The sequence below is a fragment of the Sphingomonas sp. genome, from assembly GCF_013812825.1.
Classification (GTDB): domain Bacteria; phylum Pseudomonadota; class Alphaproteobacteria; order Sphingomonadales; family Sphingomonadaceae; genus Sphingomicrobium.
Genome location: NZ_JACCSU010000013.1, coordinates 1 through 48,537, shown reverse-complemented (window position 1 = coordinate 48,537; position 48,537 = coordinate 1). Strand labels below are relative to the sequence as shown.

General features: G+C 67.3%; 44 protein-coding genes and 1 tRNA gene. 29 read left to right on the top strand and 16 right to left on the bottom strand.

Annotated features, from left to right (window positions below; genetic code table 11):
* From H0T81_RS01590 to metC, 4 genes are all read left to right on the top strand, one after another.
* On the top strand, positions 1-264 hold a 264-nt coding region (locus H0T81_RS01590), incomplete at its 5' end, for a hypothetical protein (protein WP_294009092.1).
* 161 nt (positions 265-425) lie between these two features.
* Positions 426-905 carry a 50S ribosomal protein L13 gene (gene rplM / locus H0T81_RS01585; protein ID WP_294009091.1) on the top strand — a complete coding sequence of 160 codons (480 nt, stop codon included), beginning with the start codon at positions 426-428 and terminating at the stop codon, positions 903-905.
* A gap of 1 nt (position 906) precedes the next feature.
* Positions 907-1,500, top strand: a complete 594-nt coding sequence (gene rpsI / locus H0T81_RS01580) for a 30S ribosomal protein S9 (RefSeq protein WP_294009090.1) — start codon at positions 907-909, stop codon at positions 1,498-1,500.
* 175 nt (positions 1,501-1,675) lie between these two features.
* Positions 1,676-2,845, top strand: a complete 1,170-nt coding sequence (metC, locus tag H0T81_RS01575) for a cystathionine beta-lyase (protein ID WP_294009089.1) — start codon at positions 1,676-1,678, stop codon at positions 2,843-2,845.
* A gap of 49 nt (positions 2,846-2,894) precedes the next feature.
* On the opposite strand, the gene H0T81_RS01570 is transcribed toward metC, so the two are convergent.
* Together H0T81_RS01570 and H0T81_RS01565 are read right to left on the bottom strand one after the other, a co-directional pair.
* Positions 2,895-5,576, bottom strand: a complete 2,682-nt coding sequence (locus H0T81_RS01570; protein ID WP_294009087.1) for a TonB-dependent receptor — start codon at positions 5,574-5,576, stop codon at positions 2,895-2,897.
* A gap of 197 nt (positions 5,577-5,773) precedes the next feature.
* Complete coding sequence (locus H0T81_RS01565) at positions 5,774-6,469, bottom strand: queuosine precursor transporter (protein ID WP_294009085.1); 696 nt, start codon at positions 6,467-6,469, stop codon at positions 5,774-5,776.
* A gap of 85 nt (positions 6,470-6,554) precedes the next feature.
* Here H0T81_RS01565 and H0T81_RS01560 point away from each other — a divergent pair, with 85 nt between their 5' ends.
* The 5 genes from H0T81_RS01560 to H0T81_RS01540 all read left to right on the top strand — a co-directional run bounded on the left by H0T81_RS01560 (position 6,555) and on the right by H0T81_RS01540 (position 13,202).
* The gene (locus tag H0T81_RS01560; RefSeq protein WP_294009083.1) at positions 6,555-7,553 is read left to right on the top strand and encodes an adenosine kinase; all 999 of its coding nucleotides are present in this window, start codon (positions 6,555-6,557) and stop codon (positions 7,551-7,553) included.
* Positions 7,554-7,563: 10 nt separating this feature from the next.
* Positions 7,564-8,154, top strand: a complete 591-nt coding sequence (locus tag H0T81_RS01555) for a TIGR00730 family Rossman fold protein (protein ID WP_294009081.1) — start codon at positions 7,564-7,566, stop codon at positions 8,152-8,154.
* 18 nt (positions 8,155-8,172) lie between these two features.
* Complete coding sequence (locus H0T81_RS01550; RefSeq protein ID WP_294009079.1) at positions 8,173-9,450, top strand: nucleoside transporter C-terminal domain-containing protein; 1,278 nt, start codon at positions 8,173-8,175, stop codon at positions 9,448-9,450.
* 142 nt (positions 9,451-9,592) lie between these two features.
* On the top strand, positions 9,593-10,558 hold the full coding sequence (locus H0T81_RS01545) for a 2-oxoglutarate and iron-dependent oxygenase domain-containing protein (RefSeq protein WP_294009077.1): 966 nt from the start codon (positions 9,593-9,595) through the stop codon (positions 10,556-10,558).
* A 115-nt stretch (positions 10,559-10,673) separates the two neighbouring features.
* Entirely contained in the window at positions 10,674-13,202 is a 2,529-nt protein-coding gene (locus H0T81_RS01540) for an EAL domain-containing protein (protein ID WP_294009075.1), read from the top strand.
* On the opposite strand, the gene H0T81_RS01535 is transcribed toward H0T81_RS01540, so the two are convergent.
* On the bottom strand, positions 13,191-13,640 hold the full coding sequence (locus H0T81_RS01535; RefSeq protein ID WP_294009073.1) for a cytidine deaminase: 450 nt from the start codon (positions 13,638-13,640) through the stop codon (positions 13,191-13,193). The genes H0T81_RS01540 and H0T81_RS01535 overlap by 12 nt on opposite strands.
* A gap of 59 nt (positions 13,641-13,699) precedes the next feature.
* Here H0T81_RS01535 and H0T81_RS01530 point away from each other — a divergent pair, with 59 nt between their 5' ends.
* Both H0T81_RS01530 and H0T81_RS01525 read left to right on the top strand, forming a co-directional pair.
* The gene (locus H0T81_RS01530) at positions 13,700-14,512 is read left to right on the top strand and encodes a S1/P1 nuclease (RefSeq protein WP_294009072.1); all 813 of its coding nucleotides are present in this window, start codon (positions 13,700-13,702) and stop codon (positions 14,510-14,512) included.
* A complete protein-coding gene (locus H0T81_RS01525; RefSeq protein WP_294009070.1) occupies positions 14,509-16,203 on the top strand; it encodes a bifunctional metallophosphatase/5'-nucleotidase in 1,695 nt (564 codons plus the stop codon). The genes H0T81_RS01530 and H0T81_RS01525 overlap by 4 nt, the downstream gene beginning before the upstream one ends.
* Here the strand turns inward: H0T81_RS01525 and H0T81_RS01520 are convergent.
* Positions 16,200-17,651 carry an AMP nucleosidase gene (locus H0T81_RS01520; RefSeq protein WP_294009069.1) on the bottom strand — a complete coding sequence of 484 codons (1,452 nt, stop codon included), beginning with the start codon at positions 17,649-17,651 and terminating at the stop codon, positions 16,200-16,202. The genes H0T81_RS01525 and H0T81_RS01520 overlap by 4 nt on opposite strands.
* A 115-nt stretch (positions 17,652-17,766) precedes the next feature.
* Entirely contained in the window at positions 17,767-20,232 is a 2,466-nt protein-coding gene (locus tag H0T81_RS01515; RefSeq protein WP_294009068.1) for a TonB-dependent receptor, read from the bottom strand.
* 121 nt (positions 20,233-20,353) lie between these two features.
* Here H0T81_RS01515 and H0T81_RS01510 point away from each other — a divergent pair, with 121 nt between their 5' ends.
* From H0T81_RS01510 to H0T81_RS01500, 3 genes are all read left to right on the top strand, one after another.
* Positions 20,354-21,031 (top strand): TetR/AcrR family transcriptional regulator, encoded by a 678-nt coding sequence (locus H0T81_RS01510; protein WP_294009067.1) that lies wholly within the window; start codon positions 20,354-20,356, stop codon positions 21,029-21,031.
* On the top strand, positions 21,031-21,927 hold the full coding sequence (locus H0T81_RS01505) for an alpha/beta hydrolase (RefSeq protein ID WP_294009066.1): 897 nt from the start codon (positions 21,031-21,033) through the stop codon (positions 21,925-21,927). Before H0T81_RS01510 ends, H0T81_RS01505 begins: the two co-directional genes overlap by 1 nt.
* Before the next feature lie 70 nt (positions 21,928-21,997).
* Positions 21,998-22,071 (top strand) — tRNA-Gly (locus H0T81_RS01500).
* 64 nt (positions 22,072-22,135) lie between these two features.
* On the opposite strand, the gene H0T81_RS01495 is transcribed toward H0T81_RS01500, so the two are convergent.
* On the bottom strand, positions 22,136-22,897 hold the full coding sequence (locus H0T81_RS01495; protein WP_294009065.1) for a molybdopterin-binding protein: 762 nt from the start codon (positions 22,895-22,897) through the stop codon (positions 22,136-22,138).
* A 47-nt stretch (positions 22,898-22,944) separates the two neighbouring features.
* On the opposite strand from H0T81_RS01495, the gene map reads away from it, so the two are divergent.
* The gene (gene map / locus H0T81_RS01490) at positions 22,945-23,775 is read left to right on the top strand and encodes a type I methionyl aminopeptidase (protein ID WP_294009064.1); all 831 of its coding nucleotides are present in this window, start codon (positions 22,945-22,947) and stop codon (positions 23,773-23,775) included.
* On the opposite strand, the gene H0T81_RS01485 is transcribed toward map, so the two are convergent.
* Positions 23,772-24,524 (bottom strand): phosphocholine cytidylyltransferase family protein, encoded by a 753-nt coding sequence (locus H0T81_RS01485; protein WP_294009063.1) that lies wholly within the window; start codon positions 24,522-24,524, stop codon positions 23,772-23,774. The genes map and H0T81_RS01485 overlap by 4 nt on opposite strands.
* A gap of 82 nt (positions 24,525-24,606) precedes the next feature.
* On the opposite strand from H0T81_RS01485, the gene H0T81_RS01480 reads away from it, so the two are divergent.
* From H0T81_RS01480 to H0T81_RS01470, 3 genes are all read left to right on the top strand, one after another.
* Positions 24,607-24,945: a P-II family nitrogen regulator gene (locus H0T81_RS01480; protein ID WP_294009062.1), complete on the top strand. Its 339-nt coding sequence runs from the start codon at positions 24,607-24,609 to the stop codon at positions 24,943-24,945.
* A 63-nt stretch (positions 24,946-25,008) separates the two neighbouring features.
* Positions 25,009-25,353, top strand: coding sequence for a helix-turn-helix transcriptional regulator (locus tag H0T81_RS01475; RefSeq protein WP_294009061.1), 345 nt, complete (start codon positions 25,009-25,011; stop codon positions 25,351-25,353).
* Positions 25,354-25,411: 58 nt separating this feature from the next.
* A complete protein-coding gene (locus tag H0T81_RS01470) occupies positions 25,412-25,675 on the top strand; it encodes a DksA/TraR family C4-type zinc finger protein (protein ID WP_294009060.1) in 264 nt (87 codons plus the stop codon).
* Between the two features lie 88 nt (positions 25,676-25,763).
* Here the strand turns inward: H0T81_RS01470 and H0T81_RS01465 are convergent, their stop codons facing one another.
* A complete protein-coding gene (locus H0T81_RS01465) occupies positions 25,764-26,897 on the bottom strand; it encodes a kelch repeat-containing protein (RefSeq protein ID WP_294009059.1) in 1,134 nt (377 codons plus the stop codon).
* Positions 26,898-27,213: 316 nt separating this feature from the next.
* Here H0T81_RS01465 and glnA point away from each other — a divergent pair, with 316 nt between their 5' ends.
* Both glnA and H0T81_RS01455 read left to right on the top strand, forming a co-directional pair.
* Positions 27,214-28,626 (top strand): type I glutamate--ammonia ligase, encoded by a 1,413-nt coding sequence (glnA, locus tag H0T81_RS01460; RefSeq protein ID WP_294009058.1) that lies wholly within the window; start codon positions 27,214-27,216, stop codon positions 28,624-28,626.
* 46 nt (positions 28,627-28,672) lie between these two features.
* A complete protein-coding gene (locus H0T81_RS01455) occupies positions 28,673-29,572 on the top strand; it encodes a PilZ domain-containing protein (RefSeq protein ID WP_294009057.1) in 900 nt (299 codons plus the stop codon).
* Here H0T81_RS01455 and putP read toward each other — a convergent pair whose 3' ends face one another.
* From putP to H0T81_RS01435, 4 genes are all read right to left on the bottom strand, one after another.
* A complete protein-coding gene (gene putP / locus H0T81_RS01450; protein ID WP_294009056.1) occupies positions 29,573-31,078 on the bottom strand; it encodes a sodium/proline symporter PutP in 1,506 nt (501 codons plus the stop codon). It lies immediately after the preceding gene.
* Between the two features lie 141 nt (positions 31,079-31,219).
* Positions 31,220-35,392, bottom strand: a complete 4,173-nt coding sequence (locus tag H0T81_RS01445; RefSeq protein WP_294009055.1) for a translocation/assembly module TamB domain-containing protein — start codon at positions 35,390-35,392, stop codon at positions 31,220-31,222.
* Between the two features lies 1 nt (position 35,393).
* Positions 35,394-37,397 carry a BamA/TamA family outer membrane protein gene (locus H0T81_RS01440; RefSeq protein ID WP_294009054.1) on the bottom strand — a complete coding sequence of 668 codons (2,004 nt, stop codon included), beginning with the start codon at positions 37,395-37,397 and terminating at the stop codon, positions 35,394-35,396.
* A gap of 73 nt (positions 37,398-37,470) precedes the next feature.
* The gene (locus H0T81_RS01435) at positions 37,471-37,680 is read right to left on the bottom strand and encodes a hypothetical protein (protein WP_294009053.1); all 210 of its coding nucleotides are present in this window, start codon (positions 37,678-37,680) and stop codon (positions 37,471-37,473) included.
* A gap of 118 nt (positions 37,681-37,798) precedes the next feature.
* Here H0T81_RS01435 and H0T81_RS01430 point away from each other — a divergent pair, with 118 nt between their 5' ends.
* A complete protein-coding gene (locus tag H0T81_RS01430; protein ID WP_294009052.1) occupies positions 37,799-37,966 on the top strand; it encodes a hypothetical protein in 168 nt (55 codons plus the stop codon).
* Between the two features lie 4 nt (positions 37,967-37,970).
* Here H0T81_RS01430 and H0T81_RS01425 read toward each other — a convergent pair whose 3' ends face one another.
* Positions 37,971-38,615, bottom strand: coding sequence for a S24 family peptidase (locus H0T81_RS01425; protein WP_294009051.1), 645 nt, complete (start codon positions 38,613-38,615; stop codon positions 37,971-37,973).
* A gap of 281 nt (positions 38,616-38,896) precedes the next feature.
* On the opposite strand from H0T81_RS01425, the gene H0T81_RS01420 reads away from it, so the two are divergent.
* Complete coding sequence (locus tag H0T81_RS01420; protein ID WP_294009050.1) at positions 38,897-39,229, top strand: hypothetical protein; 333 nt, start codon at positions 38,897-38,899, stop codon at positions 39,227-39,229.
* 3 nt (positions 39,230-39,232) lie between these two features.
* Here the strand turns inward: H0T81_RS01420 and H0T81_RS01415 are convergent, their stop codons facing one another.
* Complete coding sequence (locus H0T81_RS01415) at positions 39,233-39,652, bottom strand: hypothetical protein (RefSeq protein ID WP_294009049.1); 420 nt, start codon at positions 39,650-39,652, stop codon at positions 39,233-39,235.
* A 36-nt stretch (positions 39,653-39,688) separates the two neighbouring features.
* The gene (locus tag H0T81_RS01410) at positions 39,689-40,225 is read right to left on the bottom strand and encodes a type 1 glutamine amidotransferase domain-containing protein (protein ID WP_294009093.1); all 537 of its coding nucleotides are present in this window, start codon (positions 40,223-40,225) and stop codon (positions 39,689-39,691) included.
* An 82-nt stretch (positions 40,226-40,307) separates the two neighbouring features.
* Here H0T81_RS01410 and H0T81_RS01405 point away from each other — a divergent pair, with 82 nt between their 5' ends.
* Genes H0T81_RS01405 through H0T81_RS01380 form a run of 6 tightly spaced genes read left to right on the top strand, consistent with a single transcriptional unit; the run spans position 40,308 to position 45,014 of the window.
* Entirely contained in the window at positions 40,308-41,315 is a 1,008-nt protein-coding gene (locus tag H0T81_RS01405; protein WP_294009048.1) for a DNA topoisomerase IB, read from the top strand.
* Between the two features lie 31 nt (positions 41,316-41,346).
* Positions 41,347-42,480, top strand: a complete 1,134-nt coding sequence (locus H0T81_RS01400; RefSeq protein WP_294009047.1) for a mechanosensitive ion channel domain-containing protein — start codon at positions 41,347-41,349, stop codon at positions 42,478-42,480.
* Positions 42,480-42,944, top strand: coding sequence for a MaoC family dehydratase (locus tag H0T81_RS01395; RefSeq protein ID WP_294009046.1), 465 nt, complete (start codon positions 42,480-42,482; stop codon positions 42,942-42,944). Before H0T81_RS01400 ends, H0T81_RS01395 begins: the two co-directional genes overlap by 1 nt.
* Position 42,945: 1 nt before the next feature.
* Positions 42,946-44,127, top strand: a complete 1,182-nt coding sequence (locus tag H0T81_RS01390) for an acetyl-CoA C-acyltransferase (protein WP_294009045.1) — start codon at positions 42,946-42,948, stop codon at positions 44,125-44,127.
* Between the two features lie 5 nt (positions 44,128-44,132).
* A complete protein-coding gene (locus tag H0T81_RS01385; RefSeq protein ID WP_294009044.1) occupies positions 44,133-44,732 on the top strand; it encodes a DUF4126 domain-containing protein in 600 nt (199 codons plus the stop codon).
* 24 nt (positions 44,733-44,756) lie between these two features.
* The gene (locus H0T81_RS01380) at positions 44,757-45,014 is read left to right on the top strand and encodes a hypothetical protein (RefSeq protein WP_294009043.1); all 258 of its coding nucleotides are present in this window, start codon (positions 44,757-44,759) and stop codon (positions 45,012-45,014) included.
* A gap of 216 nt (positions 45,015-45,230) precedes the next feature.
* Here the strand turns inward: H0T81_RS01380 and phaZ are convergent, their stop codons facing one another.
* Positions 45,231-46,463 (bottom strand): polyhydroxyalkanoate depolymerase, encoded by a 1,233-nt coding sequence (gene phaZ / locus H0T81_RS01375; RefSeq protein WP_294009042.1) that lies wholly within the window; start codon positions 46,461-46,463, stop codon positions 45,231-45,233.
* 147 nt (positions 46,464-46,610) lie between these two features.
* On the opposite strand from phaZ, the gene H0T81_RS01370 reads away from it, so the two are divergent.
* Positions 46,611-48,398: an ABC transporter transmembrane domain-containing protein gene (locus H0T81_RS01370; RefSeq protein WP_294009041.1), complete on the top strand. Its 1,788-nt coding sequence runs from the start codon at positions 46,611-46,613 to the stop codon at positions 48,396-48,398.
* The last annotated feature ends 139 nt before the right edge of the window (positions 48,399-48,537 follow it).

Sequence of the window (48,537 nt, the reverse complement as noted above, 5' to 3'; positions counted from 1 at the left end):
GCGGCGGCCGGAGCCGGCGTGCTGGCCGGCGGCGCCACCGCGGCGAGCAGCGCCGGCATGTTCGCCGGAGCGGCGATCGCCAGCGCGACGGTCATCGCCATCCCGTTCGTCGCCCTGGGGAGCGCCTGGGGGATGTCCAAGATCAAGCGCAGCAAGAAGGAAAAGGCGATCCAGATGGCGATGGCCGGCTGCCTCGATCAGCGCGGGCACAAGATCGTCGGCTGGACCCGGGCGCCGAAGAAAGCCGCCGCCGGCAAGGAATAGAACGGTCGCATTTGGCTGTGGCCAAAGCGTAGGGTAACATGATACCCGCCAACAAAGCCCCCCGGTTTCGCTTGACTTTCTGCCCTTCCGCCGCGATTAGCCTCTCCACGGCGGCGCTCTGATGCGCCGCCTTTGCTGTTCCAACGAGAGGCACAACCGCCATGAAGGCGCTGATGAAGACCACCAAGTCGGTCAAGGCCGCCGAGGTGACCAAGAAATGGCATCTGATCGATGCCGACGGGCTGGTGGTCGGCCGACTGGCGACAATCATCGCCAACATCCTGCGCGGCAAGCACAAGGCCAACTACACGCCGCACATCGACTGCGGCGACCATGTCGTCGTGATCAACGCCGGCAAGGTCAGGTTCACCGGCCGAAAGCTCGAGCAGAAGACCTATTACAAGCACACCGGCTATCCCGGCGGGATCAAGGAAGTGACCGCCGGCAAGGTGCTCGAAGGCCGCTTTCCCGAGCGGGTGCTGGAAAAGGCCGTCGAGCGGATGATCCCGCGCGGGCCGCTCGGCCGCCAGCAGATGCGATCCTTGCACCTCTACACCGGGACCGAGCATCCGCACGGCGGCCAGAACCCCGAAACCCTCGACGTTGCCGGCATGAGCCGCAAGAACAAGGTGAGCGCCTAACATGGCCAAAAAGAAGACCCTGTCCGACCTCGGCGCTCTGACCAGCCCCGAGCCCGAGGCTCCCGAAGTCCCCGAGACCGCCGACTCATCGGCCGAAGGCGCCGCGGGCTCCGAGGCCGCTTCTCCGGCCGGATCGGGCGAAGACTCCGCTCCGCCGCCCGCGCCGCCGCAGGAGGAGGCCCCGCTTCGCGAGCAGCAGCTCGACAAGTTCGGCCGCGCCTATGCGACCGGCCGCCGCAAGGACGCCGTTGCCCGCGTTTGGCTGAAGCCGGGCTCCGGCCGGATCGTCATCAACGAGCGCGAGCAGGAGCTCTATTTCGCCCGGCCGACGCTGCGCCTGGTGATCAACCAGCCGTTCGATGTCGCCGATCGCCGCGGCGCCTACGACGTCGTCGCGACGGTCAAGGGCGGCGGCCTGTCGGGCCAGGCCGGCGCGGTCAAGCACGGCATCGCCCAGGCTTTGACCCGGTTCGAGCCCGCGCTTCGCACAGCCGTCAAGCGCGCCGGATTCCTGACCCGCGACCCGCGCGTCGTCGAGCGCAAGAAGTACGGCCGGGCCAAGGCCCGCCGAAGCTTCCAGTTCAGCAAGCGGTAAAGCGGACGCGGCCGACCGCAGCGAGGCCGACGCCAAGCGTCGCCCGAGCAGCGGCCGGACTCGCGGCACGCCGGACGGCCTGCGGTCAAGCGGCATCGGCCGCGTCGACCGACAGGACCGACGTCACGCGATTCACTCGCGTGACGGCCCCAGCTCCAGCCGGTACAACCGCCGCATGAGCAGCAAGGACAAGCGCCCCGATACCAAGCTCGTCCACGGCGGCCGCCGGGGCGAGTGGCTCGGCGGAATGGTCAACGTGCCGGTCGCGCGCACCTCGACGGTGCTGTTCGAGGACGTCGCGTCGATGCAGGCCGCCTACCCGCCGCGCGACGGGACCCTGAGCTACGGCCGCAACGGCACTCCGACCTTGTGGTCGCTGGCCGAGGCGCTGACCGAGCTCGAGCCCGGCGCGGCCGGGACCCGGCTGTACCCGTCGGGCGCCGCGGCGGTGTCGTTCGCCCTCGCCAGCGTGGTCAAGCCCGGCGACCAGCTGCTGATGGTCGACAGCGTTTACCAGCCGACCCGGACCTTCTGCGACCTCGGCCTCAAGCGCTACGGGATCGCAACCCGCTACTACGACCCGCGAGCGACCGCGGCGGAGGTCGAGGCGCTGCTGTCCAGGACCACCAAGGCGATCTTCATGGAGAGCCCCGGCTCGCTGACCTTCGAGGTCCAGGACGTGCCCGGCATCTGCGCGGTCGCCAGGAAACACGGAGTCACGACCCTGCTCGACAACACCTGGGCGACGCCGCTGTTCTTCCAGGCGCTGCCCCGCGGCATCGACCTGTCGATCCTCGCCTGCACCAAATATGTCGCCGGCCACGCCGACGTGATGCTCGGCTCGGTCACCGCGACGGAGGCCTATTGGCAGGAGCTCAACCGGACCGCCCGGCTGTACGGCCAGTCGGTCGGTCCCGACGACGCCTACCTCGCCGCCCGTGGCCTTCGGACGATGGGCGTCCGGCTTCGCCGCCACGAGGACAGCGCGATCAAGATCGCGCGTTGGCTGCAGGATCAGGCGCCGGTCGCGCAAGTACTCCATCCGGCCCTCGAAAGCTGTCCCGGCCACGAATATTGGAAGCGCGATTTCACCGGCTCGTCGGGACTGTTCGCAATCGTCCTCAACGACGTCGATGAGGCCGCCGCGGCGCGGTTCGTCGAAAACCTCGACCTGTTCGGGATCGGTTACAGCTGGGGCGGCTTCGAGAGCCTCGCCCTCCCCGTCCAGCCGAAACGCACCGCATCCACCAGCCCGCCCGGGCCGATCGTTCGGCTCCACATCGGCCTCGAGGACCCCGACGACCTGATGGCGGACCTCGACCGCGGCTTGAGGGCGATCGCCTGAAAAGACACGGGCGGCGCCCGAAGACGCCGCCCGTTCGATGCCGACCCGTCTACAGCCCGAGATTGAGCGAGACGGAAATGGTCCGCGGAGCGCCGATCTGGACGAACGGCGGCCTCGCGAAGAAGCCGCCGCTGTTGACGCCCTGGTTCAGCCCACCGCCGAAGCCGCCGACGTAAAGCTTGTCGAACAGATTGTAGACGTTCAGCTGAAGATAAGTCCGGGGGAGCCCCAGGCTCCTCAGATTGTAACGCGCGTCGAGGTGGACCAGCCAGTAAGCGGGCGCCTTGGCTCCGAACACCTGAGCGACCGGAGCGCTCGCCGTACATCCACGCGCGGGTATTCCATTCAGGCAGTCCACGTCGCCAGTGAACACCGGCTCGTTGCTGTCGTACACGAAACGCGGGCCGGTCCGCTTGGCCGTGACCCCGAGATCGATGGGTCCCCACTGACCCAATACCGAACCGCCGAACGTGTATTTGGGAGTACCAGCCTCTCGGTTGCCCCTGGTGAAAGCACAGTTTCTGATGCCGGTAATGGTGTTGGGTTCCGCATTATCGCAATCGATCCCGGCGCCACCAGCGTCGTCGACCTGCAAATGCTCCTTGATCTTCGAGCGGTTCCACGAGCCGAACCCGTACAGGGTCAGTTCGCGGATCGGGGACCATGCCGCCGAGCCATCGAATCCCCATTTGTCGACGCGGCCAAGGTTGCGGAACACCGTCTGGTCGAGCTCGGGATCATAGGCCGAGGCGAGACGGTTGGTGAACTTGGTGAACCACACCCCCGCTTGCGCCTGGACCTTCGCGCTGCGGTAGCGCAGCCCGGAGTCATAGGTGTCGGTCGTTTCCGGGTCCGGCTTGGCTTGCTCGAAATCTTCGGGGAAGAAGAACGCGTCGTACAGGCTGTCCGTGCCCGGGACCGACAGGCCTTTGGCAAAACTGACAAAGCCACTCAGCTGATCGGTGAAGTCGTAGACCGCCCCGACGTTCGGGAGCAGCTTGTCGTATTTCAGAACCCGGCGCTGTGGCGGCGACCATCCGGTGATCCTGCCGGTGACCGGGTTGACGCCATGGGGATTGAGCGCCGCCATTTGGGCGTCGATCGCCTCGTTCCGGCCGCTGCATTCGACGAACCCCGAAGCCGACGAGGTGAAGCAATAGTTCTCGAGGTCGCGTTTGAAGAACGGGGCGCGGACGCCGGCGTTGACCGTCAATGCCCCGAACTCGCCGCGCCATTCTCCGGCGGCCTGGTTGAGGATCGCGTAAGACTGGCGGTCGCGCTTCTGGACCGTGCTCCCGCTGGCCGCGACGACTGGGTCGTTGATCGGAAAGACGTCTTCCGGCTCGCCACTGGGTTTCAGGAATCCGACCTGGCCGGTCTGGCGATGGTTGGCGTTGTCGTGGGTGTAGCTGAACCGGAAACTGTGGCTGGGGTTCAAGTCCCACCGCAGGCCCGCAATCACGCCGTAGCGGCGGGTCCGGGTTTGGCTCGGATTGAGGATCGTGACCGTATCAAGCAGGTCGCCGTCACCGTTGAGATCGATGCCGATGTAGGGGTCGCCTGCGAACACGCCAGTGAGGCAATTGACGGTCGCGCTGTTCGCCGCCGTCCGGCAGTTCGCTCGGCCACCGGCCGGGTTGACGTCGAAGCCGTACTCCCGGGCGGTGTCGGTGCCGCCGCCGTTGGCTTTCACGTACTGGAAGCTGGGGTCGACGGTCAGCGTGATGCTGTCGGTGATCGAGAACCGCGACGCGCCGCGGATGTTGCCGGTGTTGGACGGATTGTAGCGACGGTTGAACTCGGTGCCGCAGCTGGAACCTCCCGGCGGAGCGGGAGCCGGCGAGTCCACCGCTCCCGCCTTGGGCGTGTCGAGGCGGCACGGATAGTTGATGTCATGGAAGCGGTCGTCACGGCTCTGCGGGAATCCGTTTGGAACGTCGACATCGTTGCGCAGCGAGACCGACCCGAAGAAGTTGTTTCGGTTCTGGTTGTAGTGACCGGACAGGGCCACGAAGTCACCGGTCGAACCTAGCGGCTGCCAGATCCGCGCGTTGTACTGCTGCTTGTCGATCTTGCCATAATTGCTGAACGGTTGCTCATTGTCGGCTTTGGACGCTGAAACATAGGCGCGGGTGCCCCACGGTCCAAGACCACCTAGGTTCCAGACTCCGAAGAATCGGCGGAAGTCATATTCGCCGAGCGAGATCAGGCCCCGGAAGTTCATGTCGGTGGTCGGAACCATCGTCCGGTAATTGACGGTTCCGCCGACGGCCGAGGCGGTCGGCGAGTCGACGTCGGTCGTGCCGAGGTTGACGTTGACCTGGTCGATCAGTTCCGGGTCGAGCTGCTGGTTCGAATAGATCGCGTAATTGCCGCTGTCGTTGAGCGGGATGCCGTCGAAGGTCAGGCTGATCCGGGTCGAATCGAAACCGCGGATGGTCAGCGTTCCGCCGGACGAGCCGTAGGCGTCATTGTTCTGGAAGCTTACTCCGGGGACGAGGTTGACGGTGTCGAGGATCGTCTGTCCCGGGTTCTGGCGGGCGATGATCTCCTGAGTCAGGACCGCCTTGGGCTTCGTCGTATCGGGGACCTGGATGCCGCCGACTTCGCGGACTCGGGTGCCGGTGACGATGATGGCGTCCTTCTCGAAGTCAACGGAACCCGTCGACTGGGCAAGAGCGACTTCCGGCAGCAGGAATGCCGTCGAGCAAAGCAGAGCGAATTTTTTCACGGAAATTATCCCCCGAACGAGCGACTCACTGAACGACTCGCAAGGGCAGCTATAGCCGGTTCAAGACTCTGCGATGACAAGGAATTCGGCCGCTGCCGGATTCCTGTCCGCCGTTGCAGATTGGACACGGAAAATCGAAGCCGCCACCCCCGCGACTCGGCCATCAGATCAGCACCTCCGCTTCGGCTTTTCAAGCGCTAAGCGACGGTGCCCGCTCTTTCGTCGAGCCTTCGGCCGATGGCGACGAAGAGATAGATGAGCGGCGGCACCATCACGGCCGACAGCACCACCTTGGCGAGCATCTGGCCGAGCATCAGGCCCAAGATCGGGAACACGCCGTAAAAGGCGATGCCGATGAACAAGAAGGTGTCGACGATCTGCGACAGCATCCCGGCGACCCCGGCGCGCAGCCACAGGAAACGCCCCGACTCGCGCTTCAACCGGGTGAAGATCGTGACGTTGAGGAATTGCGACACTCCGTAGGCGATGATCCCGGCGATCCAGATGCGCGGCGTCGCGCCCATCACCATCTCGAAGGCGGCAAGGCGCGCCGGGTCCATCTCGTCCGCCGCCGGAAGCGCCAGCACCAGGGTCGCCAGCAGCATCGAGGCGATCAGCGGGACGAAGCCGATCAGCACCAGCCGGTTGGCCGTCGGCCGGCCGAACAGCTCCGCGATGGTGCTCGATGTGACGACGAGCATCAGAAAGGCGAGGATGCCGGCCTCGACGGCCAGCGGCCCGAGCTCGATCTGCTTGTTGGCGAGCACTCCGGCGATCACCACCATGCCGCCGTAGAAGATTCCAAAGGCGAACAGCGACGGGCTGGTGATCGCGGGCTGCTGTGGTTCGATCGCGTCGGGTGAGCGGGCGGCCGCCTGGACTTCGCTGGTCATGGCGGAGTCGCGTAACGCCTCGCCGGGCTCCCCGCAATGACGGCGAGTTGACCGCCCGCCGGGGCCGACGCTAGGCCCGGCAACCGTGACTTCCCCAAAGCTCGACATTGTCGCCATCGGCGATGCGATCGTCGATGTGATCGCCACTTGCGACGACGAATTCATCGCCGGGCGCGGGCTTCAGAAGGGTTCGATGCGCCTGCTCGATCCGGACGAGGCCGAGGAGCTCTACGAGGCGATGGGGCCGGCCCGCGAGATCGGCGGCGGCTCGGCGGCCAACAGCATGGCCGGGGTTGCCGCGCTGGGCTTGGGCGCGGGCTTCATCGGCCAGGTCGCCGACGACCAGTTGGGAGCGATCTTCGCTCACGACATGCGCTCGCTGGGAGTGCGGTTCGACACCCCGCCGCTGCCGAGGGGCGACGGCTCCGGCCCGCCGACCGGCCGCTGCCTGATCCTCGTCACCCCGGACGCCCAGCGAACGATGAACACCTGTCCGGGCGCCAGCCACGAGCTCAGTCCGCAGGCGATCGACGAAGAGCTGGTGCGCTCGGCCGCGGTGACTTTCCTCGAAGGCTATCTGTGGGGCCCCGAACGGCCGCGCTCGGCGATGCTTCGGGCCGCCGAGATCGCCCATCAGGCGGGCCGGACGGTCGCCTTCACCTTGTCCGAGAGCCTGTGCATCCCCGGCCGGCGCGAAGGAGTCCAGGCGATCATCGACGCCGGCGCGATCGACCTCTTGTTCGCCAATGAGGAGGAGGTCCGGCATCTGACCGGCAGCGGCGACCTCGAGCGCGCGATTGGCGAGCTGTCGGCAAAGGTCACGACCCTGGTCGTCACCCGCGGAGCGGCGGGGTCAATGGCGCTGGAGGACGGCCAGCGGGCCGAAATCCCCGCGGCGCCGGTCGACCAGGTGGTCGACACGACCGGCGCCGGCGACCTGTTCGCCGCCGGCTTTCTCGCCGCCCGCTGCCGAGGCCACGCGCTGCAGCGCTGCCTGGAGTCGGGCGCGCTCGCCGCCGCCGAGGTCATCTCGCATTTCGGCGCCCGGCCCGAAGCCGACCTCAAGACCCTGGTGCGGCTGTGAAGGCGCGCCTGTGAAGTCGGCCCTGAAGTCGGTCCGTCGGCTGGCGGTCTATTGCGGGTCGTCGATCGGCTCCGACCCGGTGTTCGCCGACTCGGCGGTCGAGCTCGCCGGGGTGATGGCGGAGCGCGGCGTCGACCTCGTCTATGGCGGCGGTCGGCTGGGGCTGATGGGGCTGATGGCCGACAGCGTGCTCGCCGCCGGTGGCCGCGCCTACGGGGTCATCCCCAACGCGCTGGTCGATCTGGAGGTCGCCCACACCGGCCTTACCGAGCTTCACCGGGTCGACACGCTGCACGAGCGCAAGGCCAAGATGACCGACCTCGCCGACGCGTTCCTCGCTCTTCCCGGCGGCATCGGCACGCTCGATGAACTGTTCGAGGCCTGGTCGTGGAACGCGCTCGGCTATCACGCCAAGCCGCTCGCACTGCTCAACGTCGCCGGCTTCTGGGACGGGCTCGACTCGTTTCTCGACCACGCCGCCGCCTGCGGCTTTCTGTCGCCCGCGAGGCGCGAGCAGCTGCTGGTCGCCGGCACTGCGGACGAAGCGCTCAAACTGCTGGACGAAGCCGCCGCGACCGCTGCAAAAGGCATGGTCTGGTAAGTCGCCCGGGGGAACTCAATGAATCAGATCCTGCTCGGCCTCGCCGGCATCCTCGTCATCCTCGCGCTGGCGGTCGCCTTGTCGACCAACCGCAGGGCGATCCGCCTGCGGGTCGTTGCCGCCGCGTTCGCGCTGCAGGCGGGGATCGCGGTTCTGGTGCTCTACACGCCGTGGGGAATCGCGGCGATCAAGGGCATGTCCAACGGCGTCGCCAATATGCTCGGCTATGCCAACGAAGGGACCGAATTCCTCTTCGGGCCGGCCGAGAACAACCCGCTGGCGCTGACCTTCGCGCTCGCCGCCTTGCCGGTGATCATCTTCTTCGCCTCGATCGTCGCCATCCTCTATTATCTGGGAATCATGCAGCGGATTGTCCGCTGGGTCGGCGGTGCGATCGGCTGGATCACCGGCGTCAGCCGGGTCGAGGCGCTGGGCGCCGCCGCCAACATCTTCGTCGGCCAGTCCGAATCGCCCCTCGTCGTCCGCCCCTATCTCGCCGCTCTTGCGCCCTCGCGCCTGTTCACCTTGATGGCGGTCGGAATGGCGGGCGTCGCCGGAACCATCCTCGCCGCCTATGCCAGCCTGCTCGGCGAGCGATATCTGCCCTATCTGCTCGCCGCCGCCTTCATGTCGGCGCCGGGCGGGATCCTGATGGCCAAGATCATCGTGCCGGACGATCCGCCCGGTTCCGACGAGCTTCCACTGGAAGGCGGCGTGGCTTCCACCAGCGGCACCGAGGACCAGGTCGACGTCGCCGAAACCTTCGAGGAAGGCGAGCGGCCGGCCAACATCATCATGGCCGCGGCGCAGGGCGCCCAGACCGGAGTCAAGCTCGCCGTCGCGGTCGGAGCGATGGTGCTCGCCTTCGTCGCTTTGGTCGCGCTCGCCAACGGCCTGCTGTCGGGTGTCGGCGGCTGGGTGGGGATCGAGGGCCTGACCTTCCAGCGGCTGGTCGGCTACGTCTTCGCTCCGATCATGTTCCTGATCGGCGTTCCGTGGAACGAGGCCGGGACCGCCGGCGGCCTGTTCGGCACCAAGCTGGTCCTGAATGAATTCGTCGCCTTCATCGACCTTGGGCAGATGAGCCCCGGGACCATGAGCGAACGCAGCCGCGCCATCGTCACCTTCGCGTTGTGCGGCTTCGCCAATTTCAGCTCGATCGCGATCCAGATGGCGGTGACCGGCGGCCTCGCCCCCAACCAGCGCCCGGTGATCGCCCGGCTCGGGATCCGAGCGCTGATCGCCGGCAGCCTCGCCAACCTGATGAGCGCGGCGCTGGCCGGGCTGTTGATCTAGTCTCCTCCCTGGGACGGGGAGGTGGCAGCCCGCAGGGCTGACGGAAGGGGTCCTTCACCGCGCACACCGCCCCCTCCACCATCGAATCTTCGGTTCGACGGTCCCCCTCCCCGTTCGGGGGAGGAGATGCTAATGGCGTCCCATGGCCACGATCACCGACGACACCGCCGACACCACCGACACCGTCGCGTCCGTCTCCTTGCAGGACGCCGACCGCGAGCCCGACGCCTTCGCTCAAAAGCTCGGCCGAAGCTTCGAGGAATATGGCTTCGCCATCATCGCCGGCCACGGCATCCCCGACGAGCTGATCGACGAGGCCGAGGAAAAGGCCAGAGCCTTTTTCGCGCTGCCCGAGGAGGTGAAGCGCAAATATCATGTGCCCGGCGGCGGCGGGGCTCGCGGCTACACGCCGTTCGGGATCGAGACGGCCAAGGGCGCGCAGGCCTTCGACCTCAAGGAATTCTGGCACGTCGGCCGCGAGTTTGCTCCGGGCCACCCGTTCCGGGGCCACATGGGCGACAACATCTGGCCCGAAGAGGTCGCGAGCTTCAAGGACACGTTCCTCAAGCTCTACGACACGTTCGACCGAACCGGCCTCAAGATCCTCCAGGCGATCGCTCGCTTCCTGAAAATCGACGAGGATTATTTCATCGACACCGTCCGCGACGGCAATTCGGTGCTTCGCCTGCTCCATTATCCGCCGATCGAGGGCGAGCCGGGAAGCAATGTCCGCGCCGGAGCGCACGAGGACATCAACACGATCACTCTGCTGCTCGGCGCCGAGGAGGCCGGCCTCGAGCTATTGACCCGCGACGGGCGCTGGATCCCGGTGTCACCCAGGCCCGGCGAGCTGGTGGTCAACATCGGCGACATGCTTCAGCGGCTGACCAACGGCCTGTTGCGCTCGACCACCCACCGAGTCGCCAACCCGCCGCCCGAGCGCCGCAACCGCTCGCGCTACTCGATGCCCTTCTTCCTGCACTTCCGCTCGGATTTCCTGGTCGAGGCGCTGCCCGCCACCGTGCCGGACGGCGAGCCGTCCAAGTGGCCGCCGATCACCGCCAACGACTACCTCCAGGAGCGCCTGCGCGAGATCAAGCTGACGTAGCATCCGCGGCGGGCAGTTTCGGCGGCTTTGCCGGGGTTAGGCCCGATTCGGATGTAGCAATGAAGATTCGTTTACTCACCTCAACTTAACCCCGGACTCCAAGTCCGGAGTCCCGATGAACGCGCAGACCGAAGCGCCCCGTCGCCGCTGGTGGCGTGAAAAAGCTTTGCCCCTGCGCCTTGGGCTGGAAACGCTCGTCACGTGCGCGGTGGTGTTGACGGCGTTCGCTTTGATCTTCCGCGACGACCTCACCGGCCGGCACTTGAGTTTCGGTCCGGACGGCAGCAGCGCCCCCTTCGTAAGCTATTGGTTCAGCGACTCGAGCGACGGCGGCCACTCCGTCGCCAGCGAGGACAAGGGACGCCCGCTCGCCTGGTCCTGCAGCCTGACGAACAAGTATCGGTACCGTTATTGCGGCTTCGGCCTGATGTTCGAGCCTGGTGACACAGGTCGCGGCCTCGACTTGAGAGACTTTGAACGGCTGAAGGTGAGGCTGACCTACCAGGGCCCGGGGCGGTCGCTGCGTGTCGTGCTGAAGAACAAGGATCAGCGCTATCTGGCGTTGGGCGCCCCGACGATAGAAAAGCGGAGCCAGGCATCCGTACCGATTTACTCCGGCGAACAGACGATCGACCTGGAACTGGCCGATCTGGCGGTCGCCGAGTGGTGGCGCGACAGTGCTGCGCGCCCGTCGATCGAGCTCGCGCGACCCGAGTTTCACAACGTGGTGGCGATGGAGTTGCTGACCGGCGTCGAATCCAAGCCGGGCCGCTATCGCCTGGTCGTCAGCGAGATCTCGTTGGAGGGAGAGGCAGTCGGCATCGAAGCGTGGTACGTCGGCATTGCGCTGGCCTGGGCATTGCTGATTGCCGGCGTCCTGCTTCAGCGCCGCAGGGAAGCGGCCAAGTGGAAGGAGCAACTCGCCACCAAGTGGCGCACGACCCTCGATACCATCCCGCACATGGTCTGGTCGCTCGACGAACAAGGGAAGTTCCACTTCAACCGGCGCTGGGAAGACTTCACGCAAACCATGTTCGGCAGCGACTTTTCGAACGAATGGTGGGAGGTGGTTCACCGCGACGAGATCGAGCTCGTCGTCGCCGAGTGGGGCAGCTGTGTTCAGTCCGGCCGCGATTTCGAAGTTCAGTGCCGGTTGAAGCATCACAGCGGCGAGTACCGCTGGGTGGTGGCGCGCGCGGTTGCCGCAAAGGATGCTTCAGGGACAATAACCGGCTGGTACGGCACCTGCACCGACGTGCACGACCGGGTGCTCGCGCAGCGCGCGCTTGTAGAGAGCGTCACCCGCGAGCGCAGGAAGGCTCAGCAGCTCAAGTGGGTGAGCGAACATGATGCCCTGACCGGTCTTTCCAACCGCCGCGCATTCCAGAAACGGTTGGATTCGGCGGTTCTGCATGCACACAAAACCAATGAGCAGATCGGCCTGATGCTGATCAATCTCGACCACTTCAAGCACATCAACGACGCTTTTGGCCACATCGCCGGGGACGAACTCCTCAAGGGCGTCAGCGAGCGGCTTCGCGCTGCGGTTCGCCACAACGAGATGGTCGCCCGGCTCGGCGGTGACGAATTCGCGATCATCCTGGAAAATGTCCGCTCGCGGGAGGACTTCAACCTTGTCGGCAACGCCGTGGCAGCCGCCATTCAGGCTCCGATGAAGTTGAGACGGCGCCTTGTAACTCCGGACGCCAGCATCGGCGGAGCCTTCTATCCGGTTGATGGCGGCAATGCGGAGGACATATTCAACGCCGCCGACGCGGCGCTTTATGCCCTCAAGCGCGCCGGCCGCGGTGGCTTCAGGATGTTTCGCTGTCATATGCTCGAAGACATCAAGACGGCCGCCCTGCAGCTCCGCAGGGCCCGCGAAGTCATCGCCGACAACACGATCGTCGCCCTTTATCAACCAAAGGTAAGAGTGCGCGGCACCTCGCTCACCGGGTTCGAGGCGCTGCTGCGCTACAGGAATTCGCTAGGGACGCTCGAATTGCCCGAAACCCTTGAGGAAGCATTCAAGGACTATGAGCTGGCGGCGAAGATCGGCGAGATGATGCATCGCCGGGTGGCACGCGACATTCGGTCGTGGCTCGATGATGGTCTCGAGTTCGGCCACGTATCGCTCAACGCCGCGCCGGCCGAGTTTCTGCGCGACGACTATGCCGAGCGCCTGCTCGAGGTGCTTCGTCAGGAGCGGGTCTCAGCCGAATACATCGAGGTCGAGGTCACCGAGCACGTCTTCCTTGATCGCGGGACGGAATATGTCGCCAGGGCGCTGACTGCGCTGAAGGAAGCGGGTGCCAAGCTTTCGCTGGACGATTTCGGCACCGGTCATTCGTCCTTGTCGCATCTGCGCGACTTCCCTGTCGACTTCGTGAAGATCGACCAGTCGTTCATTCGGCAGATGGTCGAAGACGAGGAGATCGCAGCACTCGTCGCGGGTGTGATCAATCTCGTGTGCAGCCTCGGGCTGGATGTCGTCGCGGAGGGAGTCGAGACCCCAAGGCAGCTACAGTTGCTGCGCTCGATGGGGTGTCAACTCGCGCAAGGCTATCTGTTCGGCATGCCGATGGAGGCCGCACGGATCCCGGCGTTCATATCCGGCGGGAAAAGAGTGGCGTCAGCCGCCTGAAGCGTCGGCGAGGTTGGCGGGGCCGAAGCCGTGCGGCATCAGCGTCGAGATCGAGTGACGCTCGACCCGGCTGCCCTCCCCGTTGGCGCAAATGATCTCGACGTCGCGGCCGGACAATTGCGCCGCTTCGAGGATCGCCTGGCGGCAACCGCCGCACGGCGTGCAGGCGCCCTCTCCCGCCAGCGACCCGCCCTCGATCCGTCCGCCCGCCACGGCGATGCGCGCGACATTCTCGAGCCCGAAGGCGGCCTGGGCGGCGGTCAGAGCGCTCTGCTCGGCGCAGATTCCGAGCCGGTAGCAGGCGTTCTCCATGTTGGCTCCGCTAACCACTTCGCCGTGTGTCGATTCGATCGCGCAGCCGACGTGGAAGTGCGAGTAAGGCGCATAGGCGCGGAGCGCCGCGGCCCGCGCGCGCTCGACAAGCTCTTGGTCTGTCATGCATTTGACCTTAGGCGGGTTCAGAAGCGCTCGACAACAGGTGTCGCAGGAGTGGAGTCATGAACTTGCAGCCGGCCAGGCTCATCCTCGTTGCAGCGGTGGTCGCGGCGAGCGCCAATCCAAGCCCGGCATTCGCCTGGGGCCGAACCGGGCACCGGGTGGTCGCCGCGGTCGCCGACCAGCACCTGAGCGGCCTGGCCCGTGCCCACGTCCGCGAAATCCTCGGCGTCGAAAGTCTCGACGAAGCCGCTTTCTGGCCGGACGAGATGAAATCCGACCCGAGCCCCTTCTGGCAGAAGACGGCCTCGCCGTGGCACTATGTGACGGTCGGCGGCTTCACCTACGACCAGCCGCCGCCCGAAGGCGACGCGCAATCGGCACTGCGCAAGTTCCGGGCGATGCTCGAGGACCCCACCACGTCGAAAGCCGACCGGCAGCTGGCTCTGCGCTTCATCGTCCACCTGGTCGGCGACCTGCATCAGCCGCTGCACGTGGGGCGCCCGGGCGACCGGGGCGGCAATGACGTGAAAGTCACCTGGTTCGGGCGCGACACCAACCTCCACGCGGTGTGGGACACGGCGCTGGTCGATGACGAACAGCTGTCCTTCACCGAATGGGCGGAGCGCCTCAACCGTCACACTCGAAGCCGCGACGTGATCGACTGGTGGGTGGTCAACCCGATCGTCTGGATCACCGAGAGCGCCCAGATCCGCGAGACCATCTATCCCCGGGACCCGGCGCTGTCGTGGGACTATGGATTTCGGCACAAGCCGGTCATCAAGCGCCGGCTCGCCCAGGGGGGCGTGAGGCTCGCGGCCTACCTCAACGACCTGTTCGACCCGCAGCGCGGGGCTCGGCCGGACGCCCCGTGAGGCTGTTTCCAGTCCCGCTCGCGCTCGGCCTCGCCGCGTGCGTGTCGACGCCCCCGCCGCCCGCCGCTCCAGCCGGACCGGTCGAGGTGCAGATCCTGGCCATCAACGATTTCCACGGCAATCTCGAGCCGCCGGCGTCACCGGTCGAGCGGGTCGAAGCGGATGGCACGAAGCGCAGGGAAGCGCTGGGCGGAGTCGCCTATGTCGCCTCGCTCCTGGCCGGATTGCGGTCGGGGCAGGCCAACAGCATGACCATTTCGGCGGGCGACCTCATTGGGGCGAGCCCGTTCGTCTCCGCCAATTTCCTCGACGAACCGACCGTTCTGGCGATGAACAGCATCGGCCTCGATTTCAACGCCGTCGGCAACCATGAGTTCGACAAGGGCACCGCCGAGCTGTTGCGAATGCAAAATGGCGGCTGCGGCAAATTCACCACTCGAGTACCGTGCCAGGTCGACCGCTCGTTCGGCGGAGCCCGCTTCGGTTTCCTTGCCGCCAATGTCCTGAGGCCCGATGGATCGACCCTGTTTCCCGCCACCGCGATCAAGGACTTCGGAGCGGTGCAGGTGGGAATCATCGGCATGACTCTCAAGGAGACGGCGACCCTGGTGACTCCGGCCGGAGTGGCCGGGCTGCGGTTTGCCGACGAAGCGGCGACGGCCAACGCGCTGGTGCCGCGGCTGCGGGCGGCGGGCGCCGACCTGATCGTGCTGGCGCTGCACCAGGGCGGCCGCTCGGACGGAGTGTTCAACGTCATCGGCTGCCCGGGGCTGAGGGGCGACATTCTGCCGATCCTCGACGCGCTCGATCCGGCTGTTTCGGTGGTCGTGTCCGGCCACACGCACGAGGCCTATGCGTGCGAGCGGCCGGCGCTCGACGGCAGCCGGCGATTGCTGACCAGCGCCGGTCGATACGGCTATTTCGTCACCGACATCCGCGTTCGAGTGGACCCGGCGCAGGGTCGCCCGACCCATTCCGCCGCCCGGAACATCCCGGTGACTCGCGACCGGCTTCCCGACCCGCAGGTCAAGGCGCTGGTCGAGCGCTACGCCGCCGCCGCCGCTCCGGCCGCGGCCCGAATCGTCGGCCGCCTGTCGGGTCCGGCGATGCATGGCCCGTTCGACGACGAGACCGCGGCCGCGAACCTGATCGCGGACGCGCAGCTGGCCGCAAGCCGCGAGCCGCGGGCGGCCGGTTCCCAGGTCGCGTTCATGAACAGCACCGGGGTTCGCACCGATCTCGTGCCGGACGCCCAGGGCAATGTTCGGTTCGGCCAGATTTTCGAAATGCAGCCGTTCGGCAACGGCCTGGTCGTGATGACCCTGACCGGAGAGCAGATCCGGCGAATGCTCGAGCAGCAGTTTGCGGCCGCGAGCTATCCGCCCGGCGCCCGTCCTGCGCTGATGGTGCCCTCGGAAGGCTTCCGGTTCGAGTACGACCTGTCGCGCCCGAGAGGTCAACGGATCACCTCGATGACGCTCGAGCGCCGACCTTTGGACGCGGGCAAGCGATACCGGGTCACCGTCAACAACTTCCTCGCCAGCGGCGGCGACGGCTTCACCGTCCTGACCGAAGGCACGGACCTGTTCGACGCCGGCCTCGACCTCGACGCTCTGGAGGCCTGGCTCGGCAAGGAAGCCAAGGTCCCGAAGCTCGGCCGTACCCGCAACGTCACCCCGCCCGCGCCCTAGCGCAGCGGCGGCTCGTCGAAGCTGCGCAATTTCCGGCTGTGCAGAGCGTCGCCCTCGCGCTTCAAGAGCAGCAGCGCCTCGATCCCGATCCGCAGGTGCTGGCTGATCGCCCGGTCGTAGAACGCATTGGCCTGGCCGGGCAGCTTCAGTTCGCCGTGCAGCGGCTTGTCGGACACGCACAGCAGGGTCCCATACGGCACCCGGAAGCGATAACCCTGGGCGGCGACGGTCGCCGATTCCATGTCGATCGCCACTGCCCGGCTCTGGTTGAAGCGCCGCGCCGACAGAGTGTAGCGAAGCTCCCAATTGCGGTCGTCGGTGGTGACCACGGTTCCCGTCCGCAGCCGCTTCTTCAGCGAATCCTCGTCCTCGCCGGTGACCGTCATCGCCGCCTCGAACAGCGCCTGCTGGACCTCGGCGATCGCCGGCAGCGGGATCTCCACCGGCAGCACGTCGTCGAGCAGATGGTCGTCGCGCAAATAGGCGTGGGCGAGCACATAGTCGCCGATCGCCTGGCTGGGCCTGAGGCCGCCACAATGGCCGATCATCAGCCACACTTCGGGCCGGAGCACCGCGATATGGTCGCAGATGGTCTTGGCATTGGCCGGCCCGACGCCGATGTTGACGAGGCTGATGCCGGTGCCGCCCTCGGCCATCAGATGGTAGGCCGGCATCTGGTGACGGCGCCAGTTGCCGGCGGCGATCTCGGCCTCCGCATCGGTCAGCTCACCGGGGCGGTAGAGCCCGCCGGGCACCGAAAATGAAGTAAAGGCGCTGTCCGCCCGCCGCAGCTCGCCGACCGCGAAGGCGACGAATTCGTCGACATAGCGCACATAGTTGGTGAACAGGACGAAGTGCTGGAAATGCTCGGGCGGAGTGCCGGTGTAATGCTTGAGCCGGGCGAGGCTGAAGTCGGTGCGCGGCCCGTCGAACAGCGCCAGCGGGCGCGCGCTGTGCCGCGACAAGTCCCAGGCGCCGTCGGCGATCTCGTCGCCAATGTGGACCAGCTCGCTCGACGGGAACCAGCGCGACAGCTCCGAGGCGCCGACCTCGCCGAGCTCGATCTCGGCTCCGTCGAGCACGTAGGGATAAGGGATTTCGCTGGCCGACCGGCCGGCCGAGATATCGACCGCATAATCGTGGACCAGATGCTCGAGCTGGACCCGCAGATATTCCCTCATCAGGGCCGGACGGGCGATGCTGGTCGCGTAGATGCCGGGCTGGTTCAGCCGGGCGAACGCCCGCGCCGGCGCCCGGGGCTCGGCGGCGGGCTCATAGTCGATGCGCAGCTCGGGATAGGCAAAGCGCCCGTCCGCGCGCTCGGCGGGATCGGGCTTGGCGCCGCTGCTCACATAGTCCGCAAGCGCCTGGCGCAAGTTTGCCGCGGAGACATCGTAGATCTCGCAAAGCTGGTCGAGGATCGCCGGAATGTCGTCGGAACGAGTCATTCGCCTCTCGCTAGGCGGCCTCGCCGGTGGTGGCAATGATCAGCTGGACGCCGACCGGGAAGCGGGAGCGCGCGCGTTCATCCCCGCGTGCTCCCGGATCGCCCCCCGCTCAAGCTCAGAAATTCACTCCCAGCGACAGGAACAGCTGCCTCGGATTGCCGTAATAAGCGGTCAGAACGCCCTCGGTTCCAAGCGTCGGGTCGAGCCCCGGCTGGCCATTGGGAACCCGCGCGCCGCGGCCGATATACTCGCCGGTGTACGGGTTCTGATTGAGGAAATTGTAGCCGGCCGTGATGTACTTCTTGTTGGTCAGATTCTTGCCGTGCAGGCCGACGGTGAAGCGGTCGGAACGCCAGACGAGGTTGGCGTCGAGCAACGCGAAGCCTTTCTGGTCGAGACCGGGGCTGGCGAGCTCGAACTGCTGGCTCTTGCTGCGATAGGAAAGAGTCGCGTTGGCGTTGAGGCGCCCGTCGCCGACCGGAGTGTCGTAATCGACGCTGCCGCTCATCGTCCACTTGGGCGTGTTCTGGACCTCGCGGAAGTCGGCCATGTCGACCTCGATGGGCGTAATGGACGCTCCGGCCGGGTTGCGGTTCACGACCGTGATGAACTCCCGATACTCGGCTTCGAGATAACCGAGCGTCCCGGCAAGGTTCAGCCGATCGCCGGCCGTCGCCAGGCTTTCCCCGACGCGCAGGTTGGATTCCAGCTCGACTCCGCGGAACCGGGCCTGGCCGGCATTGGTCGTCACTCCGACGAACGTCGGCACTCCGGTCAGCGTTGAGCCGCCCACCGATCCGGGGACCTGGACGTCCTTGTAATCGGCCTGGAAAACGGCCAGCGCGAAGTTGAGGCGCCGGTCGAACACCGAGCCCTTCCAGCCCAGCTCATAGCTGTCGACCGTTTCGGGATCGAACGCCATGAACTCGTAGATTTCTTCGGGGTCGCGGATTCGGTTGCCGTTCAGATCAGGCGCCGACGTCGTCAATCCGCGCGGGTCGAAGCCGCCGCCTTTGAAGCCGCGGGCATAGCTCGCATAGATATTGTGGTCGCGGTTGGGCTTGAAGGCGATCGACGCGCGCGGAGTGAAGGCGGTGTCGGTGCGCTTGCCTTCGAAGTCCGAGGTGACGCCGTTGGTGCTCGCCGGAAAGCCGACGCCGAAACCGAACGGTGGAGCGCCGCCAAAGGTCGGTGAACCGCCTCGAATGAGGGTCTGGCGAAACACCTTCGAATCGCGCTTGTCGTTGGTGTAGCGGCCGCCGAGCGACGCGCTGAGCTGCTCGGTGAAGTCGTAGCTGAAGTCGCCGAACACCGCCCAGGTCTTGGTGCCGACATCGCCATGCGTCAGAGCCGTCAATCCCGGCAGGATCGTCGGAAGCGTGGTGTAAAGACGCACGTCGAACGTCGTTTGAGCGTCCGCGTTCAGGTAATAGGCGCCGACGATGCCGGCGAGCGGGCCGCGCTCGATGACCGCCTGCACTTCCTGGCTGAACTGCTTGTTCTTGTAGATCGCCGGAACGTCGACATCGGTCGCCGGAAGAGCGTCGAAATCGATCGGCGTGTCGCTGCGGTCCTTGCGGTAGGCGGTGATCGACTTGAGCTTCAGCCAGTCGTTGAGCCCGACTTCGCCGTGCAGAGCCGCGCCGCCGCCCTTGACCTTCTGCTTGGGGTCGAGGAGCGCGCCGCGGCTGTCGAATTCGTCGTCGAGCACCGGCGCTCCGGACCGCAGCCCGGGAATCAGTCGGTGACCGCCGCGCGTGTTGCTGTCATCCCAGGTGTAGTCGCCCGACAGCCGCAAGAAGGCGCTTTCGGCAGGCTCGAACTCGAGCGTCCCGCGCGCGGCGTAGATGTCCTTGTTGTAATTTTCCTGGCCGGTCGTGAGGTTCTTGCCGAAGCCGCCGCGGCTCAACCGGGCGAACGCGCCGCCGATCCGGAAAGCATCGCTGAGCGGCTGCGCGACCGAAAGGATGAGATCGGCCTGCTCGTAGGTTCCGAGATTGGCGCGCATTCGAAGCTCGCGCTCCTTGGGCAGCCTTCGAGTCACATATTTGACCGCGCCGCCGATGGTGTTGCGGCCGTAGAGCGTGCCCTGCGGCCCGCGCAGGATCTCGATCCGCTCGACGTCGTAGATGTCGAGCAGCGCGCCCTGCGGACGATTGAGGTAGACGTCGTCGATGTAGATGCCGACGCCCTGCTCGAAGCCGGCGACCGGGTCCTGCTGGCCGACTCCGCGGATGAAGGCGGTCAGCGTGGTGTTGGTGCCGCGCGAGGTCTCGAGGTTGACGTTGGGAGTGGTGTCGCCGACGTCGGTGATGTCGAGGGCGCCCTGGCGCTCGAGCTGCTCGCCCGAATAAGCGGTGACGGCGATCGGGACGTCGAGCAGGATCTCGTTGCGGCGCCGCGCCGTGACGACGATCTCGGTGTCGCTCGCGGCGGCGGCCTCCTCGGTCGTCTGCGAATCAGCCGGCGGCGCCGGATCGGCCGTGGTCGCATCCTGTGCAAGCGCCGGCTGGGCCAGCGTCAACGCCGCCAGGCCGATCGATCCGAGCAATGCCCCGCGAACGCTGTGCCTGCTCCCCATTTCCATCTCCCCTATCCCCGAAGTTGCTTTTCAGTGATTGATACCCGAGCGCGGACGCGCTATTTGAAACATGAACCGGCTTTCAACTTTACACGATCCGGGGATGCGAACAAGGGGGGTTGTGGCAAAAAGGGGTCAATCGAACGCCGCTGCGGCATCGCCCCGCCGGACCCGCGCGACCGCGCCGGCCGCGGGTGCTTCGGGCGACAAGGCGCCACGCACCGCCCGCGGCGAGCGAACCCTGCGCAAGATCCTCACCGCGGCGCTCGACGAGTTCGGCGAGCGCGGCTTTTCCGAAGCGTCGATCGTCGGCATCACGCGGCGCGCCAACGTCGCACTCGGCACCTTCTACACCTACTTCGACAGCAAGGAGGAGGTGTTCCAGGCGCTCGTCCGCGACATGTCGGCGCAGGTTCGCGATCATGTCGCTCCGGCGCTCGGCGGAGCGAGTGACGGCCTCGACCGTGAGCGCCGGGCGCTGGCCGCCTTCCTGCGCTTCGCCGCCGATCACAAGCAGGTCTACCGGATCATCGACGAGGCCGAGTTCGTCGATCCGCAGGGCTTCCGCACCCATTACGAAACCACCGCGGCTCGAATCGCCGGGCGCCTCGGGGAAGCCGCCGAGCGGGGCGAGCTTCGCGACGATGAATCGCCGCTCGCCCACGAAGTCATCGCCTGGGCGCTGATGGGTGCCAATGTTTTCCTCGGCCTGCGCTTCGCGGTCTGGGAGGAGCGCGACCCGGACGAGGTCGCGGCGATCACCAGCCGACTGCTCCGGCACGGGCTCGCGGCTCGCTGATGCCCAACGATTCCCACCCCGCGCCGGGCAAGGCGGCCGAGTGGAAAGCCCGCACCTGGACCAGCCGCGACGGCCTCGAGCTCTACTTTCGCGACTATCCCGGAAGCGACGAGCGGCCGCCCCTGCTCTGCCTCCACGGCTTGACCCGCAACTCGCGCGACTTCGAGGCCTTCGCCGGCCGCTACGCCGGCCGCTTCCGGGTGATCGCCGTCGACTTTCGAGGGCGCGGCATGAGCCAGCACGACCCGCAGCCCGGCCGCTACACGCCGGTCACCTATGCCGCCGACGTCCTGCAATTGCTCGACGAGCTTGAGATCGATCGCGCGCTGTTCGTCGGCACCTCGCTCGGCGGCCTCGTGACGATGCTCGTCGCCGGCATGCAGCCGCAGCGGATCGCCGGCGCAATCCTCAACGACGTCGGGCCCGAGCTCGACGATCGCGGGCTCGACCGGATCCGAAGCTATGTCGGCAAGCAAAGGCGGTTCGCGAACTGGGACGAGGCGGCCGGCTATGTCGCCGGGATCAACCGCAACCTGCCGGCGTCGAATGGCCCGGACGACTGGGTTCGAGCCGCCCGGCGAGTGTGCCGCGAGGACGGCGACGCGATCGTCTTCGACTATGACATGGCCATCGCCGAGCCGTTCACCCGCCCCAAGCGCGAGGGCGGGGCCGAGTTCGACATGTGGCCGCTCTACCGGCGTCTCGGGCGGGTCCCGCTGCTGATCGTCCGCGGCGAGAGCAGCGACCTGCTGTCGCGAACGAGCGCCAAGGCGATGCTCGACGCGGCTCCCGGCGCCCAGCTGGTCACCGTCCCTGGAGTCGGGCACGCGCCGGAGCTCAGCGAGCCGGCCGCGGTCGCGGCGATCGACGATTTCCTCGCCCGCTTCACCGGTTGACCCTCGCCTGGTCGATCCCATGTTGACGCTCGAAGCGTCGGCGTGGCAATCGCCGATCGCCTGGCGCCGGGCGGGTGTAGCTCAATGGCAGAGCAGAAGCTTCCCAAGCTTACGACGAGGGTTCGATTCCCTTCACCCGCTCCAAAATCGCCATGCCGGGGGCATGGCTGATCTTTGGAGCGCCGGCGGCCACAGAACGCTGCCTGAACTAAATCCCGCCCTCGACCACCTCGTACCCGGCCGCCGCCAGGGCTTCGCCAAGCTCCTCGCCGCAGCGCCGCGCCGCTTCGCCGTCTTCGGACCGAATGACGAAATTGGCCCCGTAGCGGCCTTCCTCGAGGAACGGGTAGCTGCCGACCGACACGCCCGGGTGGCGGTCCTCGGCCTCGCGCAGCATCTCGGCGACGTCGCTCTCGGCCGCAAAGGCGCCGAGAGTCACCGAGACCATCGGCCGGCCGCCCTCGAGCGTCCCGTCGAGCGCGTCGAGCATGCTGGCGGCGATATGCGGCACTCCGGCGAGAAGGTAGATGTTGCCGATCCTGACCCCCGGCGCTCCCGAGGTCGGGTTGGCGATCAGCTCGGCGCCGTCGGGGACCCGGGCCATCCGCAGCCTCGCCTCGGTCAGCCCGCCGCGCTGACGGTAATAATCCTCGAGGATGCGCCGCGCCTCGGGGTGGACGATCACCGGCACGCCCAGCGCCGCGGCGATCGAGTCGACCGTGATGTCGTCATGCGTCGGGCCGATGCCGCCGGTGGTGAACAGATAATCGTGGGCCTCGCGGAGCGCGTTGACCGCCTCGGCGATCCGCTTGGGATCATCGGGCACGATCCGCACCTCGGCGAGCCGGATGCCCTGCTCGTTGAGCCAGGCCGCGACCTGCGCGACGTTCCTGTCCTGGGTCCGGCCGGACAGGATCTCGTCGCCGATCACGGCCAGCGCCGCGGTCCACTGCTTCGGCTCGGATTGCATCCATCCTCCGGTTCGACTTCGGCGCCTGCAGTGCCTATTTAGGGGCGATGACCGAGTATATCACCGTTTCCGGAGACGACCGGGTCGAGGCCCGCAGCGGGGTCATCAAGCTCCACGGCGCCGACGCCTTCGACGGCATGCGCGCCGCCGGCCGGCTCGCCGCGAGCATCCTCGACGCGCTGGTCCCGCACGTCGTTCCCGGAGTGACCACCGGCGAGCTCGATTCGATCGTCCACCGACTGACTCTCGAGGGCGGCGGGGTTCCAGCGACGCTCGGCTACCGCGGCTATACGAAGAGCTGCTGCATCTCGATCAACCATGTCGTCTGCCACGGAATCCCGGGCGACAAGGCGCTCAAGGACGGCGACATCGTCAACATCGACGTGACTCCGATCCTCGACGGCTGGCACGGCGACACCAGCCGCATGTACCTGGTCGGCGACGTGCCCTTGAAGGCGCGGCGCCTGGTCGACGTCACCTACGAATGCCTGGTGCTCGGCCTCGAGCAGGCCCGACCCGGCAACCGACTCGGCGACATTTCCAGCGCCATCCAGCGCCATGCCGAAGCCAACCGCTACAGCGTCGTCCGCGATTTCTGCGGCCACGGCCTCGGCCGGCTGTTCCACGACAGTCCCGAGGTGGTCCACGCCGGCCGCCCCGGCACCGGCCCCGAGCTTAGGCCCGGCATGTTCTTCACCGTCGAGCCGATGATCAACACCGGCCGCGCCGACGTGAAGCTGCTCGACGACGGCTGGACCGCGGTCACCCGCGACCGCTCGCTGTCCGCCCAGTTCGAGCATTCGATCGGGATCACCGAGGACGGCTGCGAAATCTTCACGAACAGCCCCGCCGGGCTGGACCGACCGCCCTACGGCTAGGCCGCGGCGACGTCCTGGAAGCGGTCCCAGCGGGCGACCAGCGCGCGCGCCGCCGCGACGTCTTCGGGGAAGTCGACCTCGCCCCACTCCTCGCCCTGGATGTCGAGCGTCCAGACGTCGTCCTTCTGGGCGATCTGGTGAATCACCCGCAAATACCAGATGGTCGTGCCCTCGGCCGAGCGGATCGCGCGCTCGATCGCCTCGCCGAACCGGTCCGCGCCGCCGTCCCGGAACGCCAGAAGGCCGATCGACTCGGCGTTGACGTTGCCCTTGGGCAGCCGCTTGCCGATCGCGTGCAGCCGCCCCTCGCGGTCGGTGACGACCTTCATGTCGTCCTCGTCGTAAGTCGGCTTGCGGTCGATGGTGACGCAGATGCCGGGCTGGCGGTTGGCGATCACCCGCGCCATCAGCGAGTTCGAAACCAGAGTGTCGCCGTTCCACACCAGGCAGTCGCCGGTCAGCTCGCTCTTGGCGATGAACAGCGACCCGAGATTGTCGGCGACCTTGTAGAACGGATTGTAGATCGTCCGCACTTCGGGCCCGCCGACACGCCGGGCGACAGCCGTCTCGATCTGGTCGTCGCGAAAACCGGTCACCACCACCGCCTCGTCGACGCCGTTGGCGGCGAGCGTGTCCAGCTGCCGGTCGAGCAGGCTGCGACCGCCGAAGTCGATCAGGCACTTGGGCCGGTCGGCGGTCAGTTGGCCGAGCCGCGAGCCCTGGCCGGCGGAGAGGATGATCGCTTTCATTGACGCGCCTGTGCCCGCCAATTGCGGCGCGGATTGGGCATCACTAAGGACGATTAAGTCATCAGCCGCCCACGGAAACGACGTGAAGAAGATCGAAGCCATCATCAAGCCGTTCAAGCTCGACGATGTCAAGGACGCGCTCCACGAGGTCGGGGTGAGCGGAATCACCGTCACCGAGGTCAAGGGCTTCGGCCGCCAGAAAGGCCACACCGAGCTCTATCGGGGCGCGGAATATGTGATCGACTTCCTGCCCAAGGTGAAGGTCGAAGTGGTCGTCGAGGACAGCCTCGTCGACAACACCGTCGAGGCGATCGCCAACGCCGCCCGGACCGGCCGGATCGGCGATGGGAAGATTTTCGTCACCGATGTGGAGCAAGCGCTCCGGATCCGCACCGGCGACACCGGCGCGGATGCCATCTAGGCTTCGGTCGAGCCCAGCAAACCCCTTCCCCGCACCCGCGCCGTCCGTCTAAGGACCGTCGCGATGGACGACGCGGACGCCAAGACCGACACTCCGACCACCGAGCGCCCGACGGACGAGCGCCCGACGGACGAGCGACCCAGCGATGCGCGCCCCCGTGACGAGCGCCCAATCCACGAGCGCCCCATGCAGGAACGTCCGCGCGACGAGCGACTCGCCTCGATGTCGCCCGACGAGCTGCGCACCGCGATGCGAACGCTCGGCTACCGGACCCAGAACGACCTCGCCGGAGCGATCGGGGTCAGCCGCTCGGCGGTCAGCCTGTGGCTCGAGGGCAAGGTCGGGGTCCCGCGCCCGGTCGCCATGCTGCTTCGAATGCTGGTCGCTGCGCAGCGAAGGGCGTTTTGAGGAACGCTCTGCCCTCTTTCACCATTTAACCCCCGCAGAATTCGAGAAAGAGGCTCCAATGGCCGGCGGCTGGGCGCGCGACGGCGCGGTGCAGGACCAGATCGACGACACCGTCAAGGACGCGGTGCTGCGCGCCCGCGCGCAGCTGGCCGCCGGCGAGAGCGCCGAGGAATGCGACGATTGCGGCGAGCCGATCCCCAAACGCCGCCGCGAAGCGCTCCCTGGAGTGCGCACCTGCGTCGCCTGCCAGTCCGAGCGCGACTCCAGGCCCGTCCCCGGCGGCATCAACCGCAGAGCGAGCAAGGACAGCCAGCTGCGGTAAAAGCGTCCTCGGTCAACATCGCAGCTATCGTCAACACTGAGCGCGCTGTCGAGCGACAGCCTGTGCGGAGGCCGGAGGGGTTGGCGCCTCACTCGCAGCGCATCGTCGGCCGGTACAGCTGCATGGCGTTGGTGCCGGAATTTCCGCCCAGCGTGATCCCCCCGCCCGGCAGGAATATCCGGCCGCCGATCACCGCGCTGCCCTTGAGTCCGTGGACGGCGATGGGCAGGTCGGGAAGCCTGGTCCAGCGGTCGGCTCGGGGGTCGTAGCCATAGGTATTGGGCGTCAGTCCCAGCACGTGGGTGCGCTCGCCCTCGCCGCCGAACACGAACATGCAGCCGGCATGCGCCGCGCCGGTGATTCCGCCCCGCGGCGCCGGGAGCGGTGCGCCCCTGGTCCAGCGGCGCGTCCTGGGATCGTAGATTTCGACCACGTCGACCCGCTCGGCCATCGCGCCCGGGCCGGTGCGGCCGCCGGCGACGATGATCTTCCCGTTCAGCGCCACCATGGCCAGATGATTGCGCTGGGTCGGCAGGTCCGGAAGCTTTTCCCACTTGTCGGCCGCCGGGTCGTAGACCTCGAAGGCATGGCCTCCGGGCGGGCGGCCGCCCGCGACGTAGATCTTGCCGTCGATCACCGCCTTGCCGCCGCCGCCTCGCGCGGTCGGCATCGGCGCGCGCGCCACCCAGCCGCCGACGGCGGGATCATGCATCCAAACGTTTGCAACGAAGATCTCCGGCTTGCCGGTGCTCGCGCCCTCGATCTCGCCGCCGAGCACGTAGATCTTCCCGCCGACCGACGCGACGTGCGTGTGGTGGATCGGCTGGGGCAGCGTGGGCCCAAGCGACCAGCGGCTCGTGGCCGGATCGTAGACCTGGACTAGGTTGGAAGGCAGCCGCCCGGGCGGGTAGCCGCCGAGCACCCAGATCCTGCCGTTGAATTCCGCGACCGAGTGCTCGGAGCGGGCCAGGGGCATCGCGGCGCCCATGCTCCATCCGTTGACCTCCGGGAAGGCCCCGATCGGAGGACCCTGGCTCACCCGGTCGTTCCACGTCTCGCGGAGCTCGTTTGCCTCGACCGGGGTGGAGCGATTGGGCGGCGGCGGCGGCCCGCCTGGGGGGCCTTGCTGCGCAATCGCCGTCGTCGCGACGAGCAGCGCCGCCGCAGTGCCGAGAAGCGGAAGGCGGCACGGGCCGCCCAGCACGCTGCGCCGGTTGATCATGCTGACCTCATCTCCAACAATTTACGAACTCATCGTGCGCAAGACGCCCGGCGTTGGAAGCCACGTTCGACGAGCGGCAGGCTGGGATCGCCTAGCGTCGGCGGGATCGAGAGGTATCCGCCTCGAAACTTGGAACCGGTGAAATATTCGCCGCGCGGCTGACTCTTCGGGCGCGCTCTGGAATCCCTAGGCGCCGAGCTCGAATCGCTTTTTTCGTCGTCCCCGCGCAAGCGGGGACCCAGACTATTTAGGCGCCGGGCGATCAAGAAGCTGGGTTCCCGCCTTCGCGGGAATGACGAACTTAGGGGCAATTGCAATGGCATCGGACGCGGGCAAGATCCTGTCGCGGATCAAGGACGAAGAGATCGAGTGGGTCGACCTCCGGTTCACCGACCCAAAGGGCAAGTGGCAGCATCTGACCATGGCCTCGGGCGTCATCGATGACGACAATCTGACCGACGGCTTCATGTTCGACGGCTCATCGATTGCCGGCTGGAAGGCGATCAACGAGAGCGACATGATTCTAAAGCCGGACCTGGGCGCCGCTTATGTCGACCCGTTCAGCGCGACTCCGATGCTGATCCTGTTCTGCAACATCGTCGAGCCGTCGACCGGGGAGTTCTACGGCCGCGACCCGCGCAGCACCGCGACCAGAGCCGAGGCCTATCTCAAGGCGACCGGCATCGGCGACACCGTCAACGTCGGCCCCGAAGCCGAGTTCTTCATGTTCGACGACGTCCGCTTCGAGGATGGCTACAATGCGTCCGGCTACCGGATCGACGACATCGAGCTGCCGACCAACACGGGTCGCGAATATGACGGCGGCAACCTCGCCCACCGGCCGCGCGCCAAGGGCGGCTATTTCCCGGTCGCTCCGGTCGACAGCGCGATGGACATCCGTGGCGAGATGATCGCGACGATGCTCGAGATGGGGTTGCCGTGCGACAAGCACCACCACGAGGTCGCCGCCGCCCAGCACGAGCTCGGCCTGACCTACGGCACCCTGGTCGAGACCGCCGACCGGATGCAGGTCTACAAATATGTCGTGCACATGGTCGCTCACGCCTACGGCAAGAGCGCGACCTTCATGCCCAAGCCGATCGCCAGCGACAACGGCTCGGGGATGCACACCCACATGTCGGTGTGGAAGGGCAGCAAGCCGCTGTTCGCCGGCAACGGCTATGCGGGCCTCAGCGAGACCGCGCTCTATTTCATCGGCGGAGTGATCAAGCACGCGCGGGCGCTCAACGCGTTCACCAACCCGACCACCAACAGCTACAAGCGGCTGGTCCCGGGCTTCGAGGCGCCGGTTCTGCTGGCCTATTCGTCGCGCAATCGCTCGGCCTCGTGCCGGATCCCGTACGGCGCCGGCGAAAAGGCCAAGCGGGTCGAGTTCCGCTTCCCCGATGCGCTCGCCAACCCGTATCTGGCCTATTCGGCGCTGCTGATGGCCGGGCTCGACGGCATCCAGAACCGGATCCACCCCGGCGACCCGATGGACAAGAACCTCTACGACTTGCCGCCCCAGGAGCTGGTCGACGTGCCGACCGTCTGCGGCAGCCTGCGCGAGGCATTGATCGCGCTCAACAGCGACCGCGCCTTCCTGACCCGCGGCGACGTCTTCACCGACGACCAGATCGACGCCTACATGGAATTGAAATGGGAAGAGGTGATGCGCTGGGAGACGACCCCAAGCCCGGTCGAGTTCGACATGTATTATTCGTCCTGACCGGGGCGCTTACGGTTCGGTAACCCAAATCCCTCATGATACGGGGATGGGAATTGAATCCACACCGAACGAATTTCGCGCGACCCTGCGCTCGGAGCGTTCCGATCCGGTCGTCGCCGAGAAGCCGAAGCGGACGGCCGGCAAGGCCGCGGGCCTCGGCGACATCAAGGTCGCGCGCTCCGAGAGCCGCAGCTCGAACCAGCGCAACGGCGACCGCCACCGGCTCAGCGATGAGCAGGCCGTCGTCCAGCGCAAGGGCAAGCGCCACGTCGTCGAGCTGATCAACCTGTCGCACGGCGGCGCGATGGTCGCCGGCGACTTCAAGGCCAAGCTGTGGGACAAGGTCGTCCTGGTGCTCGGCGAGGCCGGCGAGATCGAGTGCGCGGTCCGCTGGATCCGCGACGGCCGCTACGGCCTCGAGTTCGCCCATGAGACCCAGGTCCAGTGCGACCGCGAGACCCTCGACGAATTGCTCCGCCAGGTGATCCGCAACAGCTTCCCCGGAGTCGAGGTCAAGGCGCCCGTCAGACCGGCCGTCGAGAAGCCCGAGGACAAGCGGGGCGAGGTCCGGCATCCCCTGATCTGGAGCGGAATCGTCCATCACGACTACGAATGGGATGCCGTTCGACTGCGCAACATCTCGACCACCGGGGCGCTGATCGAATGCCCGTCCAACCTGCCGACCGGGGTGATGGTCTATCTCGAGCTGGGCGAGGCGGGCAAGCTGGCCGCGACCGTCAATTGGTCGCTCGGCGACCAGGCCGGCCTGTCGTTCCACGAGCCGTTCGACGTCCGCAGCCTGTGGAAACTGAAGCCCGATGTCGCCGCCGAACAGGCCCCTCGGCCGCACTTCGCGCCTTATGGGCGTGAATGCGACCAGTCGCCGTGGGCGCCGCAATGGGGCCGACTGTCGGTCGACGAGCTCGGCAAAGAGCTCGGCGGCTGATCAGCTCGTTGGGGCTCCGGTCAGGGCCCGACGTTCCGCCTCGCTCTCTTCGAACTTGGCAAGCACGCTCTTGGGCGGGGGTGACCCGGCGAGGCTGACGACAATCGCTGCCAGGCCGCCGAGAAGGAAGCCCGGCACGATCTCGTAGATCAGCGAGCTCAGAGCGGCTCCATTCTCGAGCACCGGCGCGTAAATCCACAACAGGACGGTCGCTGCTCCGACGACGATCGCGGCAAGTGCGCCGTTCCGAGTCAGCCGCCGCCAGGTCAGCGACAGGATGACGACCGGCCCGAAGGCGGCGCCGAACCCGGCCCAGGCGTTGGCGACGAGCCCCAGGATGGTGTTGTCCGGATCGTAGGCGAGCCAGATCGCGACCAGCGCCACCAGCAGCACGCAGGCTCGCCCGACCGTCACCAGCTCCGTCTGGCTCGCCGTCTGGCGCAGGTAGATGCGGTAGAAATCCTCGGTCAGCGAGCTCGACGAGACCAGCAGCTGCGAGGAGATCGTGCTCATGATCGCGGCGAGCAGCGCGGCCAGCAGGAAGCCGGTGATCAGCGGATCGAACAGAACGTCGGCCAACAGGATGAAGATCGTCTCCGGATCGGCCAGCGTGGCGCCGGTCCGGACGACGTAGGCGGCGCCGACCAGGCCGGTTGCCAGCGCCCCGATCAGAGCAACGCCCATCCAGGTCATGCCGATGTTGCGCATCGCCGGAACGTCGCGAACCGAGCGAACCGCCATGAAGCGGACGATGATGTGCGGCTGACCGAAATAGCCGAGCCCCCAGGCGAGCGAGGAGATGATCGCGAGCGCGGTCATGTCGGCCAGCATGTCGAACGCTCCGGGCTGCGCGGCTTCGAGCGCGCCGGTGAATTGCCATCCGAGCTGGGAAAAGGCGACGACCGGGAGCAGCACCAGCGCGACGAACATGATGCAGCCCTGCACGAAGTCGGTCAGGCTGACGGCGAGGAAGCCGCCGAACAGCGTGTAGGCCACCACCACTCCGGCGGTGATCCACAGGCCAAGCGCATAGTCAGCCCCGAAAGCGCTTTCGAACAGCTTGCCGCCGGCGACGATTCCGGCCGAGGTGTAGAGCGTGAAGAAGATGATGATGACCACCGAGGCGATCACTCGGAGCGCATGGCTGCGGTCCTCGAAGCGCTTCTCGAAAAACTCCGGGATGGTGATCGAATCGCCAGTGCGCTCGGTATGGACGCGCAGGCGCGGGGCGACGATGATGTAGTTCAGAAGCGCCCCGACGAACAGGCCGATCGCAATCCAGCTGGCGCTCAGCCCAGCGACGAAGGCGGCGCCGGGAAGCCCGAGCAGAAGCCACCCCGACATGTCCGAAGCCCCCGCGGACAGCGCCGCGACCGAAGGGCTGAGCTTGCGCCCCCCGAGCAGATAGCCTTCGATGTCGCCGGTCGATTTCCGCCATGCCCACAGCCCGATTCCGAGCATCGCGGTGAAGTAGATCGCAAGCGAGACGAGAACGCCGGTTTCCATGAAGCTGGTCACTCCTCCCGAACCGCGAAGACGACGCGTGTGGCCGCTGCAAGATGCGCTGCCAGCATCTTCCAGCACATGCGGCCCGCACTGGGCAACAAGGATGAGCGGCCCCGCGGTTTTCATGGCCTTGCGGCCGCGTCAATAATCCTTGCTGACCCGGACGTTGGCGCTGGTCCGGCCGATGGTGGACACGGACGACAGGAGCGAGAGCCAGCGGGTCATCTGATATTCGACGCGGGTGGCGGAATAGCCCTGCCCGTCGGTGACCACTTCGACGAACAGCTTGCGGGTGATGTACTTGCCGGCCGACAGGGCGGTCTTCTGCCCGGTGGCGATGTCGGCCGGCACGATTCGCAGCCGGTCGAGCCCAACCGCCCGGCGAACCGCGTTGATCGGGTCGAGATTGCCCGAGCCCGACTGCAGCGCGGCCACCGCCGAGGCCAGCTGGACGGCCTCGGGCGCCGACAGGTTGGTGATCGACGTGCCGAACAGGATCCGCGACAGCAGCTCGTCCTGCGGCAGAGCGGGAACGCTGGCGAAGGTGATTTCGGGTTTGAGACCCGTGCCGCGGACCCGGACGCTGGCGTCGAGCCCCTGCACCTGCGCTTCGGCGTGGATGTCGAGCAGCGGGTTCGGGGGGCTCTCGCCGCGGAAACGGATGACTCCGCGGTCGAGCCGGAAATTGCGCCCGGCGAACTCGTACTCGCCGCGCACCAGATCGGCGCGGCCGGTGAAGCGCGGCGAGTCCGCGGCCCCGCCGATCTCGAGCTCGGTCCGCCACAGACTGGCGATGCCCAGCCCGCGCACTTCCAGATCGCGGCCGGCGACCGCCAGGTCGAGCCGCCAGGGATGCAGTTGCTCGACCTCGATCACGTCGGCCGGATCGAGCCCGCGGTGCCGCACCCGCAGCTGCGGGACGGCGCCAGCCGCGCTCGCCTGGCCGAGCTGGAAGCGTCCGTCGTTGAGGACGAGCTTGCCCGAAATCGTGCCTCCGGACGCGTTGGAGCGGATTCGGACCGGGCCGGTCACCCGGGCGGCGATGTCGTCGCGGTTGAGAAGCAGCGCCTGGCGGGCATTGAAGCTCAGGTTGATCAGGCTTCGGCCGCCCGAGAAGGTGACCGTGCCCGAACCGTCGATCGCGCCGCCGCCGGTGGTTCGCCCGGCGATCCTGCTGAACACGAGCTGCGGCCCGGAGAAACGCGCTTCGGCAGCCAGCTGGTCGATCACCATCCCGGTCACCGCGCTCTCGAGCCGGGCGCTCTGCGTCCGAAGCGAACCGCGGATCGCCGGGTCGACCAGCCGGCCGCCGATGTCGGCGCCGATCGCGATCGGTCCGGACAGGTCGAAGACATCGGTTCCAGACAGCCGCCACAAGGTGTCGGCGGGACCCGCATAGCGAAGCTGCGCGAATAGCGGCGAGTCCATCAGCTCGGCGACCAGCGGCCCCTGGCCGAGCGGGGCGAAGCGCGCCTGGGCCCGGCCGATGGTCTTGCCGCCGCTCGCCGCGACCGCTCGCAGCGCGGCCTGGTTGCCGCCGACCGCCGCGGCGATGCCGACGTCGATCGGCTGCGACGCGAGCACCAGCCCGGCTCGGCTGAGCCCGCGAATCTTGAGATCCGCGCGGCCGCTGCGGTTGCCCTTCCACGCATAATCGACCCGGCCGGTCGCCGAGCCTTCGAGGCCGAGGCCAGGCCAGCCGATGTCGAGGATCTGCAGCGGCATCGAGCGCAGCTGCGCGTGGAGCTCGGGCCGCGAACCGCTTCGCCCAGACAGGGTGCCGGTGCCGCCGGCGAAGCTGAAGCTGGTCGGCGCCAGGGCCCAGCCGTCGCCGGAGCGAGTCAGCACCGCCGCCTGGCGAAGCACCAGCGGCCGCCGCTCGATGTGGCCGCGGCCGGTCAGGTGGATGCTGTCGGGTGTGACGTTGGCCAGCGTCGTGAACTCGAACGGGGCGCCACGGCGGCCGGCGATCGCCGCCCGGACCTGGCCGACGCCGTTGACCAGCCGAGCGTTCGCCGTCAGCCGGGCGAGGCTGATTCCGTTCGCTTCGAACCCGCGCGCATCGACGACCCCGTCGACGGTCGTCCGCTCGTCGGCGAGGACGATGGTTCCGTCGAGCCGTCCCGAGCGCACTGCGAAAATGCCGGGGAAATTGGCTCCGCTGGCCCTGAGATGCGCCTCGATCCGCTGCGCCTCGCCGGCGGGCGAGAAAGCAAGATCGCCGTCGAGACCGCCGCCGGCGATCGCCAGCCTGCCGGTGAAACCGCCCGGATCGGAGCGCAGGTTTCCGCTCGCCGTGGTGCCGCCGACATTCAATGCGGCGATGGCGATCGTCGCCCGTCCGCCGCTCGGCAGGAGGATCCGCCCGTTGCTGGTGAATGGCCCCAGCTTCGAACCGCCGTTCGCCCGGTAGTCGAAACCCGCCGCGGTCGGCTCGAGCAGCAGGCGCATGTCGCGAAGGCCGAGCGTCTCGTTGGGGCGATCGAGCAGAAGATCCACCCGCGGCCGGTTGATCGGGCCGTCGAGCGTCATCCTCAGCGGGCCATAGGTCGCCTGCCGGCCGCGGGCGACGATGTGGAAAGTGCCGTCGCGGTTGCGGCGGCCGGCGCCGCTCAACCGAAGCTTGGGCGCGTAGAGCTCCAGGTTGCTGAAATGGACGATGCCGTCGTTGCCGCGCTCGAGGTTGGTCTCGAGCCGCGGAAGGCCGCCGGCCAGGTCGAGGAAAAAGCTGTTGTCGAGCCGGCGCACCCAGGCCTTGCCGGTGCCGACGACTCGCGAGCCCCTGCCGCCCGGCCCGGGCACGACCTTGAGGTCGGTCATCACGTCGACGATTCCGAGCCCCGGAATCGTGTAGCGAGTGAGGCCGCCGGACAGCAGCACCTCGAAGCGCCCGCTCACCAGGTCGATCAATAGCGCGACCTTGCCGTTCAACCGGTTGCTGGTCAGCCGAAGCCCTTCGCCGCGGACGAATTTGGAGGTGACGGTCAGCATCCCCTCGAGACGGGCGTTGGCGAGAATGTCGCCGGCGACGTCGCCAACCCCGGTGATCGCCCGAGCGGACAGCCGCAGCGGCACCTGCATCGGCCACGGCGACAGGCGCCCGCGCCCCTCGGCTCGGACATCGACGAACCCGGTATCGTCGAACTTCACTCCGGGCGAAGTCAGCCGGTACGCGTAATTCGCTCGGTCGAACGGCCCGTTGAGGGTCCACACCATCCGCACGTTGCGGCCCGTCATGTTCGGGAACAGAGCATTGGGCCGAAGCAGGTCGACCCCGACCCGGACCCGGCGGTAGCGGTTGCCGGCGAGGTCGACCGAGCCGATCGTCACCGCCCGCAGCGAGCGCGAGGTCAGAGCGAGCTGCCCGTCGAGCACCCGGTCCCGCAGCCGTCCGTCGCCGCGCACCCGGACCACCGGAGCGGTCAGACGCTGCAGCTTGCCGCGGAGGAATTGCGACGGAGCAATCTCTCCGGCCAGCCGGTAGCGACCGGCGTCGGCGCCCAGGGCCAGCCGGGCGGTCGGACGGCCCGACAGGTCGAGCGCTCCGCGCCCGCGCCAGCGGCTCCAGCTGCCCTCGCCGCTGACCGTCAGGTCGATCGAGCGCCGGATCCCGGCCAGCGCCGGGAGCAATCCGTTGGCCGGCGACTTGGCGGTGAGGTCGAGGTCGAAGCGGTCGCGGTCGGGCTCGGCGTCGAGGACGAGGGCGATGCGGTCGCCACCACCGTCGATCGCCAGCCCAAGCTCGACCATCGCCCGGCCGGCGCGAATGTCGGCCTTGCCGCGAACCCGGCCGCTGCGCGCCGTCCCGGTGATCGCGGGAGCAAGCTCGAGCCGGTCGATCGCAAGCTCGCCGATGTGGATGTCGAAGCCGGGCAGGATCGGCCCCTTGCGTCCGGTCGCCCGGAGCTTGGGCAACCGGGTCAGCCGGACCTGGCGCGCATGGAGGCGGTCGATGTGAAGCGAATTGTACAGCCACGCGCCCGGCGCCCAGTCGAGCTCGATCTCGGGCGAGGTCAGGAACACTCCGCGGGTGTCGGACACGGCGACATTGCGCAGCTTGGACTTGCCGAACACCGACCCGTCGATGCGGCCGATCCGGATCCTTAAGCCCGACGCGGTTTCGATCCCGGCGATCCGGTCGACGATGAAGCGATGGCCCGGCGCGGTGTCGAGCAGGACCAGCCCGCCCGCGAGCAGGATCAGCAGCGACAGAAACAGGGCGAGCAGTTCCTGCGCCAGGCGGCGCGGCCAATCGCGTCGCAGCCGCCGCTGCGGCCGCTGCGCCGGCGCGTGGACCAGCGTGTCCTCGGCCACCCTAGAAGGCCTGGCCGAGCGACACGGTCACCGCGACCGGGCCGTCGCCCTCGCGCGGGTTCAATGGCGTTCCGACGTCGATCCGGATCGGCCCGAAGCTCGAATAATAGCGAACCCCCAGCCCGGTGCCGAACTGCCAGCCGCTGAGCTTGGGCCAGCTGTCGTTGGTCAGAGTCCCCCCATCGAGGAACGGGACGATTCCGAAATTGCCGCCGAACAGCTTCAGACGGACTCGCGCTTCGAGCGCGAACTCGGCCAGGCTCCGCCCGCCGATCGGGTCGCCGTCGAGGTCGCGCGGGCCGAGCTTCTGGTAACCGTAGCCGCGAACCGATCCGCCGCCGCCCGCATACAGCCGCCGCGACGGCGCGATCGACAACGAGTCCGCGCCCTGGATGGTGGCCAGCCGAACCCGGCCCGCGGCAACCACGCTCTCCGACACCGGCCGATAGGCGCTGGCGTCGATCTGGGTGCGCGCATAGGCAAAGCTGCCGCCGTGGGCCGAGATTTCGGGGCTGATCCGCCCGCCGAGCCGGAAGCCTCGGGTCGGGTCGAGCAGATCGTCGCTGCCGTCATAGCCGAGATTGGCGGGGAAGGCGGCGATCAGGAACGTCTTCGTGCTCTTGTTGCCGAGCGAATTGAACACCCCGCGCTCGTCGGTGGCGAGCAGGTCGGCGCCGACGCTCCACGTCCATTTCTTGTGCCAGATGATGTTGCTCTGGCGCTCGATGTTGCCGCCCAGCTGCAGGGTCTTGGCCTCGTAGGCGTCGCGGTCGATGTTGCTGGCCAGCGCGTGCAGGTTGAGCACTTGGTCGCGGCGCCGGAAATTGTTGCGGCGGAACTGGACCGCGGCGACCTGCTCCTGGGTGCCGGCGACTCCGCGGACCGTCAGCGCCCCTTCCGGGTTGAAGAAATTGCGGTGCTGCCAGCTGGCCTCGGCGCGAAGGCCTTCCCCGGTGCCATAGCCAAGCTCGCCGGCGATGGTCCGCATCGGCGCCGGATCGAGGTGGACGGCGAGGTCGACGGTCCGGCCATCGGCGGCCGGGACCAACTTCACCTCGGCCGAAGCGACCAGTCCGGTGGCGATCAGCGCCCGGCGGAGATCGTCGACCTTCGAGCGCCGGAACTGCTCGCCGGGCTCGAAGCGGGCGATGTGGCCGATGTGGCGCGGGCTGAACGGCGGCGCGCCGCTGACCCGGATGGTACCGAACGAGGCGAGCGGGCCGGTCTTGACCGGAAGCACCAGCTGCGCTCGGCGGGTCTCGTGGTCGACCAGGATTTCCTGCTCCCCGATCTCGGCCAGAGCGAACCCCTGCTCCCCCAGAGCGACCTGCAACGCGACATTGGCGGCGATGACGTCGGCGGCGACGACCGGATCGCCGGCCTTGACCGCGAACACCGCGCGCAGCTCGGCGGCCTCCGACCCCGCCGCCTCGAGGCCGGGCAGAGCGACCGACTGGAACCGGTATTGCTCGCCCGGTTCAGCATCGAGGACGACCACCAGCGTGTTGCCGATCCGCTGGATTCGCGGCTCGACCATCGCGTCGTAATAGCCGTGGCTGCGCAGCAGCTCGGCGAGCAGCTCGGCATCGCCGCGCGAGCGGCGGTCGAGCTGGGCGGCGTTGGCCTCGTCGTCGCGATCCTTGTGCAGCGCCGACTGCTCCTGGAACGCTTCGACAAGCTCGTCGGCCGGACCGATGCCCTGAAGTCCTTCGAGCAGCACGGTGTAACGCACTTCCGCCGCGCCGATGTCGGTGACACGCGGCTCGACTGGACGCTCGGGGCTCGCCGGGTCCGCGGTGGACAAGTCGGCGGGTGCGTCGGCGGCGTCGAGGTCGGGCCATTCGACGCCGAGATCGGGCATCGGGTCGAGCGGCGCGGCGGGATCCAGCTCGCCCGCATTGGCCGGCGGCGCGGTCTGGGCAATCGCAGGTGCGGCAGGCACGATCCCGAGAGCGGCCGCGCACAACAGCCGCGCAGCCATCCGCGCCTCACCCCGCCAGTTCATCACGCCAGCCTAGCCAGCACTCCTGAACCGCGCCAGTATGAAGCCCGGAAGCCCTTGATTTAATGGCCGACGATCAGTGGACGGTTCCGCCGACCTCGTCGCTGCTGAGGGTCGCGATCACCCGCTCGATCTGCCGCCAGTGGCAAAAGCGGGTGACGTTGCCGGCGTCGCGGCTGGTTTCGGCGCGCGCGGCCGCCGCCAGCCCGGCCTGGTCGCCGAACCGCTCGAGAAGCTCGGCCGCGTCGGCCAGCGCCGCGCGCCCGCTGATGAAGGGTGGATCCATGGGCGCTGATTAACCCGGCGCTCGTTACGCGACCGCCGACAAACCTCGTCAACGGCTCGTTGACCACATGAATTCATTTTGGGGTGGAGCAGCCCGGGGCGGTCTGTCATGGCGGCCCATGGCCAGACGCAACGCCCGGGCGGGCGGGATTTTCCTCACCATCGGCATCCTCGCCGGCTTCGGCCTGGGCGCCGCCGCCGGCAATCCGATGAAGGGCATTCTCGTCGGCACCGCGCTTGGGGCGGTGGCGGCGGCCGTGCTGTGGCTGGTGGATCGGCGCCGCTAGCCGGTCAGTCGATCCGGCGCCCGGCCCAGATCACCCGGCCGATGCAGTGGATGTCCTCCATGTCGCAGTCGGGCCAGTCGGGATAGGCCGGATTGTCGGACTGGACGGTCACCCGGTGCCCGACCGGGTGCAGGGCGATCCGCTTGACGATCAGCGCTTCATCGACCCGCATCACGTAGATGCCGTCGCGCAGCCGTTCGGCGCAGTCGCCCGGATCGACCAGAATGTCGTCGCCGGCATTGAGTGTCGGGGCCATCGAATCGCCCTCGACTCGGATGATCGACAGCTTTCCAGGCGCGGTCGAGGTCAGCGCGTTCAGCCATCGCGAGTCGAAACCGAAATAAGGCTTGGCGGCCTCGCCCCCGACCAAGGCTCCCGGACCGGCCGAGGCGCGAGCGTCGATTCGCTTGACCGGGACCAGCCCCCCGGGTCCGTTTTCCTCGGCCGGACCGCCGAGCAGGGCCTCGGAAATGGCGAAATAGCGGGCCAGCTTGCGGCGCTCCGCTTCTTTCAGGCGCTTGGGAACGCCGCGGCGCACGAACTGCTGGATGTAGGCGGGATTCCGGCCGAGCATCCGCGACAGGCCGGCGAAGTCCTCCCCTCTCTCGGCGCAGAGACGTTCGATAACGAGCCGCGGTTCTGACAACATTGCTGGTCCTCAATTAATCTTTCTTTAATTATAGGCAAGTGCCTAGACAAGTAGGAAATGCGTTGGAAAATGATGTGAAGCCGAGTCGCTCTGGATTATAAGGAACGAAGAGTGCACTTGCTTCGAGAGATAGAAAAATTTTTGCGCCGTAGCCACACGGCTCCAACCCGCTTTGGACGCGAAGCCCTTGGCGATCCTCGGTTTGTCTTCGACTTGCGCAAGGGAAGGGAGCCGCGGCCGGGGACCGTCAAGCGAGTCCTCGAATTCCTGGAGGAAGCGCAATGCTGAACCTGTTGATGTCGCCGGCGGCATCCGGCCTGTTGCGCGCCCTGCTCGATCGCGCCGGCGACCAGCGCAATAGGATATTGCTCAGCGAAATCCATTCCGTCGACTGGCACTCGCTGACGCTCGCCGGCGAAAGGCATCTGATCACGTTGCGCATACCGGGCCCCGACGCGGAGCGGATGGTCGACCGTTTCATCAATGGAATCGAGGACGCCGAGTTCGCGATCCCCGGCCACATCGTCGCCGACATCGCCGTGGCCGGCATTCCGACCCGGGCGCTCGATCGGTCGGTAACGTTGGAAATCGAGGCTCTGACGGTCCTCGAATGAAGCTCAGCGCAACGAGCGGCGCAACTCGGCCAGCGCATCCGCCAGCGCTTGCGAAGCATCGGCATTCGAGGAAGCCGGACGGGCAACAGGACCGGCCTCGAGGCTCGGGTCGAACAGCCGGACGACGCGAGCGTCCGGAGCAACGCTGCCCAGCCGGTCATCGAGCACCAGCTCGTCGGCGGCTTCTTGGCCGATCTCGAGCGGCACCGGCTCGAATGCGGGCAGATCATGGACAAGGTTGCCGGCCGAAACGCTTCTCAGGACGGCAACGGCCATGAGGGACGCCCCGACGGCGGCTGCGATCGTCGCCGCGGCGTCGACGCCCGCCGCGCCGGCCGCAAAGCCGACCGACGCCGCGAACGCCGTTGCAGCCGCGATATCGGCGGCCCATTCGACCGGATTGTCGTCGCTCGCCCGTTCCATCGGCTGCCGGACTAGCGGAAATAGGTTTCCAGCCGCTTAGCGCTCGATGAGCGCAATCAATGCCTCCGTGAACGCCGCGACGTCCTCCGGCTTGCGGCTGGTGACGATATTGCCGTCGGTCACCGCCGGCTGATCGACGAGGCTCGCGCCGGCGTTCGCAAGATCGGTGCGGATCGAGCGCCAGCAGGTTGCGCGGCGCCCGCGGAGCAGGTCCGCTTCGACCAGCAGCCACGGCCCGTGGCAGATCGCCGCGATCGGCTTGCCGGCGTCGTCAAAGGCGCGGATCAGGGCGACCGCCCCGGCATCGGCGCGAAGCGAGTCGGGATTGCGCACTCCACCCGGCAGCAGCAGCGCATCGAAATCGCCCGCGCTCGCCTCCGCGATCGTCAGGTCAGGCCGGACGACCTTGCCGGGATCGTCGCTGACGGTCGCCTGGATCGGGGCCGCCGACGGCGAGGCGAGCCGGACCTCGGCTCCGCGGTCCATCAGGATCTTGCGCGGCCCGAACAGCTCCGACTCCTCGAAGCCGTCGGTCGCCATGATCAGGATTTTCGAATCCGCGATCGCCGGAATCGCAGCCTCCCCAAGCCTTTACAGGAACCGTTGCAGCCACCACTCGCTTATGCCGGCCCATGCGCGAAGAAAAGCACAACTGATGCTGCGCCACAGCAGCGATTGCGAACCCGGCTACACGCGCAAGCGGATGGGCCGCTACTGGGCCTATTTCGACGAAAAAGGCGAACGCATCACTGACCGCGAGACCATCGAGCGCCTAAATTCGATCGGCCTTCCGCCCGCCTACACCAACGCCTGGTTCTGCGCCGACGCCAACGGCCATCTCCAGGCGACCGGAATCGATGCTCGCGGCCGCAAGCAGTATCGCTACCACCCCAATTTCCGCGCCAACGCCGAGGCGAGCAAATTCGCCGGGCTGGTCGAGTTCGGCAAGAAGCTCCCCAAGCTTCGCCGAACCGTCGAAAAGCATTTGAACCAGCGCAAGCTCAACCGCGAGGCCGTGCTGGCCGCGGTCGTCCGCTTGCTCGACACCCAATATCTGAGGGTCGGCAACGAGGAATATGCAAAGCAGAACAAGAGCTTCGGCGCGACCACGCTACTCCAGAGGCACATCAAGGGAAGTGGCAACAAGCTGAAGATGCGCTTTGCCGGCAAGCACGGCATCGTCCGCGAGGTGACCATCACCGACCGCCGGCTCGGCCGAGTCGTGCGCCGCTGCCAGGAGCTGCCAGGCCAGGCCTTGTTCCAATATGTGAACGGCGACGGCGAACCCCAGGCCATTTCGTCGGCCGACGTCAACGACTATATCCGCGAAGCCACCGGCGGCGAGTTCACCGCCAAGCATTTCCGCACCTGGGGCGCGAGCGTCATCGCGTTCGAGCAATTGCTCGATGCCGGCGAGCAACAGAAGGTCAGCGTCAACACGATGATCGAGCCGGTCGCCGAGGCGCTCGGCAACACCGTCGCGATCAGCCGCAAATCCTACGTTCACCCGGCGCTGGTCGAGGCCGCCAGGGAGCGGCCCCGCGGCGCCTTGCAGGGGATGGAGCGTCCTCGCTCGCGCAAGTGGCTTTCGTCGGCCGAAGTCGGGCTGTGCAAGTTTCTGACCGCCAGCGCCCGCAAGCGAAAGACAAACGCCCGCGCTTGATCGACCCCCCGTTCCTCGCCATGGGGCCGCAATGGCGATCACCCGCAATTCAGGCGAAGCGGTCGGCTCGGGCCGCGGGACGATCGAAGCGATAGCGCGGTGGTTCGAGGCCAACCGCGACGACTTGCCGACCGGCCTTGCGGTCGCGGCCGGCATCGTCGCCGTCATGCTGGTCCTTCGTGGCATCGGCGCAATGATGTCCGCGAGCGACCCCGAGTGCACGCGCTGGCGCGGCATCATCGGCCGGGTGCTCGTCAAGACCAGCGTCTTCTTCATGATCGCGGCCGCGCTGGACATCGTCGTCACCTTCGCCGTCGTGCCACCCCGCATCGGCCGGCTCGCCGACATCTTGTTCATCATCGCCGCCGCGTTCCAGGGCGCGGTCTGGGCGCGCGAGCTGATCCTTGGAGTCATCGGGCGCCGGGCCCGCGACGATGATGGCGAGAGCACGCTCGCCAACGCCATGACGATCATCCGGGTGCTGGTCAGCGTCGCCTTGTTCGCGATCGCGATCATCGTCATCCTCGACAATGTCGGGGTCAACGTCACCGCTCTGATCGCCGGGCTCGGAATCGGCGGAATCGCCATTGGCCTGGCCGCTCAGGGCATCTTCTCCGACCTGTTCGCAGCCCTCGCGATCCTGATCGACCGGCCGTTCCGGCGCGGCGACACCATCCGCTACGGGCAAAGCGTCGGCACGGTCGAGAAGATCGGCCTGAAAACCACCCGTCTGCGGTCGCTCGACGGCCAGCAACTGGTGATGGCCAACACCAAGCTGCTCGAACAGGAGATCCACAATTACGCCGCCGGCCACAGCCGCCGAACGACGCTGACCTTCGGCCTCGTCTATCAGACCCCTCCGGAGCTTCTCGAGCGGGTCCCCGAGCTCGCCCGAAGCGTCGTCGCCAATCGCTCCGGCTGCACCCTGGTGCGCTGCGCGATCCTCGGTTTTGGACCCTCGAGCATCGATTTCGAGCTGATCTTCGATTCCGCGACCACCGACCCGGATGTCGTCGCCAGCGACCGAACCGCGATCGTCACCGGCCTCATGCGCATGTTCGCTCTGAACGACGTGGAGTTTGCTTACCCGACGCAGACGACCTTCACCGCCGCGCCCGACGGCACATTGGTCATGCCCTACGCGCCTCCGGCGGCCAAACGCTGATGCCGACCGCCTCGCTCGATGCAATCCGCTCCCGCATCGGCACCGAAATCGGGGTTTCGGATTGGCTGACCATCGACCATCCGCGGATCGATGCTTTCGCCGAGGCGACCGAGGACCGCCAGTTCATCCACGTCGATGCGCAAGCGGCCGGGCAGACCCTGTTCGGCGGCACCGTCGCCCACGGCTTTCTGTCCCTGTCGATGCTGTCGCGGATGGGAGCCGACGCGATGCTGGTCCCCGACGGCCTCCGGATGAGCGTCAATTACGGCCTCGACCGGGTGCGCTTCGTCGCCCCGGTGCGGGCCGGACAACGCATCCGCGGCCGCTTCACGCTTGACTCGGTCGAGGACAAGGCGCCGGGGCAAATCCTCGTTCGCCACTCGGTGACCGTCGAGATCGAGCACGCGGACAAGCCCGCGCTCACCGCCCAGTGGCTCGCCTTGCTGTTCGTCCGAGGAGATTGAGATGCCCACCCGCGACGCCGTCATCGTAGCGACCGCCCGCACCCCGATCGGCAAGGCCTACCGCGGCGCCTTCAACGCGACCCCGTCGCCGACGCTCGCCGCCCATCCCATCCGGGCGGTCGTCGAGCGGGCGAAACTCGACCCGGCGGAGATCGACGACGTGATCATGGGCGCGGCGCTGCAGCAGGGCGTCCAGACGACCATCGGCCGGACCGCCGCGCTTCGGGCCGGGCTTCCGGTGACCGTCGCCGGAATTTCGATCGACCGGCAATGCGCGTCGGGACTGATGGCGATCGCGACCGCCGCCAAACAGGTGATCGTCGACCGCATGGACGTGGTCGTCGCCGGCGGAGTGGAATCGATCAGCCTCGTGCAGACCGGCGAAATGCGCCTGGGGCCGGACCCCGAGCTGCTGTCGATGCACAACGGCGTCTACATGCCGATGATCGACACCGCCGAGATCGTCGGCCACCGCTACTCCGTCAGCCGCGAGCGCTGCGATGAATATGCGCTGCGCTCGCAGCAGCGCACCGCCGCCGCCCAGGCCGAGGGCCGCTTTGCCGACGAGATCATCCCGGTCACCGCGACCATGGCGGTGAAGGACAAGGAAACCGGCGCAGTGTCGATGCGCGAGGTCACTCTCGACAAGGACGAAGGCAACCGCCCCGACACGACGCTCGAGGGCCTGGCCAAGCTCGAGCCGGTGCGCGGTCCCGACAAATTGATCACCGCGGGCAACGCCAGCCAGCTGAGTGACGGGGCGTCGGTCAGCGTGGTGATGGAGGCGTCGCTGGCCCAAAAGCGCGGGCTCGAGCCGCTCGGCCGCTATCTCGGCATGGCGGTCGCCGGGACCGAGCCCGAGGAGATGGGCATCGGTCCGGTGTTCGCGGTGCCCAAGCTGCTCGGCCGATTCGGCCTCACGGTGGATGACATCGACCTGTGGGAATTGAACGAGGCGTTCGCGGTCCAGGTGCTCTATTGCCAGGACAAGCTCAAAATCCCCGACGACAAATTGAACGTCGACGGCGGCGCGATCTCGGTCGGCCATCCGTACGGAATGAGCGGCGCGCGATTGACCGGCCACGCGTTGATCGAAGGCAAGCGCCGCGGCGCCAGGCATGTCGTGGTCACCATGTGCGTCGGCGGCGGCATGGGCGCGGCCGGGCTGTTCGAGGTGCTATAGCCCAAATGAACGCAATCGAGCTCATCGCCCTCGCCTCGTCGCTCAGCCTGCTCGCCGGCTGGCGGCTCTATCTCGTGACCTTCGCCACCGGGCTGGCGATGAAGTTCGGCTGGATCGACCTGCCCGAGCGGCTCGAGGGGCTCGACGTTCTCGCCAACAATTGGGTGCTCGGGATTGCCGCGGCGGGCGCGGTGGCGGAATTCTTCGCCGACAAGGTCGCCTGGGTCGACAGCGCCTGGGACTCGGTGCACGGCTTCGTCCGCCCGATCGGCGGAGCCTTGCTGTCGCTGGCGGTCATCGATGCCGGCGACCCCGCCTGGCAGGTCGCGAGCTTCCTGCTTGGCGGCGCCGCGGCGTTCACCGCCCATGCTGGCAAGGCTGGCGCCCGGACGCTCGTCAACGCCAGCCCCGAGCCCTATTCCAACGTCGTCGTCTCGACCGGCGAAGACGTCGCCACCGCGGGCCTGCTCGCCCTGGCCATCGCCAACCCGATCGCCGCCGCCTTGATCGCGGCCATCCTCGTCATCCTGTCGCTGTGGCTGGTGCTCGCCGCGCGCCGGCTTCTCAGGCGCCTGCTTGAACCCAAACGGCGGCAAGCGGGTTGAACCTGCAAGCAGGAGGACATGTACATGCCCGTTTCCGAGCAGCCTTTGGTCGAGCGCATTGCCCGAGTCCTCGCCGGCGCCGCGCACAGCAGCAACGCGGAAGGCAGCGACCCGTCCGCCGCCGACAAGATCGACCTCGTCTGGCGCGAGCACGTCAATCAGGCGCTGGCGGTCCTCCACACCATGCGCGAGCCGGACGAGCGGATGGCCGCAGCCGGCGATTCCGAAACCTGGGCGAAAATGGTCGAGGCGGCGCTCTCCGACGCCGAGCGCTGGACATAGCGAAAGGCCGCCCGGGCAGGAACCCGGACGGCCTTTCCATTGTCAGCCGTGAAGCGGCCTGAAAATCGTTAAGCGAGAACCCCCGCGGAGGCTGCGCTCACCAATTTCGCCGCGAACGGCATTCGACAATGAGACATCAGACCACCTCCTTTCGATTGTTGAGCCAATCGCAAGAAAATGGTGGCCAAGGCAATATTTTCAATCCCCGACAGTAGTTTAGTTGTTATGCGCGATCCACTTCTCGACCACCGGGGCGATATTGTCGCGCCACTTGCGGCCGTTGAAGATGCCGTAATGACCCGCGTCTCTGGCCATGAAATATTTCTTCTTCGACGCCGGAAGACGCTTGGCGATGTCGAGCGCGGCTCGGGTCTGGCCAAGCCCCGAAATGTCGTCGCGCTCGCCTTCGATCGCCAGCAGCGCGGTGTCGCGGATCGCCGCCGGATCGACCCGCGTGCCGCGATGGACGTACTTGCCGTCGGGCAGCAGGTGGCGCTGGAACACCACGTCGACCGTCTGCAAATAAAATTCCGCGCTCATGTCGCTGACCGAGCGATATTCCTCGTAGAAAGCACGGGTCGCGTCGGCGCTTTCCTCGTCGCCCTCGACGAGATGCTTGAACATCTCCCAGTGGCTGACCAAATGGTCGCCAAGGTTCATGCTCATGAATCCGGCGAGCTGCAGGAAGCCCGGGTACACTTTGCGCCCCGCGCCCGGGTAGATCATCGGCACGGTCGCGACGACGTTGTTCTCGAACCAGGCATGCGGCCGCTGCGTCGCCAGCGTGTTGATCGCGGTCGGCGCCTGGCGAGTGTCGACCGGCCCGCCCATCATCGTCAGCGACCTGGGCCGCCAGGGGTTCTTGTCCGCCGCCATCAGAGCGGTCGCCGCGAACGCCGGCGCGGCGGGCTGGCAAACGGCGAGCATGTGCGGCCGCTCGCCGCCCGACTCACCGATCGCCTCGAGGAACTCGATCAGATAATCGACATAATCGTCGAGATCGAAGCTGCCGTCCGACAACGGCACCAGTTTCGCGTCCTTCCAGTCGGTGATGTAGACGTCGTGGCGCGGAAGCAGCCGCTCGACGGTGCCGCGCAGGAGCGTCGCGAAGTGGCCGGACATCGGCGCGACGATCAGCAGCTTGGGATGGCTTGCCGGAGCTCCCGCCCGAACGAAGTGCTTGAGGTCACCGAATGGCTTGGAGACGGCGATTTCCTCACGGACCGGCACGGTCTTGCGCCCGACGGTCGTCGAATGGAGCCCGAACTCGGGCTTGCCGCGCAGCGCCGCCGCGTGCGCGAACACGTCGAGGCTGGCCGCCACGACCGGGCCCATCGAGCTGTAGGACAGCGGATTGGCGGGATTATTGAGCCACCCGGCGCCCATTCCAGCGAGCCTGCTCGCTCCCGCGAAGAAGGAACGCTGCACTTCGTAGGCGTCGTAGAGCATCGGACCTCGGGGAAAAATTGGCGCTGGAAGGAGCCATGTGGCGCTCCATGCCCCCCGAGGCAAGGCGGATGCTGCAGTGCGCAAGCTGCATTGCGGCAATTCAGCCCTGATTGAGGCCGGCCCGCCACACTGCTAGGCCCCGCGGCGATGGGGTCGAAATCCGAAAAGCAGCCTGAAGAAACCCGCAAGATCGGCAATCTGCGGCTCGTCTGGCGCTACGCGTCCAAATACCGGCTGCAGATCGCCGCGGCGGCGTTTTTCCTCGTCCTGTCGTCGGCGGCGACACTGGCCATTCCCTACGGCTTCAAACGAGTGATCGACCGGGGCTTCGGCTCCGACGGCGCGAGCGCCGAGGCGGTGGGGACCGCCTTTGAGTATTTGCTGATGATCGTCGTCGTGCTCGCCGCCGCGACTTCGCTCCGCTATTATTTCGTCTCGTGGATCGGCGAGCGGACCATCGCCGACCTGCGCGTCGCGGTGCAGGAGAATTTGCTGACCTTGCCGCCGCGCTTCTTCGAAGAGAACCGCCCGTCGGAGATCGCCTCGCGGCTCACCGCCGACACCGCGATCCTCGAGCAGGTGGTCGGCTCGAGCGTGTCGATCGCGCTGCGAAACCTCGCAACCGGCATCGGCGGAATCATCTATCTGTTCGCCTTGTCGCCCAAGCTCGCGGGAATGCTGGTGATCGGCCTGCCGCTCGTTTTCGGGCCGGTGATCTTCTTCGGCCGAAGGATCCGCAGCCTCAGCCGCTCGTCGCAGGACCGCATCGCCGACGTCGGCTCGACGGTCTCCGAGACGCTCGGCGCGATGAAGGTCGTCCAGGCGTTCGGGCAGGAGGAACGCGAGCTCGGCCGCTTCCGGACCGCGGTCGAGAATGCTTTCACCGTCGCGCGCCATCGCTTCTCGATGCGCGCGGTGATGACCTTCACCATCATCGCCCTGGTGTTCGGGTCGATCGTCCTGCTGCTGTGGGAAGGCGCCATCGATGTCGCCGCGGGGCGGATGACGGGCGGCACGATCGCCGCGTTCGTGTTCACCGGAGTGCTAGTCGGCGGCGCCTTCGGGGCGGTGACGGAGGTTTACGGGGACCTGCTTCGCGGTTCGGGCGCGGCCGGCCGGATCGAGGAGCTGATGCGCGAGAGGACGGAGATTCGCGCGCCCGCAAATCCGGTGCCCCTGCCCGAGCCCGCGCGAGGTGCGCTCAGCTTTGACCAGGTGACCTTCCTCTATCCCACTCGCCCGGATGACAAGGCGGTGCACGAGCTCAGCCTGGCGATCGCTCCCGGCGAGACCGTCGCGGTCGTCGGTCCGTCCGGCGCCGGCAAGTCCACCCTGTTCCAGCTCGCGCTGCGCTTTTACGATCCGCAGGAAGGCCGAGTGACTCTCGACGGAGTCGATCTGCGCGATGCCGATCCCGCGGCGATTCGCGAGCGCATCGCCTTCGTCCCGCAGGAAACCGTGCTGTTCGCAGCATCGGCGCGCGACAATCTGCGCTACGGCCGGTGGGACGCGAGCGACGACGAGATCCACGAAGCCGCCCAGGCGGCCAACGCGGATGAATTTATCGCCCAGCTCCCGGACGGCTACGACAGCTTCCTGGGTGAGGGCGGAGCGCGTTTGTCGGGCGGCCAGCGCCAACGCATTGCAATCGCCCGCGCGCTGCTGCGCGATTCGCCGTTGCTGCTGCTCGACGAAGCGACATCGGCGCTCGACGCTCAAAGCGAGCGGCTGGTCCAGGAAGCGCTCGAGCGGCTCATGCAGACCCGCACCACGGTGGTGATCGCGCACCGCCTGGCGACGGTGCGGGCCGCGCACCGGATCATCGTCATGGACGGCGGGCGAATCGTCGAGGAAGGGACGCACGCAACTCTGTCGGCCGCGAACGGCCTCTACGCGAGCCTCGCCAAATTGCAGTTCGCCGGACAGGCCGCCTGAGCCACGGTCACTGACTGCAGCTCAGGCGCCGTAACGCTCAGGCGTTGCCGCCCGAGCCGCCGCCGCCCGTTGAGCCGCCGCCGCCGCCCGAGTTGCCGCCGCCGGAGGTGCCACCGCCCGACGTGCCGCCGCTCGAGGT

Excerpts from the sequence above, each read along its gene's own strand:
- H0T81_RS01435 (WP_294009053.1), bottom strand. The coding sequence starts at position 37,680 with ATGGATCCACCCTTCATCAGCGGGCGCGCGGCGCTGGCCGACGCGGCC.
- H0T81_RS01535 (WP_294009073.1), bottom strand. The coding sequence starts at position 13,640 with ATGACAGACCAAGAGCTTGTCGAGCGCGCGCGGGCCGCGGCGCTCCGC.
- H0T81_RS01540 (WP_294009075.1), top strand. The coding sequence starts at position 10,674 with ATGAACGCGCAGACCGAAGCGCCCCGTCGCCGCTGGTGGCGTGAAAAA.
- H0T81_RS01390 (WP_294009045.1), top strand. The coding sequence starts at position 42,946 with ATGCCCACCCGCGACGCCGTCATCGTAGCGACCGCCCGCACCCCGATC.
- metC (WP_294009089.1), top strand. The coding sequence starts at position 1,676 with ATGAGCAGCAAGGACAAGCGCCCCGATACCAAGCTCGTCCACGGCGGC.
- H0T81_RS01470 (WP_294009060.1), top strand. The coding sequence starts at position 25,412 with ATGGCCGGCGGCTGGGCGCGCGACGGCGCGGTGCAGGACCAGATCGAC.
- rpsI (WP_294009090.1), top strand. The coding sequence starts at position 907 with ATGGCCAAAAAGAAGACCCTGTCCGACCTCGGCGCTCTGACCAGCCCC.
- map (WP_294009064.1), top strand. The coding sequence starts at position 22,945 with ATGACCGAGTATATCACCGTTTCCGGAGACGACCGGGTCGAGGCCCGC.
- H0T81_RS01425 (WP_294009051.1), bottom strand. The coding sequence starts at position 38,615 with ATGTTGTCAGAACCGCGGCTCGTTATCGAACGTCTCTGCGCCGAGAGA.
- H0T81_RS01395 (WP_294009046.1), top strand. The coding sequence starts at position 42,480 with ATGCCGACCGCCTCGCTCGATGCAATCCGCTCCCGCATCGGCACCGAA.
- H0T81_RS01430 (WP_294009052.1), top strand. The coding sequence starts at position 37,799 with ATGGCCAGACGCAACGCCCGGGCGGGCGGGATTTTCCTCACCATCGGC.
- phaZ (WP_294009042.1), bottom strand. The coding sequence starts at position 46,463 with ATGCTCTACGACGCCTACGAAGTGCAGCGTTCCTTCTTCGCGGGAGCG.
- H0T81_RS01505 (WP_294009066.1), top strand. The coding sequence starts at position 21,031 with ATGCCCAACGATTCCCACCCCGCGCCGGGCAAGGCGGCCGAGTGGAAA.
- H0T81_RS01565 (WP_294009085.1), bottom strand. The coding sequence starts at position 6,469 with ATGACCAGCGAAGTCCAGGCGGCCGCCCGCTCACCCGACGCGATCGAA.
- H0T81_RS01475 (WP_294009061.1), top strand. The coding sequence starts at position 25,009 with ATGGACGACGCGGACGCCAAGACCGACACTCCGACCACCGAGCGCCCG.
- H0T81_RS01400 (WP_294009047.1), top strand. The coding sequence starts at position 41,347 with ATGGCGATCACCCGCAATTCAGGCGAAGCGGTCGGCTCGGGCCGCGGG.
- rplM (WP_294009091.1), top strand. The coding sequence starts at position 426 with ATGAAGGCGCTGATGAAGACCACCAAGTCGGTCAAGGCCGCCGAGGTG.
- H0T81_RS01380 (WP_294009043.1), top strand. The coding sequence starts at position 44,757 with ATGCCCGTTTCCGAGCAGCCTTTGGTCGAGCGCATTGCCCGAGTCCTC.
- H0T81_RS01455 (WP_294009057.1), top strand. The coding sequence starts at position 28,673 with ATGGGAATTGAATCCACACCGAACGAATTTCGCGCGACCCTGCGCTCG.
- H0T81_RS01440 (WP_294009054.1), bottom strand. The coding sequence starts at position 37,397 with ATGAACTGGCGGGGTGAGGCGCGGATGGCTGCGCGGCTGTTGTGCGCG.
- H0T81_RS01545 (WP_294009077.1), top strand. The coding sequence starts at position 9,593 with ATGGCCACGATCACCGACGACACCGCCGACACCACCGACACCGTCGCG.
- H0T81_RS01405 (WP_294009048.1), top strand. The coding sequence starts at position 40,308 with ATGCTGCGCCACAGCAGCGATTGCGAACCCGGCTACACGCGCAAGCGG.
- H0T81_RS01530 (WP_294009072.1), top strand. The coding sequence starts at position 13,700 with ATGAACTTGCAGCCGGCCAGGCTCATCCTCGTTGCAGCGGTGGTCGCG.
- H0T81_RS01520 (WP_294009069.1), bottom strand. The coding sequence starts at position 17,651 with ATGACTCGTTCCGACGACATTCCGGCGATCCTCGACCAGCTTTGCGAG.
- H0T81_RS01495 (WP_294009065.1), bottom strand. The coding sequence starts at position 22,897 with ATGCAATCCGAGCCGAAGCAGTGGACCGCGGCGCTGGCCGTGATCGGC.
- H0T81_RS01485 (WP_294009063.1), bottom strand. The coding sequence starts at position 24,524 with ATGAAAGCGATCATCCTCTCCGCCGGCCAGGGCTCGCGGCTCGGCCAA.
- H0T81_RS01370 (WP_294009041.1), top strand. The coding sequence starts at position 46,611 with ATGGGGTCGAAATCCGAAAAGCAGCCTGAAGAAACCCGCAAGATCGGC.
- H0T81_RS01515 (WP_294009068.1), bottom strand. The coding sequence starts at position 20,232 with ATGGGGAGCAGGCACAGCGTTCGCGGGGCATTGCTCGGATCGATCGGC.
- glnA (WP_294009058.1), top strand. The coding sequence starts at position 27,214 with ATGGCATCGGACGCGGGCAAGATCCTGTCGCGGATCAAGGACGAAGAG.
- H0T81_RS01415 (WP_294009049.1), bottom strand. The coding sequence starts at position 39,652 with ATGGAACGGGCGAGCGACGACAATCCGGTCGAATGGGCCGCCGATATC.
- H0T81_RS01385 (WP_294009044.1), top strand. The coding sequence starts at position 44,133 with ATGAACGCAATCGAGCTCATCGCCCTCGCCTCGTCGCTCAGCCTGCTC.
- H0T81_RS01420 (WP_294009050.1), top strand. The coding sequence starts at position 38,897 with ATGCTGAACCTGTTGATGTCGCCGGCGGCATCCGGCCTGTTGCGCGCC.
- putP (WP_294009056.1), bottom strand. The coding sequence starts at position 31,078 with ATGGAAACCGGCGTTCTCGTCTCGCTTGCGATCTACTTCACCGCGATG.
- H0T81_RS01465 (WP_294009059.1), bottom strand. The coding sequence starts at position 26,897 with ATGATCAACCGGCGCAGCGTGCTGGGCGGCCCGTGCCGCCTTCCGCTT.
- H0T81_RS01550 (WP_294009079.1), top strand. The coding sequence starts at position 8,173 with ATGAATCAGATCCTGCTCGGCCTCGCCGGCATCCTCGTCATCCTCGCG.